This window comes from Arthrobacter sp. B1805 (genome assembly GCF_002929745.1).
Lineage (GTDB): Bacteria > Actinomycetota > Actinomycetes > Actinomycetales > Micrococcaceae > Arthrobacter_D.
In genome coordinates, this window is record NZ_PJIQ01000007.1 from 148,392 (window position 1) to 205,120 (window position 56,729).

Genomic DNA, 56,729 nt, shown 5'->3' on the forward strand with positions numbered 1-56,729 from the left:
GCCAGGCGGGCTTGACTTGATTGCACGCCGTGCCATCTCAGGAGATCTCTGGGCGGGGCGAAGAAGAACACTGAGTAGACGAAAAGGTAACTCGCAAAATCGATTCCGAGGGTGAGCATCACACCAGCGTGAAATCCCAGAAGAATTAGGACTCCGACACGGAAAAACAGTGGGGCCACAACTACGAAAAGCAGCCAACCCTCAGCGAAAACAGTCGCGTAATCGACCAGCTTCCAAAATGCAGGCGCCTTAATGCTGAACATCCAATCTGACAGGATGCCTTGCTTGACTGGATCCGCGACGTCCAGAGATAGATAGCCCCGGGTAGCTTGCCTTGCGGGGTCGAGCCATCCCGTCAGCATCTTGGGTACAGCAGCACTGAAGAGGGCGTATCCAACGGTGATGGCCCAGAGCAGGATCGCGTACCCGGATGTTCTCCCAGCCGACTTTGCGTGTGCATCAAATGAAAAACGCGCTCCCCAACCAGCAAAACCCATAAAAACCGGGAAAAGTTCGTAAAGGATGAAGTGATCGACTTTGCCGAATGAATGCGTGAGGCCTGCCCCGACGATCAAGACCGCCGAGAGCGCGACCGAAACGGGCAAGGTTCCGACGCCAATGAGGAGCGCAACGGAGAGGACCGCTCGCACCACTTCCAGTGTCGCGACGAGTCCGGCCGCGGGTGGGTTTTCGAGGAGAGCAAACGGGCCGGGGGGTGGGTTGAAGAAACGTGCTGGCACCTGGGCAACCCACGAATAGTCCGTAGGAAAGAGCAGGAGGTGCATGGCAAAAAGAATTCGGGTGATGCTCAGGGCGGAAGAATTCGGCTGGTACGCATGGGCCAGTCTCTCGACCATCATTGAAGGACTGGTGGCTAGTGCGGTCATAGGACGACCTCCGTTGTGTTGCAAGGAACACTGGTGTCGACGCTCGCGTCAGCGATGTCGATGGTCGTCTTCCTCCAGCAGAACTGAACCGAGGAAGGTTCTGCGCCGTCGTTGAGATTAGCTGCGCGCTCATGAAGCCATTGCCTAGTCTCAGGGTCTACCTCGCCGCTAGCTTCGGGACCAAGCAGGAAATTTGCGGAAGCTTTGGCTGATGAGAAGCGAATTCCGGACAAAAGCTCACTGATGTGAGGAGAGATCGAAGATCCGTCCTCGTAGTGAATGCGGACGTCCAGCGCTGTGTAAGCCCAAGTGCCGTCCGCTTGCGGTGCAGAACCGAAGCCAGGCATTCGAACCGTTGGATAGGGCTCCGGCTCGACTACGAAGCTCACAAGGCCCTGCGCTACTAGGAAGCCACAGAATCCGATAAGTCCCCAGACGCGGAAGCCCGTACGTGGCTTCAGTTCGAGATCTTGCATGCGTTTGTGCCTCCCGGCATGCGGTGACGGTTCGCCGCGATGTGCGTGTAAGCGAACGCCGCCAGCTGACGTATGACGGGAAGCAAGATGATTCGCCCTGCGATGGCCCAGACGTTACCGCGGCTGATGAGTGCCCGGGCAATGGCAGCTTCGCCTCTGGCTGACACCTTGCCGTCGGCCAGCCAGAACGCGGCCTCCGTGACCATCATCTCGTTGAGTCCAACTGCCTCAAGGTCAGGGATTCCCTGCCATGGCTTGATTGACACACGACCATTTGAAGCGAGCCACTTTGCCGAGCGTGTGCAGAAGCCGCAATCGGCATCGTATATGAATGTTCTCATGAGCTTTCCCCCAGACGTTGAGACCTCCCCTGATTATGCCCCACCACCTGCCATGAACTTGGCTTAGCCCAACGGCGCCTCATTTGTTCGAAGTTGGGGGCGCTTCGTCGTAGAGGTCAACTACCGCTGTCCAGCAAAGTAAGCGTCTGTGGAATCTACATGGTGGCTGGTGGGGATGCCTGCGGGCCGCCATTTCTCAGGACCCCGCGGAAGCCCCCGCTCAACCATCTCGTATGCGAGGTCTCTTCCCAGGTACGCGTGACCCTCCGGTGTGGGGTGGAAGTCGTCGTCGGAGATCATGAGAGAGGCGTTCGAGTCGTCGATCGGGGCTAGGTCGGTAACCGGGTCGATGTAGATTCCGCCCACTTCGTCGGTTGCCGCCTCGAGTATCCCTGATATTTCCGCTTGGGTTTCTACCCACCGCTGGTCAGTTGGGGTGTCCCACGTCCACCCGCCGATGGTCACGATCTCCGCTTCTGGCAGTGCTGCATGGATGTCTCTCAGGAAAGATTCCGCCGCGGACTGTACCTCCTCGGCGGAAAAGTACATGTCGTTCCGACCTCCGGCAACTCCGGCAACGTTGACAATATCGGGGTCGGCTTCAATGATCTCTGGCAGCCGGGTTTAGAATGACTCGTCGACTGCGGGCCCCTCGTCTGGCTGGTTGCCCTCCGCTATGTAACCGCTGCCACCGAACCCGTCGCGGGTGAACTGCCAGTTCATACGCTTAGCCACCTGCGCCCAGAGAAGGAGACTGGGTTCGCCGATGCTAGCCCCTGAAACAATCGAATCACCGACCATGTACGCGCTCACAGGTGACCGTGTCTTGGCAGGTTCAGGAACCTCTCCAGCTAAAACGACGTGAGTCGCTGGCGGCGCGGCTGGCCCAGGTACAAGCAGCACGCCAACGGAAGTGAGGGTTACAACCGTTAGTGCGCACAGTGCAATGATCTTCGCCCTCGTCGAGACAGACGGCTGACGCTTTGATTCGTGTGGCAATGATTCCCCTTGGTTGAGACCTGCCACCGATAATACCCTCGCCATAAATCCGGCTTAGAGCAGTAGAACCTCGACCAAGCGGTAAGCACGCGCCTCCGTGCAGCGGGTTGTAGGATCCCGGGAGTGCGGGCAGGGAGTTCAAGGCTTAGAGTCTTTACATGCAGGATGCTTCCACTTTTTCGGTCAACCTGACCGATCCGACGTCCACTGGCGGGCGTCCGGCGCGGTCGTTCTACGAACGCCGGCGGAACCGTCGGGGGCGCGGCATGCGGGGTGAACTGCTTCCGCAACACCTGCCCGGGTCACGCTCCAGGTCGGAACAATTCGACGACTGGGTGATGGAATCGGCCCAGCGGCTCGAGCGCCTATGGGGCGAACGCATCCAGGACCTGCAGATCGTGGTGCAGGAGATACCGGACGGCCTCGAGGACATGACGCCGGAGACACTCCGCGGCCTCCTCGGGTCCTGCTCCCCTGCCGCGCCCGGCCGGCCGGCCGTCATCACGATCTACCGTCATCCCGTGCTCATGGCTGCCAAGGCGCTCATGCCGGTCAACGAACTGGTCCACGACGTCGTGGTCGAGCAGGCTGCCGAACTGATGGGACTCGCGCCCGAGGTGGTCGACCCGGCCTACGGTCGCTCCCAGGCCTGAGGTACGACGGCGTCGGCCCGGTTGTCCCAGGAGCGGGCAGCCACCGAACCGCGTAGGAGCTAGTAGCCGAGTTCCACGGGAATGCTCTGTGGCCCCGTCGCTCCGGCCGGAACGCTGACGACCGAGACTCCGGCCCTCGCTCCCGGCAGTGTCGCGATCTGCGCACCGTAGACCGGATCGCCGGTCGCGTCGACGATAACACCAGCCGGCGTCGGGCCGAAGGACGACGACGGCACCGTCACGGAGGTGCCGCCGGCGATGCCGATCACCACCGGTTTCCCGAGTGCACCGTCAGCGGCCACGGGGGTCAGCGTGACTTCTCCCCGCCCGCTCGGCGCGCCCAGTACGAGGGACACATCGGCGCCCTCGGCAAAGGCTAGCGCATGGTCGCTGCCGAGCCGGACGGCTGCAGGAGCACCGGCGAAGTCGACAGGCTCGCCGTCGTCGACGCCGCGAGTCAGGCGCGCTGATGCCACCACGGAGACATCCGACGTGACGGCGATCGTGTAGTTCCCCCCAGGCAGGGACTCGAGCGGCACCGCCGTGACCGACCCGGCCGCGGCCGTGACGACTCCCCCGCCCGGCAGCGCCACTTCCCCGTCGGGGCCGTAGACCTTGATGTCGAGCACGGCATCGCTCGAGCCCGGGACGAGTACCTGGAGCTGGGGGGCTGCGGAACCGTACCCCTCCTGCTCGCGAATGCGGCGGGCCGTCGCCTCGTCCTGTACGACGACGCCGGGCAGCACCTGGGTGACCCCGGCCGGGCCGCTCGGCGCCAGCAGTTCCACGCCGCCGGGCGTGAGGCCGCGCAGGACGCTCTGCTGGATGAATCCCGCGATCCGTCCTCCATCGCTGCGGACCCGCACGGCAACCTGGTCCTGATTGCCGGACACCCCGGCGAGGACGATCTGGCGTGTCTCCCCCGGTGCCACGAGCTGGCCCCTGGTACCGGCAGCCTCGATCGGCCCATCCTGGCCATAGAGCTCCAGTGCCACGGTGGCGGGCGTCTCGGTCGGGTTGGTCAGGATCAGGATCGAGGACTGGCCGACCGTCGTGGAAGCTCCCATGAGCCAGAAATCGCTCGAGGGCACCTGGCAGCCCGTCGCGGCCAGGCCCCGCAGGTCGCCGTCCGTGGCGGTGTAGGTGGACGTGGCGGCTGCCACGGGAGTCAGACCGCCCTGCGGCTGCGCGCGGAAGACGGACGGAGCGTCGACGGACAGCCCTCGTGCCACGCCCGCGGTGCGACCTGTCAGGCCGTCCTCATTACTGCTGGCGGGCTTCTCTGCAGCTGGATTCGGCTCGGGCGAGAACTCCTCGATCATCCTGATCGGCTCGCCGCCATCCGCCTGCAGCAGCCCACTGCCGGTGAGCGTCGCGCTGAGGTCACTGAGCACCAGTGAAGCGACGGTGGTCTTCGCGGTGGCGGACGCAGGGCTGTACTCCGGATCCGATCCCTCCACTGCAGCCTGAAGCAGGCGGGGCGGCGCAGGACAGACCGCAGTGTAATCACCGGCGGGGACGGCGGCCGTCGGCACCGCGAGGCCTGTCCCGGGGGTGCGGATGAGTGTCTCGGTTACAGTCCCCGACGCGATCGCGGCCGTGGCCGCCAGCAGCATGACTCCGGTCGCCACACCGACCGCTGTCCCTGCGCGGGTTCGGCGGCGCGTACCGGCACCACTTCCGGCCGCCCGGTCACGCGCGACCGCGCGAGCGGCGACGGCGGCATCAGCTCGCTGCAATTCCGCGGCAGAATCCGCTGTCGCCTCACTGTCGGCGACACCTGCAGTCCGGCTCTCCGCCACTGGGGACTCGACGGCGGCACCCGCCGGCATGACGACGGCGGCATCGGCCCCTTCCGGTTCCGCGGCAGAATCCGCTGTCGCCTCGCTGTCGGCGACACCTGCAGTCCGGCTCTCCGTCACCCGGGGCTCGACGGCGGCACCGGCCGGCGTGGCATCGATATCGGCATCAGCCCGCTCCGGTTTCGCGGCGGTGCCACTGACCGGCGCTCCGCCTACCGGGGATCCATCGGCCGGGGTTATCCCTGCCGAGGACTCCTCCTGCATGCCCTGGGCACTGTCCCCTGCCGGTTGAGCGTCCGCGTTCTCAGCCGTGACACCTCTCATGGTGGTGTCGCGCTTGCGTCCCCAGATCACATCAAGCTTCTTCCACTGGTTGCCGGCTGGTGATCGTCCTCGTGGGTCTCCACGTCCTCGCCACCAGCAGTGTGGCGGTCGGTCGGATAGGGCGGTCGACGGCGTGCAGCAGGCTGCGATCGGCGGCTCCCCTTGGGTCGGGCGACTCTCGGCCTCGAGGGGATCGGAATCGCCAGGAGCACGGTCAGCGCCAGGACGAGCGCCTGGACCGCCTCAACCCACGGCTGGTAGGGGCTCACGTAGGAGACGTCCACCGTTCCGCCCTCGGGCGGGAGGACGAATGCCTGCTGCCATTCGACTGAGACCGGATCGAGCTGTCGTCCGTCGAGGCTTGCCTGCCAGCCGGGATCAACCTCCTCGGCGAGCACCAGTGTCCTGCCGTCGGCACCCGGCTCGATCGCACCGTGGGCACCGATCGCGGCGGACGGGACGACCGAGGTCGTGCGCCCGTCGGCGTCGACCACGCGGACGCGTGCGGTGCGATCACCCTCGTCCTCGGTGCCGTCGCCGAGCGTGGCAGGAACGACGCGCCACAGGCGCCCGGCACCGGTATCGCCGACGGCGGTGAGGCCCGGAACGGAATCGATGCGCCCGCTGAGGAAATCTCCCGCGGTGTCGGACTGCTGGAGGACGACGAACCCGACGCCGAGGTCCCGGAGGCTCGGGCGGGGGTCGGCACCGGTCGAGCCGACGATCACGGCGACAGCCGTGCGGAGTACGCGCGCGGACTCGCTGTCCTCACGCACGGTCACATCCTCCGAACCCTGCAGGCTGCGTGCGGCGAACAGCGGGTTGAGCGCGTCGAGGGTCGTGCCCGATCCGCGCATGAGCGACGCGGCCACGTTGTCGTCCTCGTCCACGGTGATGACGAGGGTGCGGGTCCGCTCGGGACCGGTGCCCCGATCCGCGGCGGTTGCAGGCAGAGGACGTTCAGCGACTGGCTCGAGGACGACGCGCGCGCCGAAATCGGTGCTGTCGGCCGGCACCCGGGCCTCCTGTTCCGGGGCTCCGGAAATCGTGACGGGCTGCGTGACAGCAGCCGGAGGACCGGAGACCTCGGGCGCGAGCCACAGGCCCAGGCTGAGGACGGGACCGACGGCGAGGGCGATGCCACCGGCGACCCGCAGCGACCGACGGCTGCCACGGGGCTCGTCGACCGGACCGGTTCGACCCCGCCGGGAGGCGCGCCCCGAGAGCGCAGCCGCCAGCAGGCAGAGCGATACGGCGGAGACGAGCGGGCCGGGGAACACTCCGATGAGGGACGTTCTTCCCGCAGCGACGGGGAAGGCGGCCGCAAGAGCCGCCAGGGCCAGGGCCAGTACCGCCAGGACCCAGAACGAGCGCACGGCCATGCCGCGCCCGCCCTGACCGAACAGCGCGAGGGCAGCGAGGACCACGACGGGTGCACCGATGACGATGGCCGCGACGAGGGACCACGGCCCGGCGAGGAAGTCCAGTGCTGCAAGGGGCTGCGACGGCTCGAACGACACCGGGAAGCCCAGGAGCTGCTGCCATGGATCCGCCGCGTCGAAGCCCACCGGCACCCCTGGGTCGCCGAGGAGCCCGCGGGGCTCCCGCGCCGCTGACAGCGCGTACGGCAGGTGCAGCGCGACGACCGGCAGGAGAGTCCACCACAGGGTCCGGGTACGCCGGCGTCCGACGATCAGTGCCAGGACCAGCATGGCGAGCACGAAGGGAAGGAGGGACGGCGCCGAGGCCGTGACGATCGCGAGCACCAGGCCCGCAGCCGCTGCTGCGGTCCAGCTGCGGGTGCCACCGACACCGGGCTTGGCGATCTGCTCGGGCAACGGACGGTCGACGATCGCGCCGCCGACGGCCCGGACGACGCCGAGCAGCGCCAGCGGCAGCAGGATGTGGGCGATCAGTGCGCCGAGGCGCCCGCTTCCGAGCGCGACCTGCAAGGCGGGCGCGGCGCCCCAGAACAGGGCGGCCCACAGGCGTAGGCCGCGCGACCTCGTCAGCGCGCCGGCAGCGAACCATGCGGAGAGGCCGGCCAGGGGCAGTGCGCAGACGACGGCGACGACGACCGCCGTGTTCGCCGAACCCAGGCCGAGGAGGGAGAGCAGCCACAGCACGTAGGCGAACGGCGAGCCGTGAGCGGCGAAGCCCGTACCGAGCATGGTCCACCACGACGTCGCGCTGTCCCAGATCGCACTCGGCGTCTCCGCGACGGGAAGCAGCGCACCGCCCGCCAGCGCCGACGCGCCGACCAGTCGGTGCAGCCCGACGAGCGAACCGGCCAGGAGCACGACGACGGCAGCGACTGCGCCCGCACCCCCCCACAGCCGCGCAGGAGTCGCGAGTGCGGCGAAATCGTCGTTGCTGTCACCGGAAGGAATGTATTCCTCGGTGCCCACCGAACCGTGGGCTCCTCCGCTCGCGCCGCGGGAGGTGAAGGCGTCGATGACGGACCGGCGATGTGACCAGACATCGCGGCGCGGGGTCATGAGCGGTCGCACGATGGAGCGCGGCCGCTGTCTGGTCCGCCCTGCCGAGCGGCGTGACCGCCACAGGCTGACAGGGCGGAAGGCGCCTCCGATACTGCCCAGGAGCTGGCCCGTGCCGTGTGCGGGATCCTTGGCCAGGAGTCCGAGCAGCAGCCGCGCCACGCCCCCGAGCACCGCTCCGACCGCGAGGAAGGGCACATTCCATGCGGCTGTGTGCTTGAGCCGGAGATAGACTTCGGCGGCCCGCGCGGAGTGCGGTGTGGAAAGAGGGTGCTGCCTGGAGGTGGCGTGCCGGACGACGGCACCGGGGACGACGACGACGCGGTGGCCGGCGAGGCGGTTCCGCCAGCAGAAATCGAGGTCGTCGCCCACACCGTGCAGCGCTGGGTCGAAGCCGTCCAGCGCATCCCACACGTCCCGGCGCACCAGCATGCCCGCCGAATTCACTGCGAAGACGTCGCTCCGGGCATCGTACTGGCCCTGGTCGTGCTCATCGACGTCGATGAGGGTCAGCCGCTCGGCCCACCTGCTGATGGAGAGCCCCACATCGAGGAGTTCGCGGCGATCGTCCCAGGCGACCTGCTTGGCGCCGGCCACGGTCACCGAGGGAGCACGCTCGACGGCCAGGAGAAGCTCTGCGAGCGCATCGGGCTCCGGGGCGGAATCGTCGTGGAGGAGCCACAGCCACTCATGGGCCCTCCCCTCGTGCGAGTCCTTCCGGGCGGGGATCTCTGCAACGGCGGTGCGGACCGCAGTGCCGAAACCTGCACGGGGCGGAGCTCCTACGACAGGGCTCCCGGTGGGCAGGTGGAGCTGGAGGATGGAAGCCGACTGGTCCGTGGAGCCGGTGTCCACACCGACGCAGAAGTCTGCCGGGCGGGTCTGGCGTTCGAGGGCGTCGAGTGTCTCGGGAAGGTACTCAGCGCCGTTGTGGGCAACGACGACGGCGGTGACGCGACGGTGGAACTGAATCAGACTGCTCGCTTTCGCAATCTGCGCCGTTCGCGCTCGGAGAGCCCACCCCAGATACCGAAGCGCTCATCGTTCTCCAGCGCGTACTCGAGGCACTCGGACTTCACCATGCACGAGCCGCAGACCTTCTTGGCGTCGCGGGTGGAGCCACCCTTCTCGGGGAAGAACGCCTCGGGGTCGGTCTGCGCGCAGAGGGCGTCGGCCTGCCAGGACAGTTCGCCGTCGTCGTCCCCGTTGCCGGGCGCCATGGGCAGCCCGATCCAGATCGGTCGCGCTGCGGGCGAGCCCTGGGGCCGTGCATCCTCCTGCACGTCCGGCAGGAGCTGGTCGATCTCGGGGTCGAAGGTCGGCAGCACGAGGAGACTGCTCGGGCCCTCCTCGACATCCGGAAGCCCGGCGAGCGCCTCGTGGGCGGCGAGGAAAGCGGTCGCCTGGTCGTCGAGCGTTGAACGGCTGCCCTCGCGGTACCGTTCGGCTGCCATCGGGTCTGCAGGGTCGATGAACCAGTCTGCAGGAACGCCCCTCGAACCGTAGCGAGCCGAAGCCTGCGCTGCGATGTCTGGTCGTTCCTGTGTGCGTTCTGCCTGCCCCATGGTCAGCCCTCCCGGTGTTGCCGTTCCAACATCAGCATGGGTCGACCCTCGCGCCCCGCTGCTGGAACAAATCCGATGCCTAATTACACGGGTGTAAGTCGGAATCCGTCAAGCCGCGGAGGGAATCTTATAGAGTCGGAGCCGCACCCCCACGGCCGCCACGCCGAGGCGCGTACCTGTTCTCGTCGGCGCGTCGGCGGGAGCCACCATCGATCCGGAAGATGAGCACCATGTCACAGACACCAGCAGCGATCCTGGCCCGGATGCGGTCTGTCAGCCCTTCCTCGCCCCGCCTCATCTGGCACGGGCGGGAGGGCCGGATCGAACTGTCGGGGCGTGTCTTCGACAACTGGGTGGCCAAGAGCTCGAACCTCCTGGTCGACGAGCTCGACGCGGCGAACGGGACCGTCGTCGAGCTCGACCTGCCGGTGCACTGGAAATCCCTCGCGCTCGCTTTCGCATGCTGGCAGGTGGGCTGCGTGGTCGTCCTGCCGGACGACGCCGGCCAGGACACAGACGCCGGCTCGGGCACAGCGGCCTCGCCGGACGGCAGGGAGAAGATCGCGGACGTCATCATGACCTCGCGGGCCGTACCGGCCGTCGATCCCCCGCGCCTCCTCGTCTGCGTGGCGCTCGGCTCGCTCGCCCTGCGGTGGGACGGCCCCCTGCCCGGCGGCGCCGTGGACTACGCAGCGGAGATCCGGTCGCACGGCGACGTGTTCTTCGGGGAGGAGGACGACGCAACCGCACCGCTCGTGCATGCCGGTCCAGCGATGCTGAACGCCGGGGACATGGCCTCGCTCGTGGACACGCCGGCACCCGGCGGTGGATCGGACAGCGCCTCACCGGACAGCGCCTCCCAGAGCCCCACCCTGCTCCTGGAACCGGGCACGGACCTTCTGCACGCCCTTGCAGCGGCACTCGCCGTATGGCAGCAGGACGGGGCGATCGTCCTCGTCGAGGACGGCGTACCCGTCACCGACCGATTGCTCTCCGGAGAACGCGTTACGGCGCGGTCGGGGACTGCCTGACGGGTTCGCCCTCGGGCGACTGCCTGCTCCGGCCCGCTCCGCCGGACGTGCCGGCGTGCGGGTGGAGAAGCTCCTGGTCGTGGCTGAACTCGGGTTCGGCGTCGAGTTCGACGTTGAACACCCAGAACCGGTAGGCCACGAAGCGCACCAGTGTGGCGAGCACCGTTCCGAAGATACCGACGACGAAGATGGTGCTCGGTTCCTCGACCGAGAAGCCATACTTGGCGACAGCGACGCAGCCCGCGGCGATGCCCATGCCGATGACGTTGATGAAGACGAACATGACGAGTTCACGCGCCGCGTTGGGCTGGCGGCGGTGCCGGAAGGTCCAGTAGCGGTTGGCGACCCAGGCGAAGATGGTGGCGACGCCGGCAGAGACGAAGCGTGCCTTGACCTCACTGCCGCTCATGGGCCCGTGGATCAGGTACCAGTACAGGCCGTTGTCTATGACGAAGGCCACTCCGCCAACGGCCCCGAACTTCGCGACCTCGCGCCAAAAGAGGGATGCGAGGCCCCTGATCCGGTCCATGAGTCCTGCCACTGCCTACCTCCGCGGTTCGGTACGAACGCCGTGCTCGCCGGGCGTGATCCCCGGCGGTTGCAGGACGAACCGCGACGGGGGCCAGCAGAGCGAGCCACCCCGGCTGACCTTTGCATGGCGTGTTTCGGACCATTTTACGGTCTCCGGTGCCGCCGCGCGTCGGAATCCCGCAGCGTGGGGCTGGCAGTTGCCCGGCAGAACGAGGGGAACCAGCCGGTCCCACCCGGGGTCGGAAGGCCCCACGGACGGTCGGTGGCAGAGCCGGGGGCACACGGTAGGTACCCTGTGATGGTGACTTTTCCCGTGATAGGCGTGGTCGGCGGCGGCCAACTTGCGCGCATGATGGCCGGTCCCGCCGTCGAACTGGGCCTCGAACTCCATGTCCTGGCCGAGGGGCCCGATGTTTCGGCGGTGGCCGCGGTGGCCCACGCGGAGGTCGGCGACTACCGGGATCCGCAGACACTGCGAGCCTTCGCGGCAGGTGTCGATGTGGTGACCTTCGACCACGAGCACGTCCCGGGCGAGCTGCTCGAGGAGCTGGCCGCTGAAGGCGTGGCCATTCACCCTTCCCCTGCGGCACTTCAGCACGCACAGGACAAACTGGTGATGCGGCGTGCCGTCGAGGAACTCGGTCTGCCCAATCCGCGCTGGAGCGCCGTCAGTACGGCGGCGGAGGTCGAGGCCTTCGCCGCCGGGACGGGCTGGCCCGTGGTCCTCAAGACCCCCCGCGGCGGCTACGACGGCAAGGGCGTACTCGTGCTGCGGGACGCGTCCGGAATGGCCGCGGCGGACGGCTGGTTCACCGGCGGTGACCTCCTGGTCGAGCAGTTCGTCCCGTTCAGCCGGGAGCTCTCCGTGCTGGTGGCCCGGCGTCCGTCGGGTGAGGCCGTCACCTGGCCGGTCGTGGAATCCATCCAGGTCGACAGCGTGTGCGACGAGGTGATCGCGCCGGCTCCGGAGTTGCCCGTCGAGGTCGCCGACGCCGTGACCGCCGCAGCACTGCTCCTCGCGGAACGCCTCGACGTCACCGGCGTCATGGCCGTCGAGCTGTTCGAGACACCCGGCTCGGGGGCGGGCTATCTGGTCAACGAGCTCGCGATGCGCCCGCACAATTCGGGCCACTGGACGATGGACGGCGCGGTGACGGGCCAGTTCGAGCAACACCTTCGCGCCGTTCTCGACCTCCCGCTGGGCGCCACCGACGCCGTCGGAACGCATACCGTCATGAAGAACGTGCTCGGCGGAGCGAACACCGACATCTACGCGGGCTACCAATCGGCGATGTCCTCGGGGCCATCGGCTAAAGTGCACTTCTATGGCAAGGACGTGCGTCCCGGGCGCAAGATCGGCCATGTGAACGCGCTGGCGGGCCCGGGAGAACCCCTCTCCGCTGTCCGCGCACGTGCCACCAGGGTTGCTGCAATACTGCGCGACGGTACCGACGTGCCCTCCGCAGACCAGGAATGACCGAAGGGAACGCAGTGACGAACGCGCAGGTGGGCCTTGTGATGGGCTCGGACTCGGACTGGCCCGTCATGGAAGCCGCGGCAGCCGCACTGGCCGAGTTCTCCATCCCCTACGAGGCCGACGTCGTCTCCGCCCATCGCATGCCGGCAGCCATGATCGACTACGGCCGCACGGCCCACGAACGAGGACTGCGGGTCATCATCGCCGGGGCCGGCGGCGCCGCGCACCTCCCGGGCATGCTCGCCTCCGTGACTCCCCTGCCCGTGATCGGTGTGCCGGTCCCCCTGCGGTACCTCGACGGCATGGATTCGCTGCTCTCCATCGTGCAGATGCCTGCGGGCGTCCCCGTCGCGACCGTCTCCATCGGTGGCGCCCGTAACGCGGGGCTTCTCGCCGTCCGGATGCTGGCTGCGGGCACCGATGATCAGGCGCAGACGCTCCGCCGGCAACTGGTCGACTTCGCAGACGCACTGCGTGGGACGGCGGAGGCCAAGGGCGCGGCGCTCCGATCCCACATCGCGGCGTCGACGGCGGAGCACGCATGATCACGGGCACGCGTATCGCGAGTACCGGCGGCGGGGGCGCTGAGGGCAGTGGCACGACCGGCCTCATCGATCCCGTCAGGTATCCCCAGTCCGCGTCGCCCGCTGTCCGCGCCAAACGGGCGTTCGTCCTCCTGGCCATGACGCTCGTCCTTCCCGGGTCCGCGCAGGTCGTGGCGGGCAACCGGCGGCTCGGCCGGCGCGCCCTGAGGACGACCTTCACCTGCTGGGCGCTCGTCCTCCTCGCACTCGTCCTCGCGCTGACCGACCGCAGTCTCGTCGTCGGCATCGTCACCCACCGCTGGTGGTCGTTGCTGCTCATCGTGGCGTTGCTGGGCCTCGCACTCGCGTGGGCGCTGCTCTTCGTCAACACGCTGCGCCTGATCCGGATGCCCCTGCTCGATCGCGGCGTGCGCCCCCTCGTGGCCGGCACGCTGGCACTGCTCATGGTGCTCACCAGCGGGTCGCTCGCCTACGGCGCCTACGTACTGAACGTGGGGCGGTCCACCGTGGGTTCGATCTTCCAGTCCGGGCCCGCGTTCGATCCCGTGGACGGGCGGTACAACTTCCTGCTCATGGGCGGCGACGCCGGCGAGGACCGCACGGGACGCAGACCGGACAGCATCTCCGTGATCAGCGTCGACGCCGCCACGGGCGCGACGGTGACCTTCAGCATCCCGCGCAACTTCCAGAACGCCCAGTTCTCCGCGGACTCGCCGCTCTGGGAGGCCTACCCCGAGGGTTACAACTGCGGTGATCCCTGCATCATCAACAGCCTGTACACCGACGTGGCGCAGAACTACCCCGACCTGTACCCCGGTGCCACGGATCCGGGGGCGGAGGCGATGATGGACGCCGCGAGCGGCGTGCTCGGGATCGAGGTCCAGGCCTACCTCCTGGTCGACATGGGCGGCTTCGAACAGCTCGTGGACGCGATGGGCGGCATCCGCATCGATGCCGGTGGCTGGGTGCCCATCACCGCGGGCGAGATCCCGGGTACCGACCCGATCCGCCACTATCCCCCGGACGGGTGGATCAAACCGGGCGTGCAGACGCTCGACGGCTACCACGCGCTCTGGTACGCGAGGTCGCGCGAGTTCGTCACGGACTACGACCGCATCGCCCGCCAGCAGTGCGTCCAGCAGGCAATGATCGCCCAGCTCGATCCGGCGACCGTCCTCACCCGCTTCCAATCCATCGCGGCAGCCGGCACGCAGATCGTCGAGACGGACATCCCGCAGGACCAGCTGGCAAGCTTCGTGGACCTCGGGCTGAAGGCCCAGGGCCAGGAGACGCGCCGCCTGACGATCGGCCCCCCGGATTTCGGCACCCCCGCCGACAACTTCGTGACCTACCCCGACTTCGACCTCATCCACAGCCGCGTGCAGGACATGTTCGTGCAGGAGCCGGCCGACCCTGCCGCGAACGCTCCCCTGCAGCTGGAACGCGCAGCCGTCGTCGCGCAGCTGCCGGCGCAGACCATGGACGGAGAGATCACGGAGGAGTACCTGCAGGAGCTCGCCACGATCGGCGACGACGCCACCCTCGGTGACCTGCTGGCCAACAACGGCCAGTGCTCCCCCGCCTGACCGACGCCTGCTACCGCTGACTGCGGCCGGCTGCTCCCGTTGAGCGGGCCACACGCCGGACGAACACCTCCACGAGCCGAAGGAACCCGACGATGTACCTCCTGGACAACACGCTGCGCCCCTACGCCTGGGGATCGAAGAGCGCCATCGCCGAGCTGCTCGGGCGGGAGCCGTCGGGCGGGCCCGAAGCCGAACTGTGGGTCGGGGCTCACCCCGATTCTCCGTCGCACGCGGTGTTCACGGACGGCAGCAGGCGCAGCCTCCAGGACCTGATCAGCCAGGATCCGCAGGGCCTTCTCGGGGAAGCGGTCGCCGAGCGGTTCGACAACCGCCTGCCGTTCCTGATGAAAGTACTCGCTGCCGGATCCGCACTGTCCCTGCAGGTCCATCCGAGCCTGGAGCAGGCCGCGGCGGGCTACGACGCAGAGGAGGCCGCCGGGGTCCCGCAGGGCGCGCCGCACCGCAACTACCGCGATCGCAACCACAAGCCGGAGATGATCTACGCGCTGACGCCGTTCGAGGCCCTCTGCGGTTTCCGGCCGCTGCCCGAGGCGGTCGACATCTTCACGTTCCTGGCCTCCGCCGTCGGACCGGGCTCGCCCGCGCACGAACTTCTGGACAGCGTCGCCGGATACCTCGCGGCCGGTGACACCGCGGCCCTGCGCTCAGCCTTCACGCTCCTGCTCGAGGCCCCGCAGGACGTCGTGACGGACGTCGAGAGGGCGGTCGCCGGCCGCAGTGGTCCGTCGGACCAGGACCCGGACGCCGTCGCGCGTGACCTCAGGACCGTCACCGAGCTGAGCGACCAGTACCCGGGGGACCCGGGCGTGCTCGTGGCGCTCCTGCTCAACCGTGTCTCCCTCCAGCCGGGAGAGGCGCTCTACCTTCCGGCCGGCAACATCCACGCCTACCTCAACGGGCTGGGCATCGAGGTGATGGCGTCGTCGGACAACGTGCTGCGCGGCGGCCTGACGCCGAAGCACGTGGACACGGACGAACTGCTCTCCACAGTGGTCTTCGAGCCCCTCGCGCCCCCCGCACTGTCGCCCGAGTACACCCTCCTCGACCAGGAGCTCTACCGACCGCCCTTCGACGAGTTCCAGTTGCAGCGCATCGTGCTGGCGGACAGCGCCGCCGGTCCGGACGGGCAGCCCGCCGACGGAGTGGAGGCCGGAGTGGAGGCCGGGGTGGACGGCGGGGTGGATGCCGGAGTGGATGCCGGAGTGGACGGCGGTCATGCCCACACGGCTCTTCCCGCCGATGAGAGCCTCACCCCCGCCCATGTCCCGGTGGTGCAGAGCGGTCCCGTGGTGGTCCTCGCGGTCAGCGGACCGATCCTGCTCGACACCCCGAATTCGACGCTCTCGGTGCCCCGCGGTGGAAGCGCCTTCGTCGCAGCATCGGAGGCCCCGCTCGTCGTCCGACCCGCAGCCGACGGATCCGGGGCGACGGACGGCCCCGTGCTGGCCTTCGCCGTCACGGTGGGCGGGGAGATGCCGGCGCTCTAGCGTGCCGCGCGGACTCCCTGTACGGCACCGACCAGACGACCGGCCTGCTTGCGGGCCACCTGCATACCGCGCTTCGCGACCGGCAGCGCGCGGCTGAACAGCGGATAGAACGGTGAGAGCGGCAGGTCCCAGGTGCCGGCGAGCTGGTCCTCGTGTTTCGCCCAGCCCATCTTGAAACGCGAGACGCCGTCGTTGAGCAGACCGTTGAAATCGTAGCGGGACACCCCGCGGGCCTTCATCTCCTGGATGGCGAACCACTTGAGCGCGTAGTTCGCTCGCAGCCGCTCGCCCTCGTCGGTCATTCCGCCGTAGAGCTCGAAGGAGGTCGTGTCCGTCGTCGAGAGCCAGAGGAACGCGACGACGTCCTCCCCCTGGAAGGCCGCGTACACGGGCGAGGCATCGCCGAGGTTGTCGAAGATGTCGAGGTAGTAGGCGTCCTCGTGGATCCCGAATCCGGCGCGCTCTGCCGTCAGCCGGTACACGTCGAGGCATGCGCCGATCTCGCTGCGGACGACCCGCCGGATCTCCAGTCCCTCCCGGCCGGACTTGCGGATGTACTGGCGGTGCTTCTTCGTCATGTCCGCCAGCAGTTCGTCCTCCGACCGGTTGAGGTCGAGGATGAGCGTCCGACCGATCAGGATGGTGTTCGTGCTCGCCTTCCAGCCGGCACCCGGAAGCGCGCGGACGACGTCGCTCCCGGCATCCCAGTCCGGCTCGATGGACAGCGCCACCGACCGGTGCGCGGCGCGTACGTAGCCGGCGATGGCCTCGAGGACCTCGATCTCGCGCCCTTGCACCGTCTGCGGACCGCGCGGGATGTAGGCGAGGTTCCGGAGCGGCAGGGGCAGCGATTTGCACACGATCTGGGCGGCACCGACGACCACGCCGTTCTCCGCGACCAGCACCCGGTCGGCACTCCAGCCGTGCGCGGCCTTGGTCTCACCCCAGCCCCATAGCTGCTGGGGATGGCCGGCCAGCTGGTTGACGGTGGTGTCCCAGAGGGCACGATCATGGCAGGGCGACACGGAAAGACTCATCGGACCAGCCTATAGGGGCGCATCACGGACCCGCTGCGCCGGGACTCGCGACGCGACGGGCGGGGTCTACTTGATGCGGGCGTAGGTCTCCCACTTGTGGGCCTGGTGCTCGCCGTCGACGACGCGGATGGTGCCGGACTTCGAGCGCATGACCATGGACTGGGTGAGGACCTTGTCCTTGCTGTAGCGCACGCCGCGCAGCAGGTCGCCGTCGGTGATGCCGGTGGCGGCGAAGTAGCAGTTGTCGCTGGTGACGAGGTCGTTGGTCGAGAGGACGCGGTCCAGGTCGTGGCCGGCGTCGAGGGCCTTCTGCTTCTCCTCGTCGCTCGTGGGCCAGAGCCTGCCCTGGATGACGCCGCCGAGGGACTTGATGGCGCACGCCGCGACGATCCCCTCGGGGGTGCCGCCGATACCCATCAGGGCGTCGACGTCGGTACCTTCGCGAGCAGCCGCGATGGCTCCCGCCACGTCGCCGTCCATGATGAACTTCGTGCGCGCACCGGCTGCCCGGATCTCCTCGACGAGCGGCTTGTGGCGGTCGCGGTCCAGGATCATGACGTTGAGCTGACTGACCTTCTTGCCGCTCGCCTTCGCGATGAGGTGGAGGTTCTGCTTGACCGGCAGGCGCAGGTCGACCATGTCGGCGGCTTCCGGGCCGGTGACGAGCTTCTCCATGTAGAACACGGCGGACGGATCGAACATCGAGCCGCGCTCGGCGACCGCGAGGACGGCGAGCGCGTTGTTGATGCCCAGGGCGGTCAGGCGGGTGCCGTCGATGGGGTCGACGGCGACGTCGCACTCGGGTCCGCTGCCGTCGCCCACGCGCTCACCGTTGAACAGCATGGGCGCTTCGTCCTTCTCGCCCTCGCCGATGACCACGACACCGTTGAAGTGGACGGTCTGCAGGAGGGAACGCATGGCATCCACAGCGGCGCCGTCGGCGAGGTTCTTGTCACCGAAGCCGACCCAGTGGCCGCCCGCGATCGCCGCCGCCTCCGTGACGCGAACGAGTTCCAGCGCGAGGTTGCGGTCCGGCTCGTCGTCCCCGACGGCAAGAGCCGGCGACAGTGTCGAGTACTGGGCGTTCGTAGCGTTCTGGGACACGTTTATCCTCATCGTCGAAGGTGTTCAGGCAGTACGCGGGCGTACCTGTTCCGTGCTGTCATCATAGGCGGGCACCGCCCTGCCCGCCCTGTGATGACGCGTACATGCATCCCGATGCGGCGCTCTCCGGTTAGGCAGCATGGCCGGTATCAGCGAAAATGGAAGGGTGAGCGAACACGGCGATGAGCGGACCACCCCAGCAACCGAGCCCGGTGCGGGTGCAGGCAGGGACGCGGCCGCGCACCCCGCGCAGCGCCCGGGTACGGACCCACGGCTCGAGGCGGAACTCGACGACGACGCGCCTCCCATCACACTCACCCCGAACCAGGCGAAGCGCGCGAGCTCGACCGTGCGCGGCATGCTGCTCGCCACTGGCGCGACGATCGCCGTCGTGCTCCCCGTCTACTTCCTGAACCCCACCTACACGGCTGAGACGTACCGGCGCGACATCGACGTCGCCACCGTTGCCCGCCAGGCGGCCGGCGACGCCGGCTACCTCCCCGCTGCACCGAGCCTGCCCGACGGCTGGTCGTCCAACTACGCGCGCTGGGTCACCGGCCGCAGTGACAGCGTGGATTTCTGGGAGGTGGGCTTCCTGACGGCGGACACCGGCTTCATCCAGCTCACCCAGACCGACGACGCCAATCCCACCTGGATCGCGCAACGGATCGGAGAAGCACAGGTATCGGGAACACGGTCCATCGGCGGCCTCGAATGGGAACTGCTCGACGCGCCGGACGGCGACTCCGTCCTGACGGCCGACGTCGACGGCTCCACCGTCATCCTCAACGGCGAGGCGAGCCTCACGGAATTCGACACCATGGGAGCGGCAGTCGTGGAGGAGGTCCGGCAGAACGCGGTCGAGGAGGCCGAGCGCCTGTCATCTTCGCGAGCGGACGGCTGATCCCAGTACAGTGGGCGGCGTGACTCAGCAATTGACGCCCGCCGCGGCGTGGCACCGGCTGCAGGAGGGTAACGCGCGGTTCGTCGCCGCCGACGTCTCCCACCCCAACCAGGACGCCTCCCGCCGCACCGCCCTCGTGAACAACCAGAATCCGTTCGCCGTGATATTCGGGTGCTCGGATTCACGCCTCGCCGCGGAGATCATCTTCGATCTCGGCCTCGGAGACGTCTTCGTGGTGCGTACAGCCGGGCAGGTGATCGACGACGCCGTCCTCGGCTCGCTCGAGTACAGCGTCAGCGTCCTCAAGGTGCCGCTGATCGTGATCCTCGGGCATGACAGTTGCGGTGCCGTCACGGCGACCATGAACGCCGTCGACACCGGGGACATGCCGACCGGTTTCCTCCGCGACCTCGTCGAGCGGATCACGCCGTCGGTCCTGACCGCTCGCCGGGCCGGGATCACGGAGGTGAACCCCACGGTGATCGAGCACACGAAGCAGACCTCCAAGCGGCTCGTCGACAGTTCGCGCGTGATTGCCGAAGCCGTCGCGGACGGCAGCGTGGCTGTCCTGGGCGTCTCCTACCGCCTCGATGAGGGCAAGGCCGTGCTCGTGTCAGGATTTGGCGCACTGTAGCGGCGAGGGCGAGAATTGCCGCATGACTCCAACGCCTGCAGCCAGCCCTGAATCCAGCTCCACGACCGGCGCTACGCCGGGCACGGGGGGTGCGGAGTACCGCATCGAGCACGACACGATGGGCGAGGTGCGCGTTCCCGTCAACGCCCTCTACCGTGCCCAGACGCAGCGCGCCGTCGAGAACTTCCCGATCTCGGGCACCACCCTCGAACGCGCGCACATCGAGGCGCTGGCCCGCATCAAGAAGGCGGCGGCGACGGCCAACGCCGAACTGGGGGTGCTCGACGAGGAGCGCGCCCGGGCCATCGAGGCCGCCGCGGAGGACGTCGCTTCTGGCAGGTACGACGGCGACTTCCCCGTCGACATCTACCAGACCGGTTCGGGGACCTCCTCGAACATGAATGCCAACGAAGTCATCGCGACCCTCGCGAGCCGCGCGCTCGAAGCGGCAGGCAGCACGATGACGGTCCACCCGAACGACCACGTGAACGCGTCGCAGTCCTCGAACGACGTGTTTCCCACCTCGGTCCACGTCGCCGCGACATCGGCTCTCGTCAAGGACCTCGTTCCCGCACTGGTGCACCTCGCCGAGGCGCTCGAACGCAAGGCCGAGGAGTTCAGCACCGTCGTGAAGTCGGGCAGGACGCACCTGATGGACGCCACGCCTGTCACCCTCGGCCAGGAGTTCGGCGGCTATGCGGCTCAGGTGCGCTACGGCATCGAACGCATCCAGGCGTCCCTCCCCCGCGTCGCCGAGGTGCCTCTGGGCGGTACTGCCGTCGGCACCGGCATCAACACTCCTGCCGGCTTCTCCGCGCGGGTCATCGAGCTGCTCGCCGAGGACACCGGGCTCCCCCTCACCGAGGCGCGCGATCATTTCGAGGCACAGGCCAACAGGGACTCCCTCGTCGAGGTCTCGGGCATGCTGCGGACGATCGCCGTCTCGCTCACGAAAATCCACAACGACCTGCGCTGGCTCGGCTCGGGACCCAACACCGGGCTCGGCGAGATCGCTCTCCCCGATCTTCAGCCCGGTTCGTCCATCATGCCCGGCAAGGTGAACCCGGTCATCGCCGAGGCTGTCATCATGGTGTGCGCCCAGGTGGTCGGGAACGACGCCACTGTCGCGTGGTCGGGCACGAACGGCGCATTCGAACTCAACGTCGGCATCCCCGTGATCGCCCGCAATGTGCTCGAATCGATCCGCCTCCTCAGCAACTCGACCCGGGTGTCGGCCGACCGGATGATCGACGGCATCACCGCCAACGTCGAACGTGCCCGGTTCCTCGCCGAGGCGTCCCCTTCGATCGTGACGCCACTCAACAAGTACATCGGCTATGAGAACGCGGCAAAGATCGCGAAGAAGGCAGTTGCCGAGGGCCTCACGGTGCGCGAGGCCGTCCTCGCACTCGGTTTCGTCGAGAGAGGCGAGCTGACCGAGGAGCAGCTCGATTCGGCCCTGGATGTACTGTCCATGACTCGACCTCCGCAGGCCTGAAGCTCGTAGGTCAACCGCCGGCCGTCGAAGGTCGTCGCACGAAGGGGCGCACCTGTGGGTGCGCCCCTTCTGCGTACCAGGAATGGTTAATTTGCACCGATCATTCGATAGTGCAATTATGTATTCCGTGTCCACCAGTGCAAAACCCGATGAACTCGGGCTCCGCGAACGCAAGCGCCGCACCACCCGGACCTCCGTGGTGGCGGTTGCCCGGCGGCTGACTCTGGAGCACGGCTTCAGCGGCTTCACCATCGAGCGATTGTGCGATGAGGTCGGTATCTCGAGGCGGACTTTCTTCAACTACTTCCCGTCCAAGGAGGACGCCGTCCTCGGCCATCCCGACGAGAGCCCGGCCGAGGAGCTGCTCGCCGCATTCGCCGCGTCCGGGCGCAGCAGCACGCCGGTTCCCCTCCTCGATGCGCTCACCACCCTGTTCGTGGAGTTCGGCGCCAGGATGGGCATCTCCCGCGAGGAATACGAGTCGATGTCCGCCGTTCTCCACCGCGAACCGCACCTCATGGCCCGGATGTTCGCCCAGGCCGAGTCCAAATCGCAGGTCCTGACCGAGCTCATCGCCTCTCGTGAGGGACTGCCCCCGGACCACCCGCGGGCCCGCGTCGCCACGTTCGTCCTCGGCGGGATCGCCCGCCGTTCCATGGACGAGTTCTTCACCGAGGGCAACGACCTCACCTATGCGCAGATCTTCGGCCGCAACGTCGACGCCCTCCGCTCACTCTTCACGACCCCCGACCCGACAGCGTCCCAGAACGAGGAAACAGCATGAGTACAACGACGGCGCCTGACGGGCCCCTTCTCCTGACGCAGAAACGCATCTGGATCATCTTCTCGGCCCTGATCGCCGGGATGCTCCTGTCCAGTCTCGACCAGACCATCGTCTCGACGGCGATGCCCACCATCGTCGGGCAGCTCGGTGGGGTCGAGCACCAGACCTGGATCACGACCGCGTACCTCCTCGCCACCACGATCGTGATGCCCATCTACGGCAAGTTCGGTGACGTCCTCGGTCGGCGCAACCTCTTCCTCTTCGCCATCGCGCTCTTCACCATCGCGTCCATCGGATGCGCCTTTGCCACCGACTTCTGGGCCTTCGTCATCTTCCGCGCCATTCAAGGGCTCGGCGGCGGGGGCCTCATGATCCTGTCGCAGGCGATCATCGCCGACATCGTGCCGGCCAACGAGCGCGGCAAGTACATGGGGCCCCTCGGCGGAATCTTCGGTCTCAGTGCCGTCGCCGGCCCGCTCCTCGGCGGGTACTTCGTCGACCACCTGACCTGGAACTGGGCTTTCTACATCAACATCCCGATCGGTATCGCCGCCTTCGCGATCGCCTGGTTCACGCTGCGCCTGCCGTCCAAGAAGGCGACGAAGCGCATCGACATCCCCGGCGTCGTCCTGCTGTCCATCGCCACGACGTGCCTGATCTTTTTCACGGACTTCGGCGGTGACGCTGCTGAGGGCTGGACCTCGCCGCTCACCTGGGCCTTCGGCGTCGGCATGGTCCTCGCGGTGGTCGCCTTCATCATGGTGGAGCGCCGCGCGGAGGACCCGATCATCCCGCTCGAGCTCTTCCGCAACCGCACTTTCGTCAACAGCACCGGGATCGGCCTGACCCTGGGCCTCGGGATGTTCGCCGCACTGGCCTTCATGCCGACGTTCCTCCAGATGGCGTCGGGTACCTCCGCGGCAGTATCGGGTCTGCTCCTCGTCCCGATGATCGCCGGACTCATGGGCACCTCGATCTACTCCGGTATCGCCATCTCGCGCTCAGGCCGCTACCGCAAGTATCCGATCATCGGCGTCTCGCTGACGCTGGCGAGCCTGCTCTGGATGTCCACCCTGACCGCGGCCACTCCCATCTGGGTCATCTGCACGATGCTCTTCTTCTTCGGCGCGGGCCTCGGCCTCATCATGCAGGTCATCGTCCTCGTGGTGCAGAACTCGGTGGCACCCACGATGATCGGCGTCGCGACGAGCACCAACAACTACTTCCGCGAGGTCGGTGCCTCCCTCGGTGTCGCCGTCTTCGGGGCCATCTTCACGAGTCGACTCTCCGAGCGTCTCAACGGGACCTTCGCCTCCTTCGGCGCCAGCCCCGAGGCGGCAGGACAGGCGACGTCGACCCTGGATCCGGCGGCCTTGAACGCACTGCCGGCCCCCGTCCGGGACGCCGTCGTGAGTGACTACGCCGAATCGCTGGCACCCGTGTTCCTCTACCTCGTGCCGTTCCTCGTGATCGCGCTGGTACTCGCCCTGCTCCTGCGTGAGATTCCGTTGTCCGAGACCTCGGGGATGGTCGCGCGGGGCGAGGCGATCGGCGGCGAGGACGCTGTCCGCCTCGAGCGCGAACGGGCGGCAGGCATCGTCGTCGGAAGCGCACCGAGCGATGCGGCCGGCGCTGCAACCCTCGATGGGTCACGGACCGGCCCCACCTCCGGGTCGGGCAGCCGCGGCGCGGAGCCCGCCGACTCCTGACCGCGTCGCGGGGGCAGACACCACGCTCTCACCCTCGGCCCTGCAGTCGTCGGGCCGAGGCCTGCCGGGCAGGCCGCCGTGTCACCGAACGAAACGCGTGCGTCCGTCGAAGGAGCCCGCGCCCTGCACGAGCGCGAGGTGACGGGCGTTCAGGGCGGGCAGGCCGTCCAGTGGGAACCAGCGGACGTCGAGCGATTCGTCGTCGTTCACCCGAGCGGTCCCGCTGACCCACCGGCACCTGAAGTCGAGGTTGAGGAAGGTGCACACGTCCCCATTGGGAAAGGTGATGGGACCGACGACACCGGCGTCCAACAGGTACTCGACCTCGACGACGACCCCCGTCTCCTCCTCGATCTCCCGTCGCAGCGCAACCGCTGGTTCCTCTCCCGGCTCGACCATCCCGGTGATGATGGTCCAGGCGCCGGTGTCGGCGCGTTGTCCGAGCAGGACATCCCCTTCATCGTTGAACACGACTCCCCCGACGCCCGGGAGCCACAGCGGATCATGACCGATCTTGCGGCGCAGGGCGAGGACGAACTCCGGGGTGGGCACGCTTTTCAGCGTAGTACAGCGAGGGTGAGGCCTGCCCCCGCGACGAGGAATGGGCCGAATGCCACCGACGAGCCGAGGGTCGCCCGCCGGGTGAGAACGAGCGCGACGCTCCATGTCCCGCCCAGCAGGATCGCGAGGAAGGGCCCCCACCACAGGGCGGGCCAGCCGGCAAACCCCAGGTAGAGGCCGAGGAGTCCGGCGAGCTTCACGTCCCCGAAACCCAGTCCGTGTCGGTACAGCAGGTGCAGCGCCGCGAACCCGGTCCACAGGAGCGCTGCTCCCACCAGCATCCCGAGCACCCGGTGCCATTCGCCGGCAGCGCCTGCCGAACCAGCCAGCAGGAGGATGGCTGCGGGATAGGACGGCAGGACGATCCGGTCGGGTAGGCGGTGGGTGCGCCAGTCGATGACACTCAGACGGGCACCGACGGCGAGGAAACCAGCCAGTGCGACGGCGAGGAGGACGAAGGCGAAGGGCTCATCCTCCAGGTACGCTGCGAGCACGGCGGTCATGTCTTCCACGCTACGCGACGGCCCTGATCGGTCGGCGTGGAGCCGGTTACACTGTGGAAATGTCGGCCCAGCGCAGCTCCAGTTCCGAGGAATCGTTCCGCTCGCTCTGCCGCTCCTCGCCTTGGCGCTGGGAGACGCTCCGCTTCACCATCACCTGGCGGGCGCCGTCGGCGGAGGGCATCGACACGCCCGCACCGCTGAAGGCATGGGTGAGACGACCTGCTGCTTTGCGCGTCGAGGCGGCGGATGGCACCCTGCTGCATTCCACGACGGGCACCGAGACGTCACGCGACGCGTTGTACGTCAGCGCCACCCGGAAGTCCTGGCTCCTCGCGCCACGCCTCGTCACGCCCGTGTACGACGACGCCGGTCTCGTGCGGCGCCGTCCCGAAGCCGCCTACGGAGAGGTGGTGTTCGGCGACCCGCGCTGGTCCTCCATGCTCGACCCCGTCGAACTCGCCGGCAGTTCACCCGTCGCGATGGCCTATCCCGGAGCGAACCGGGTGGAGGTGCTCGACCTGGCGGAGGAGACCTTCGCAGGCCGGCCCGTGCTCGCCGCCACCGTGACCCGCAATGCCTCCTACGAGCCGTCCGCGCCGGGCAGGCCGCTCGTCGGCGAGGGACACACGAGGGTGCTGATCGATGTCGGCACGGCCGTCTGCGTCTCGACGACCGCACTGGACGGTCCGTCGCAGGGCGCCGGACACGATCTCCACCTCCTCGGAGTGGACGAGTACCTGACCGACGACTACTTCCGTGCGGCTCCACCCGAACTCAGCGACGTGAGCAGACACGTTCCCTGGGTGGTCGGCTGATTGCAGTCCGGCGCCTTCCACGCGCAGTCGGCTGGGGGTCCCGGACGGGCCCCCCAGCCCGGGACCTAGATCTCCGCGCCCTCCAGCAGTTCTGTCACGAGGGCCGCGATGGGCGAGCGCTCGGACCGCGTGAGTGTGACATGGCCGAACAGCGGGTGGCCCTTGAGGGTTTCCACGACTGCCGCGATCCCGTCGTGGCGTCCCACGCGGAGGTTGTCGCGCTGGGCGACGTCGTGGGTCAAGACGATCCGGGAGTTCTGGCCGATGCGGCTCATGACCGTGAGCAGGACGTTCTTCTCGAGGGATTGCGCCTCGTCGACGATCACGAAGGAGTCGTGCAGGCTCCGCCCGCGGATATGGGTCAGGGGCAGCACTTCCAGCATGCCGCGGTCCATGACTTCCTCCACGACCTCCTGCGACACGAGCGCCCCGAGGGTGTCGAAGACAGCCTGGGCCCACGGATTCATCTTCTCGTTCTCGCTGCCGGGCAGGTAGCCGAGTTCCTGGCCCCCGACCGCATACAGGGGACGGAAGACGACGACCTTGCGGTGCTCCCGCCGCTCGAGGACGGCTTCGAGTCCCGCACACAGGGCCAGTGCCGATTTCCCGGTACCCGCTCGCCCCCCGAGGGAGACGATCCCCACTTCCGGATCCATCAGGAGATCGATGGCCAGGCGCTGCTCTGCCGACCGCCCGTGCAGTCCGAAGACGTCCCGGTCTCCGCGGACGAGCCGGACCTGCTTGTCGGCCCCGACCCTTCCGAGCGCGGACCCACGGGGCGACAGCATGATCACGCCGGTGTTGACGGGCTGCTCGGCTCCGGCCGGGATGAAGACCGCTTCATGGTCGTACAGGGCGTTGACCTCCTCCACCGTCGCGTCGAGCTCAGCCACTCCCGTCCATCCAGAGTCCTTGACGAACTCGTTGCGGTACTCATCGGCCCGCAGACCCATCGCGGACGCCTTCACGCGCATCGGCAGGTCCTTGGAGACGACGACGACGTCGCGCCCCTCCACTGCCAGGTTCTTCGCCACCGCGAGGATGCGCGAGTCGTTGTCCCCGCTCCTGAAGCCGACGGGCAGTACCTCCGGCGAGACGTGGTTCAGTTCGACCCGCAGGGTTCCCCCCTCTTCCCCGAGGGGGACGTCCTTGTCGAGGCCGCCGTTCTCGACCCTGAGGTCGTCCAGCAGCCTCAGGGCCTTCCGGGCGAAGTAGCCGAGTTCCGGGTCGTGGCGCTTGCCCTCGAGTTCGGAGATCACGACCACGGGCAGGATCACTTCGTGTTCGGCGAACCGCAGGATCGCGCGGGGGTCGGACAACAGCACCGACGTATCGACGACGTAGCTCCGGCGGGACGCCGATGCGCCGCCGTCGGTGGCAGAGCGGACCGGCTCAGGGGTTCCGATGCTGCCGGCGTCCTGCTGGGAGGTGTTGGTTGTAGCCACGTGAACTCCGCTCCGGGGTGGGCACACCCCGAATTCGTAGGGTTGGGGTGGGCGTTCCGGCCTGGAGGCCGGCGCGGCCTCCCCGACTCGTACGAGATGCCTGTCAGCACCGTCGGCGTCATCAGCGGCCTTCCATCGGCGGATCTGGACTCCCGTCGATGGCTCGACCCTACGCCGTCCGCCCCCGTGGCGCAGGTCTCTTTTCTCGTGTCGACCGTTAAGGGCTGGTGAACTCTCAGGATCCGAAGCGGCGCTGTCTGCGCCCGAAGTCGCGCAGCGCGCGCAGGAAGTCGACGCGGCGGAAATCCGGCCACAACGCTTCGCAGAAGTAGAACTCGCTGTAGGCGCTCTGCCACATGAGGAAACCGGACAGCCGCTGCTCTCCCGACGTGCGGATCACGAGATCCGGGTCCTGCTGGCCGCGGGTGTAGAGGAAGGAGGAGATGTGCTGGTCGGTCAGTTCCTCGGCGAGGGTCTCGAGCGACATCCCCTTTCCTGCTGCGTCACGCATCAGTTCCTTCACGGCGTCGACGATCTCCCGCCGTCCGCCGTACCCCACCGCCACGTTGACGTGGAGTCCGTCGATCTTCTCCGTGGACCGTGCGAGGTCGACGAGCTTCCGGCTCAGGTCCTCCGGAAGGAGGTCGAGTGCCCCGACCGGCTGAACCCGCACCCGGTTGCTCTCGCCCAGCCGGTCCAGGGTGTTGGCGATGATGTCGAGAAGCTGGTCGATCTCCTCCTGCGGCCGTCCCATGTTGTCCGTGGACAACATGTACAGCGTGACGACGTCGACGCCGAGTTCCTCGCACCAGCCGAGGAACTCGTGGATCTTGTCCGCGCCGGCCTGATGCCCATGGCTTGTCGGAGCACCCGCCAGCTTGGCCCACCGGCGGTTGCCGTCCACCATGACGCCGATGTGGTGCGGGATGCGCTCAGGGGCCAGATTGCGCTGCAACCTGCGCTCGTAGAAGCTGTAGCCGACTTCGGGGAACGTCCATGTCACGCCCGGTTGCCCTCCCCTGGTCCATGCTCCGGTCCGGCCGGAGGATCCACTCGCGGGACGCCTGCGCCCCGACTGACTCCTCTTACCGTACCGGCAGTTGCCCCACAAAGGGCCGCATGAGGCACTGCTGCCCATCACCCACCACACCGTTACCCACGGGGAGCACCCACTCCGGTCGACTAGAATCCGAGCATGACCTCGCGCCATCCGACCCCATCCCCGGGCCCTTCGGAGCCGGGCGGAAACAGCGGCTCAAACCTGGGGGACGCCGTGGAATCGATTGCCGGCCCCCTGGCCGATGCCATGGCGATCAAGCCCCTCTGGCGCGGCTGGATCCACGCCGTCGCCACACCGCTGGCGGTCGTGGCGGGGATCGTCCTGGTGGCGCTCGCGACGACGACGGAACTCAAGGTCGCGTCCGCGGTCTACGCCCTCACCGGCGTGCTGCTGTTCGGCGTGAGCGCGGTCTACCACCGGGGCAACTGGAGTCCACGCATCAAGGTCATCCTGAAGCGGCTCGACCACACGAACATCATGCTCGTCATCGCGGGCTCCTACACGCCCCTGGCATGGGCCCTGCTCGACAGGGGGAAAGCCGAGACCCTGTTGTGGATCATCTGGGGTGGCGCGATCGCGGGAGTGCTGTTCAGGAACCTCTGGGTGAATGCCCCCCGGTGGCTCTACGTGCCGATCTATGTGGGCCTGGGCCTCGGCTCCGTGTTCTACATGCCCGATTTCTTCGCGGCGAACGTACTCGCGGCTAGCCTGATCTGCGTGGGCGGCGTCCTGTACATCGCCGGAGCCGTGTTCTACGGCATCAAGCGACCGAACTTCTCGCTCCGCGTCTTCGGGTTCCACGAACTGTTCCACGCGCTCACCGTGGCAGCCTTCGCTGCGCACTTCATCGCGATCATGCTGGCGGTCCTTCACCCCGTCCAGGCCTGACAATCCAACCGGAGGGTCCGCAGGAACCGGACCGTGGGCCGTGCCGTGGCCGTTCGACAGCGAATTCCTCGCGAAACTCGCTGGGACGAACCCAGCGGTTCAGCGGTTCAGCGGTTCAGCGGTTGTCCGGGCCGTGCTTCCCGCCCGGCGTAGGACGGTCTGCACCCTCCGTACCATCCGGCCGAGCGCCGCCGGCGGCCCCCGTACCGTCCGCAACCGGTGGCACCTCACCCGTGGTCGAGGGTCCGCGCTGCTCCCGCGCCTGCTGCACCTCGGCAGCGTACCGGACCCGCCGGACACGCTTGGTCATGTCCCGGATCAGGAAGATCACCAGGACGACGACGAAGAGGGTCGCCAGGAACCCCAGCGTGCCCGGCGTCACCGACGCCGGATCGAGACCCGGCTTCAACGTCGGGTCGCCCGACGGCGTCGTCATCGCAGCCAGGCTGAGGGAAGGAAACACGCACGCACCACTTTCGAGATTGCCTGCGGATCGGGGTGTCCGCAGGATGCAATTCTACGCGGGATAGAAATGACCGGCGGACCTAGGACCCGGCGGTGACACCCGCGAAGAAATCGTCCTCGGGCAGGGACGTGGCGACCCGTGAGGTGATGAGCGAGTAGTCCTCCCACGGCCACACCTTCTGCTGCAGTTCGACCGAGACGGCGAAGAAGAAGCCTTCCGGGTCCACCTGGGTCCGGTGTGCGAGGAGTGCCCGCTCCCGGTGGCCGAAGAAGTCGCCGCAGTCGATCTGGGTCGTCGTCTCGTGGGCCGGGGCAGGGGGCTGATGGCCCTCCGCGTCCGCCTCGAGCCACTGCGCGATCCGCTCCGCGTAGGGCGACTGCAGCCCGGCCTCCTCCAGTGCGAAGTGCAGGGCGCGGAAGCGTTCCGGGTTGAACGCGCGGTCGTAGTAGAGCTTGGAAACGCTCCAGGCCTCACCGGTACCGGGGTACCTCGCCGGGTCCGCCGCAGCTTCGAAGGCCTCGACGGCGATCCGGTGGGCCATGATGTGGTCCGGGTGCGGGTAGCCGCCGTTCTCGTCGTAGCTGACGATCACGTGGGGGCGGAATTCACGGACGAGTTTCACGAGGGGCGCGGCCGCCCGTTCGAGGGGCTGCAGCGCGAAACAGCCGAAGGGCAGGTCGGGAAGGGGGTCCCCCTCCGGCAGGCCCGAATCCGTGAAGCCGAGCCAGCGCTGCTGAACGCCGAGCTCGGCGACGGCTCGCGCCATCTCGATCCTCCGCAGGCCCGGCAGGTCGCGCTTGCCGTGCGGATCGCCGTCCATCGCAGCATTGAGGATGTCGCCCCGCTCGCCACCGGTGCAGGTGGCGACCATGACGTCGGCGCCCGCTGCGACGTAGCTGGCCATCGTGGCCGCGCCCTTGCTCGACTCGTCGTCCGGGTGGGCATGGACCGCGAGGAGGCGGAAGCCCTCACGGGACACGCGGGGATGATCCTGGCTTGGCAACACGTGCTCCTGGCTTCGCGGGTATGGGAAGCGGCCGAGTTGGCCGCGGCGGCGGACGGTGGAGCGGACAGTAAAATGAAGGGGTGAGCTCCGCCTATACGCCAACACCAAGAGTAGCCAATCGCTACGGCACCCCAAAGCCGAAGGAGCCCTTGGGGCGGCTGCGGCTGCTGGTCATCGCGGTGATCCTCGCGTCGGTGGCTGCGGTGGCCGCCGTCGCCCTCACGACGGGCAACCCGGAGGTGTCCTTCAAGGACGTCGGCTTTTCCCTTGCCGGTGACGGCAGGGCGAGTGTCGACTTCGAGGTGACGAAGGAGCGCTCTGCCACCGCGCAGTGCGCCGTGCAGGTGCTGAGCGAGAACTACGCCGTCGTCGGCTGGAAGGTCGTCACGATCGGCCCGAACGGTGCCGAGGAGGGCGCCAACGGCGGCGACACCACCGCCCACCGAGCGGACGTCCGCACGGATTCGCCGGCCGTGACGGGCGGTGTCAACGCCTGCTGGCTCGTCGAGGACTGACGTGCACGGGCCGGCGTTCTTGGGTTCTGGCCCTCCCCCGCCTAGAATGAAGGGATACGTATCGCCCCGCTTCACCGGCGTACCGGCCTTCCGGTCCCACGAGGCGGGGTGTTTGCTTGCCGGTGGTGATGGCTCCGCCATCGTCCGGTCGAGCGACCAAGTGCTTCCACCGGTTCCGATGGAGGCCGTACCGAAGGAGTTATCCCGTGTCCACTAACAGCGCCCCTGTCGCCTGGCTCACACAGGAGTCCTACAACCGGCTCAAGAGCGAGTTGGAGCACCTGTCGGGTCCCGGCCGTACCGAGATCGTCGCGCGGATCGAGCAGGCCCGTTCCGAGGGAGACCTCAAGGAGAACGGCGGCTACCACGCGGCCAAGGAGGAGCAGGGCAAGGCAGAGGCCCGCATCCGCCAGCTGACCCACCTCCTGAACAACGCCCACGTGGGCGAGGCACCGGCGGACAACGGCGTCGTCGAACCCGGCATGATGGTGTCCGCCAGGATCGCAGGCGACGTCGAGAACTTCCTGCTCGGCAGCCGCGAGGTCGCCGGTGACACCGACATCGACGTCTACAGCGAGAAGTCGCCGCTGGGCGCCGCGATCCAGGGCAAGAAGGCAGGGGACACCGTCACCTACGCCGCGCCCAACGGAAAGCAGATCACCGTGGAGATCATCTCGGCTACGCCGTACGTCGGCTGACGGACGGGCGGCGTCGAGCGCCTACGAGCCGAGTCCGAAGCGGTCCGTTCCACTGGGAGCGGGCCGCTTCCGTTTGAGCAGGAACGCCGCGAGCACGCCGCCGAGCGCCCCGAAGAGGTGCGCCTGCCAGGAAATGTTCGAACCGACCGTGGGAAGGATCCCCCACAGGATGGACCCGTAGACGGAGAACAGGAGGACCGCCAGGAGGATCTGCTTCCAGTCCCGGTTGTAGAAGCCTCGCGCGACCAGGTAGGTGAAGAGGCCGAACACGACCCCCGAGGCGCCGATGGTCAGTCCTCCACCGAAGAGCCAGGTGCCGATGCCCGAGGCGACCCAGCTGGTCCCTACCGCCAGGGCGAACCGCCGCGCACCCTCGAGGAACGCGAGGAACCCGAGGACGAGCAGCGGCAGCGTGTTGCTGGCCAGATGGGCGACTCCGCCATGGAGGAGCGGTGCGAAGACCACTCCGTCGAGTCCGTCCACGCGGCGAGGCGCGATCCCCAGGGTCATCACGAGGAGGTTCCCGAGCAGCGCGTTCAGCACGAACACCGCCCACATCACGGCGACGAGTCCGACGACCGTGACCAGGCCTGCCTGCGCGCGGCGAGCGAGCTCCCCCATGTCCCTCCCCTCAGCCCTGGATGACCACCGGCTGGAAGCCCTCGGCGCGCAGGTTGCTGAGGACCTGCTCGCAGTGCTCGTCGCCCTTGGTCTCCATGTTGATGGTGATGGCGACATCGCCCATGCTGATCGATCCGCCGACGCGCGTGTGGTCCACGCCAGTGACGTTGGCATCTGACTCCGCGATGATGCGTGAGATGGTCGCCAGGGACCCGGGGCGGTCGTCGAGCAGCATGCGCACCACGAGGTAGCGGCCGGCGGCGGCGAGGCCTCGCTGGATGACCTTGAGCATGAGCATGGGGTCGATGTTGCCGCCCGAGAGAACGACGACCGTATTGCCCGGCGTGGCGCCGTTCTCCGTCAGCTTGCCGTCCAGCAGGGCCGCGACCCCGACGGCTCCAGCAGGTTCCACCACCATCTTGGCCCGTTCGAGCAGGAAGATGAGCGCCCTGGCGAGGGAGTCCTCGCTGACGGTGACGACGTCGTCCACGAGTTCCCGGATGATCGAGAACGGCAGCTGGCCAGGGCGTCCGACCGCGATGCCGTCGGCGATGGTCGAGACCTTGGTGAGCGGCACGAGGGCGTCGGCGGCGAGGGACGGCGGGTAGGCGGCCGCGTTCTCGGCCTGGACGCCGATGATCCGGATCTCGCGGCCGAGTTCCTTCGCTTTCGCCTTGATCGCCACCGCGACCCCGGCCAGCAGTCCACCTCCGCCGACGCCCATGAGGATCGTGTCGACGTCGGGCACCTGCTCGAGGATCTCGAGGCCTATGGTCCCTTGGCCTGCCACGACGTCCACGTTGTCGAACGGATGGACGAAGACCGCGCCGGTCTCGTCGGCATATCTCTTCGCTTCGGTCAGCGCCTCATCCACGTTGTGGCCGTGCAGGACGACCTCCGCGCCATGTCCGCGCGTCGCGGCGAGCTTCGGCAACGCCACACCGAGCGGCATGTAGATGCGGGCGGAGATGCCCAGCCGCGCGGCCGCCACCGCCACACCCTGCGCATGGTTACCTGCGGAGGCGGCCACGACGCCGCGTGCGCGCTCGGCTTCGCTGAGCTTCGCCATCCTGTTGTACGCGCCGCGGACCTTGAAGGATCCGGCGCGCTGCAGGTTCTCGCATTTGAAGGAGACGGTGGAGCCGGTCAGGCGGCCGAGGGCGCGGGACTGCTCGATGGGCGTGCGCGCGATGACGCCGTCGAGCGTGCGGTGGGCAGCCTCGACGTCGGCCAGTGTCACGGGCAGCGCGGCGGCGGGGGCGACGCCGAGGACGGACGTCGCGGGTGCGGCCGCCGCCGGTGAGGTCGCCGACAGTGTGGTGGTCGCGGCTGGAGTGAGGGGTGCTGCAACAGTCTGCTCGGTCATTGGGAGGTCTCTTCCTGGAGGGCTGGCGCCGATGGAGCGGCGTGAGGTTCCGGGGTGCTGGCCAGCGATGCCGAGGCGTCCCGCCCCGCCGTCGCCGGCCCGCTAATGCCTTGTCCCTCCCCGAGCGGACGGTGGTCCTGCGCCACCTCCGGATCATATTCCCAGGCCCGCTGCGCGATGTAGCGCACGGACGTGTTGAGCACCGCCAGGAGCGGGACGGAGAAGAGCGCGCCGGGGATACCTGCCAGCAGGGTGCCGCCGGCAACCGCGAGAACGACGGCGAGCGGGTGCAGTGCGACGGCTGGGCCCATGATGAGGGGTTGGAGGACGTGACCCTCGAGCTGCTGGACCAGGAGCACGATCGCGAGCATGACGAGCGCGTTGACCCACCCGTTGGCCACGAGGGCCAGCAGGACGGCGACAGAGCCCGTGGCCAGCGCGCCGACGATCGGGATGAACGACCCGAGGAAGACCAGCACCCCGAGCGGCAGGGCCAACGGCACACCGATGATCGCGGCGCCTACGCCGATGCCGATCGCGTCGACGGCGGCGACGAGCATCTGGACCCGGACGTAACTGGCCATGGAAGCCCAGCCCCTGCGGCCGGCGCCGTCCACGGCTGCCCGCGCGCGCAGGGGTGCGAGCCCGACGACGAAGCGCCAGATCCGTCCGCCGTCGAGCAGGAAGAAGATGAGGGTGAACACCGTGAGCAGCGTGCCCGCGGCGACGTGCCCCGCCGTCGTGCCGAAGGAGAGAGCGCCGCTGAGGATCGAGGCGCTGTTGTTCTGCGCGGCGTCGCCGATGTCCTGGAGGTACTGGTCGATCTGCGACGTGGTGAGTTGCAGTGGCCCCTGGGCCAGCCAGTCCAGCATCTGCTGGATACCAGCGCGGGCCTCACCCCAGAGACTGGTGAAGCCGAGCGCCAGCTGCCGTCCTACGAGCGAGAGGGCCGTCGCGATGATGCCGAAGAAGCCGACGAGCGTGACGGCGACAGCGAGGCCGTTGGGCAGCCGCCGTCGTCGGAGCAGGTTCTTCAGCGGCATCAGCAGCGCCGCGAGCAACCCGGCGACCATGAGCGGTATGACCAGCAGGGACACCTTGCCGAGCAGGTAGACCAGCACGCCGCTGACCACGATGACGAGCCCGAGCCGCCAGGACCAGGAGGCGGCGACGCGCAGCGCGAAGGGAACGTCGGTGCGGTCGTCCGCGCGCAGGGCCGGCCGTGCACCCGCGGGTTGCTCCGGCAGTGGATTCGGCAGTGCAGCGGCCCCGCGACTCACTGCGCGCTGAAGGGCGCGCTGGGGTTTCGCTCCGGGGAGACGCTGCATGGGCCAATCCTTCCATAGAAGGCCCTGGCGCCGGTTATCCGAGACCTGGCAGTATGCCCCAACTCGCTGAGAACGACGCCCCGGGTGGCAGCCACCGCAGGCCCTCGCCCGAGTTGAACGCGTTGGCCGGCGCCGTCATCGGCTCGATCGCCACGGCCCTGCTGACTCCGGGGTAGATGGTGCTGATGTAGACGTGGGCGTAGGCGAAGGCCGGGTCCGCCCACAGGGTGACGCGCCGGCCGTCCGGAGCCGACAGGACGTGCTCGTGACGCCCGGACACCGGCTCGAGGTCCGTGAAGGCCGCGTCGAACTGGATGTCTCCGACGCGGCGGCCCGATCGCAGGTCGAACTGGCCGGAGACCGGCGCGGTACCGGTGGGGATCGACTGGTCGTCGGACTCGAAAACCGTCGCAGCTCGCACGGTCAGGGTGAGGTCCTCGGTCGGCACGTCCGAGATCTTGAGGTAGGGGTGCGCACCGAGGGCGAAGGGAGCATCCTCGGACGACAGGTTGGTGAGCACCTGGGTGACCGTCAGCTGCTGCTCCGTGAGCTCGTAGGCGGCGCGGTGCAGAAGGTGGAAGGGGTAGCCGTGCTGGGGGAAGACCTCGGCTTCCAGGACCACATGGGAAGGCCCTGCCTCGACCTTCCGGTACCCCGTGTTGCGCAGGAGCCCGTGGCTGGCGTTCCCCTTCGACGGCTCCGTGATGTCGAGGCGCTGCTCCTTCCCGTGCAGCGTCCATCGGCCGTCGGCCACGCGGTTGGGCCAGGGCGCCAGCAGGATGCCGCCACCGCCTGCAGGGATGTCGCCGTCACCCCAGGTCTCGGTGAGGGCGACGCCGTCGTGCTCATAGGACCTGAGGGCCGCGGCGAGGCTCGCGACGATGACGGTCGACGCACCCGCCGTGAGCGTGTAGTTCGTTCCGCTGGCCAATCGTGAGGAAGCCTGAGTCATGCAGCGATGCTACCGCCGGGCGTCCCCCGCCCGCCCCCTTACTCCTGCTGGCACCGCGGCTTATGATAGGTTTTGTTCGTTTTAGTTCGTACCCGTTCGCTTCGCGTACCCCACGACGCTCCGAAGGAGGACCATGCTTGCAGCGGAGCGCCAGGCGGCGATCCTCGACAGGCTCACGCATCAGCCTGCCGTGCGGGTGAGCGGGCTGGCCCTGGCCCTCGGCGTCTCGGAAATGACGGTACGCCGGGACATCGATACCCTCGAGGCTCGCGGTGCGCTGGTGCGTGTCCACGGCGGAGCCGTTCGAATCGGCAGCCTCAGCTCGGTCGAAGCGGGTTTCGACGCCAACCGGACGCGCGGGGGCCTGGCGAAGCAGCAGATCGCCGCGACAGCCGTCTCGCTCCTGACGCCCGGCATGACGGTGTCCATCACGGGAGGCACCACGACCTACACCCTCGCTCCCCTCCTGGCGCGGGTCCAGGGACTCACCATCATTACCAATTCCCTTCCGCTGGCGGACGAACTCCACCGCCTGAGGTCCGCAGGCCCGGGCGACCGCGCGCCCGAGGTCCTGCTCTCGGGCGGTCAACTCACGCCGTCGAAGGCGCTCGTCGGGCCGATCGCCACCAGCACCATCTCCTCCCTCCGCGCGGACCTCTGCTTCATGGGTGCCCATGGCGTTGATGCGGCCGCCGGCATCACGACCCCGAACCTCGCCGAGGCGGACACGAACAAGGCGTTCGCGAGGGCGTGCGGCGAGCTCGTCATCCTCGCCGACGCCACGAGGATCGGCGTTGTCAGCCTCGCCCGGGTCGCAGCGCTCGACTCCGCTACAGCCCTGGTCACCGATCAGCCACCCGACGACGACTACGGCACCCTCACCCGCATCCTCTGCGAACCCGTCCCCGACCCCCCTCTGGAAGAGCGTCCATGACCCATGTCACCCCCACCCGCCTGTCCGACGGGCGCGAGCTGATCTACTTCGACGCGCGCGAGGACAGCGTGGCACGCCACCGCGACGCGTCCCTCGTCCGCGACGCGCGAGGGCTTCCTGCACGCGGGCCCGCCGGTACCGCACGCTTCGACGCGCTGTCCGGAGAGTGGATAGCCGTCGCGGCGCACCGCCAATCGCGGACGCATCTGCCGCCCGCCGACCAGTGCCCACTCTGCCCGACGACGCCTGCCAACCTGTCGGAGATTCCGGCGTCCGACTACGAGGTCGTGGTGTTCGAAAACCGGTTCTCCTCGTTCGGCCCGGATCTCGGCGAGCTCCCGGGCGCGCCGGAATGGGGTACGACGGCGACGGCCTACGGTCGGTGCGAGGTCGTCGCGTTCGATTCCGCGCACGAGGGCTCCTTCGGCTCGCTCAGCGCCGAGCGCGCCAGGACGGTCATCGATGCCTGGGCCCAGCGCACCGAGGCGCTGTCCGCGATGCCCGGGATCAAGCAGGTCTTCTGCTTCGAGAACCGCGGCGCGGACATCGGCGTCACGCTCCTGCACCCCCACGGGCAGATCTACGCGTACCCGTTCATCCCGCCGCGCGCCGCGACGCTGGCAGCGCGTGCCGCGGCGTACTTCGATGCGACCGATGGGAAGCAGACCCTCATGGGGCACGCCCTCGCGAGCGAGCGGAGCGCGGGCGACCGCATGGTCATCGAGGGCGAGCACTTCAGCGCCTTCGTGCCGTTCGCCGCCCGATGGCCGCTCGAGGTACACCTTGTCCCCCACCGCCAGGTGGCCGACCTCTCGGGGCTGGCGGGCGAAGAGCGCGACGAGCTGACGACGGTCTACCTCGACCTCCTCGGCAGGCTCGACGCCCTCTATCCGACACCTACGCCGTACATCGCAGCATGGCAGCAGGCGCCGATCGACGACGCCCTCCGCCCGGCGAGCTACCTGCACCTCCAGCTGACCTCGCCCCGGCGGGCTGCGGACAAGCTGAAGTTCCTCGCGGGCTCGGAAGCCGCGATGGGCGCCTTCATCAACGACACCACGCCGGAGAAGGTCGCGGAAGCACTCCGTAGCGCCGTTCCCGGGACACCCCGGAAGGACCAGGCATGAACTCCACCCCACTCGACCTCGCGGCGGCCTTCACCGACCGCTTCGGCACCGAGCCGGACGGCCTGTGGTCCGCTCCGGGTCGCGTCAACCTCATCGGTGAGCACACCGACTACAACGACGGCTTCGTGCTCCCGTTCGCCATCAAGCACTCGACGACGGTCGCGGCGGCCGTCCGGAAGGACCGCACGGTACGGGTCGCGTCGACGTTCGCGCCTGACGAGGACCCGGTGACAGCCGATCTCGACACCCTGGCGGAAGGTGCTGTGCACGGCTGGGCGGCGTATCCGCTGGGAGTCCTGTGGGCCATGGAGCAGTCGGGCTACCGCTGCCCCGGGATGGACCTCCTGGTCGACTCCTCCGTCCCGGTCGGAGCCGGGCTCTCCTCGTCGGCGGCGCTCGAGTGCTCGGTCGCCGTCGCTGCGAACGAGCTCTCCCAGGGGGGCGCGTCGCGCCGCGAACTCGCTGCGATCGGGCAATTGGCCGAGAACAGGATGGTGGGTGCGCCCACCGGGATCATGGACCAGTCGGCCTCGCTGCTGGGTGAGGCCGGGCACGCCGTCTTCCTCGACTGCCGCTCCGGCGACTCACGGCTCGTCCCCCTCGACCTCGAGGGCGCAGGACTGGAGCTCATGGTCATCGACACCCGCGTCAGCCATTCCCACTCCACCGGCGGGTACGCGGCGCGCAGGCGCTCGTGCGAGCTCGGAGCGGAGCTCATGGGCGTTCCCGCGCTCCGTGACCTCTCGGTCAAGGATCTCGCTGAGGCAGCCGGCGTCCTCGACGAGGAGACCTTCCGGCGGGTGCGTCATGTCGTGACGGAGAACGCGCGGGTCGAGGACGCCGTCGAGGTGCTCGCGAGCAAGGGACCAGCCCAGCTCGGATCGCTGCTCATCGCGAGCCACGCCTCGATGCGCGACGATTTCGAGATCTCCTGTCCCGAACTGGACGCCGCCGTGGATGCCTCGCTCGAGGCAGGCGCGATCGGCGCCCGCATGACCGGGGGCGGTTTCGGCGGTGCTGCCATCGCCCTGGCTCGTGTGGATGACGTACCCGCCATCCGGTCGGCCGTCGAGCAGGCATTCTCCTCGGCCGGCTTCCGGTCGCCGGTCATCTTCAGCGTTCTGCCCGGTGCGGGCGCCGGACGCATAGCCTGACGCTCCAGCACCTGCCGCACAAGGAGAAGGGCCCGCAACCGTGAGGTTTGCGGGCCCTTCTGCTTGTTCGACTGTTCGTGGACGGACGGATCCCGTGCACCTACCGCACGGGATCCGACGTCGTCGTGCTAGTCGTCGCCGCGAAGAATCGCGAGGAGGCGAAGGATCTCGACGTAGAGCCATACCAGCGTCACGGTCAGACCGAACGCCGCCGTCCAGGAGTACTTCTGCGGAGCGCCGTGGCGGACGCCCTCGCTGATCGACGTGAAGTCGATGATCAGGGAGAAGGCCGCCAGTCCGATGGCGAAGATCCCGATGACGACGCCGAAGGGGATACCCGTTCCCAGGAAGTCCGCGCCTCGCAGGCCCCAGGGGTCATCGTTGAGACCGAAGACCATGAGTCCCAGGTTCACCAGCGAGAAGGCCATGTAGCTGATGATCGCGATCATGAAGAACTTCATGGCGCGTGGCGTAGCGCGCACCTTGCCGCTCTTGAAGAGTGCGAGGGTGACGCCGAAGACGACCAGGGTACCGAGCACGGCCTGCATCGCGATGCCGGGGAACATGCTCTCCAGGAACATCGTGATACCGCCGACGAACAGTCCCTCGAGGGCTGCATAGGCCAGGATCAGCGCGGGCGAGGGCTCGCGCTTGAAGGAGTTGACGAGGCCCAGCACGAAACCGCCGAGCGCCCCGATCACCATCAGGGGAAGTGCGAGGCCAGGAACCACGAATGCCGGGATGGCCGCACCGACGAGCACGACACCCAGGCAGAGCAGGGTCTTGACGATGACGTCGTCAAAGGTCATCCGGCCTGTCTGGGCAGGGCCGGCGGACGGCTGGTTGTACATGTGCTCCAGCTGATGCTGGTTAGCCATCGCCTGGCCCGCGTAGGTCGCCGTGCCCATTCCCGCAGTACCGAACCCCGCCGTCTGGTTGCCCCGGGTAGCGGAGCGGAAGGTCTTCCCGTTGAATACCGGATTACCGCCAAGTGCCATTTCTGTTAGTCCTCCAATAGGGGGCTGAGTGTTCTTGCAACCCTACCAATCCCAACGGTTCTGCTGGGGGTTTGTTCCCCGCAGGCGTCTGCCGCTTGGCCCGTAGGCCCGGGAATTACAACACCAAGGCGCCTTGGTAAAACTTTCGTTACCGAATTGCTACCTCGGTGCGAAGCTTTTGCGAAATGACGAAACATGCCGCTAGTAACATGAACCCCACGCCCGTGACACTCGTCACAACTGTTGATCCTGGCGGCTTGCCGTCGGGCCTGCCCCCACCGTGGAGGTTCCCATCTTGAACACCCTATCGACGCCTGCTCGGATCAGGAGATCCCTGCTGCTGGTGCTCGGTCTCCTGGCCACAGTGCTGCTCGGCGCCACTTCGGCGCAGGCGTCCTCCCAGCCGCCCGTCCAGGCGTTGCACCCGGTCCACATCCCCGCGACCATCCAGGCGCAGAACGTCGACTATCGGATCGGAGGCGTCCTCCGTGGCGTCGACGGTCCGATCGCCGACGTGACCGTCACCGCGACCGGCAATGGATTCGAAGGCGAAGCGACGTCCGGCGCCAATGGCGCCTGGAGCATCACCGTGCCGGAGCAGGGCGCTTACGAAGTCGCCCTGGACGAGGACACCCTCCCCGACGGCATCGCTCTTGCCGAAGGGCAGGAGAACCCGCGCGAAGTCACCTTCGCCAACACCTCCAGCGCCACCACGCTCTTCCTCTTCGGTGAGGGCATCGTGTCGCAGCAGACGTCCTTCCTGGAGACACTCACCGAGCGCGCCCTGGCCGGCTTCAGTTTCGGCCTGCTCCTGGCGCTCAGCGCCGTCGGCCTCTCGCTGATCTTCGGGACCACCGGGCTCACGAACTTCGCCCACGGCGAGATGGTCACCCTCGGGGCGGTCCTGGCCTTCGCTTTCGCTGCCGCGGGGCTCCCGATCGCGGTCGCGATCGTCCTGGCCGTCATCGGCGGAGGGCTGCTGGGCTACGTGCAGGACGCCGGGCTCTGGAAGCCGCTGCGCAGGCGCGGCACAGGGCTCGTCCCGATGATGATCGTCAGCATCGGTTTCGCCCTCGCGCTGCGCTATGTCATCCAGTTCTTCTTCGGCGGCGCCACCCGGCAGTTGCCCGGTTCGCAGAGCGAGATCATCAACCTCGGTTCGGTCTCCATCTCCCGTAACGACCTCACGTCGCTGATCATCAGCCTCGTCGTCATCCTCGTCGTCGCGTTCCTGCTGCTCCGGACGCGCATCGGCAAGGCCACCCGTGCAGTCGCGGACAATCCGGCCCTCGCGGCCGCCTCGGGGATCGACGTCGACCGCGTCATCCGCATCGTCTGGGTCATCGGAGGCATGCTGGCCGCACTCGGCGGCATTCTCTGGGCGTACTACCGTCCCGGCGTCTCCTACAACATGGGCCAGCAGATCCTGCTGCTCATCTTCGCCGGCGTGACACTGGGCGGTCTGGGCACCGTCTTCGGCGCCCTCGTCGGCTCCATCATCGTCGGCCTCTTCGTGGAGATCTCCACGATCTGGCTCGAGGCAGACCTCAAATACGTGGGAGCGCTGCTGATCATGATTCTCGTGCTCCTGTTCCGGCCGCAGGGTATCCTCGGCCGCCGAGAGCGCATAGGTTAGGGGCTCTTCATGGACTTCGGAAACATCCTTGTCAACGCCTTCGGCGAGCTGATCAGCCCGACGACGGCGGCTTACGCACTCGCAGCCCTCGGCCTCGCGGTGCACTTCGGCTACTCGGGCCTCCTCAACTTCGGCCAGGCCGGCTTCATGGCTGTCGGAGCGTACGGGTACGCCATCTCAACGCTCAGCTTCAATGCTCCACTGCCCGTGGCCGTCCTGGTCGCGCTCCTGGCCTCGGTGGTGTTCGCGATCGTGCTCGGCATACCGACCCTTCGCCTGCGCGCCGACTACCTCGCCATCGTGACGATCGCGGCAGCCGAGATCATCCGCTACATCGTGACCACCAACGGACTCACGGACGTCACCGGGTCCGCCAACGGCCTGGCTGCGTTCGAGGGCGGGTTCTACGACCTCAACCCGTTCCCCCCGGGCACCTACAACGTCGGCCCCCTGGGCATGAACGAGCGCGACTTCTGGATCCGCATCGTCGGCTGGAGCGTCGTGATCATCGCGTGCCTCGTCGTCTGGCTGCTCATGCGCAGTCCCTGGGGGCGGGTCCTCAAGGGCATCCGGGAGGACGAGAACGCCGTGCGCTCACTCGGCAAGAACGTGTACGCCTACAAGATGCAGGCACTCGTGATCGGCGGTGTCCTCGGTTCCCTCGCCGGCATCATCTTCACGCTGCCGCGAGGCGCGGTCCAGCCTGCCAACTACGCCACGGAACTCACGTTCTTCCTCTACACATGCCTCCTTCTCGGCGGCATGGCCACTGTCCTCGGACCGGTCATCGGAGCGATGATCTTCTGGGTAGTGCTCTCGTTGACGCAGGGACTCCTGTACGGCGCGATCGAGGTCGGCGCCATCACGTTCCTGTCGAACTCGCAGGCGGGCCAGCTGCGCTACATCCTCGTGGGTGTGGCACTGATGCTGCTCATGGTCTTCAGGCCGCAGGGCGTCCTGGGTAACAAGAAGGAGTTGGCGTTCGCATGACGACGAACCACAGCGACAGCACCACCGGAGACAGCGGCGCCAGGGGTGCCGCCGGAGCCCACGCGGCGGACGTCCCGGAGGACGGCGGCCAGGGTGGAACCGGCGGAGCACACGCCGCAGGCTCTCCCACCGTGGCACCAAGCAGCGGAAGCTCGACGGGTGCAGCGTCCGGGCAGGACCACATGACCGACTCCGCCCCGATCACCACCGACGCCGCCGGGCCGGGGTGCCGCAAGCGTGACCCCATCGTGATCGCCCGGAACGTGACGCGGAGCTTCGGTGGCATCAACGCCGTCGACGTCGAACACCTCGAGATCCCCCGGCACAAGATCACGGCCCTGATCGGGCCCAACGGAGCCGGAAAGACCACACTGTTCAATCTGCTGACCGGGTTCGACATCCCGAACAGCGGCGACTGGGAGTTCGACGGCAAGCCCCTCGCGAAGGTCGCTTCGCACAAGGTCGCGCGCATGGGCATGGTCCGCACCTTCCAGCTGACCAAGGTCATGGGCAAGCTCACGGTGATGGAGAACATGCGTCTGGGCGCTACGGACCAGCCGGGCGAGAGCCTCGCCCGCGCCCTGTTCAAAGGCATCTGGGGCGGTCGCGAGCGCGAGATCACGCAGCAGGCCGAGGTGCTGCTGCAGAAGTTCAAGCTCGACACCAAGCGTGACGACTATGCTGCATCACTCTCGGGCGGCCAGCGCAAGCTCCTCGAGATGGCGCGAGCGCTCATGGTCCGCCCGAGGCTCGTGATGCTGGATGAGCCGATGGCAGGCGTCAACCCCGCGCTGACGCAGTCCCTGCTCGACCACATCAAGAACCTCAAGGCGGAAGGCATGACCGTGCTGTTCGTCGAGCACGATATGCACATGGTCCGCCATATCGCCGATTGGGTGGTCGTCATGGCCGAGGGCAAGGTCGTCGCGGAGGGACCGCCCGACATCGTCATGAAGGATCAGGCAGTGATCGACGCCTACCTGGGCGCCCACCACGACGTGGACCTCGGGGACTCCACCGGCATCGAGCGCCTCGAGGAGGAGCTCGCCAACGACGAGGAGTCGGTCGTCGGCACCGAGGACGAGGGCATCCTCGGACACGGGGTCACCGAGGTCGCGGGTGGCGCCCCGTCCGCCGGCCCCGCCCACCCTGCCCACCCCGATGAGGAGAAGAGATAATGGCTGAATTCGAGGGAGACTCTGTCGTCAAGGTCACCGATCTCGTCGCGGGCTACCTTCCCGGCGTCAACATCCTGAACGGCTGCAGCATCGAGGCACGCCGAGGTGAGCTCATCGGCATCATCGGCCCGAACGGTGCCGGGAAGTCGACGCTCCTGAAGGCGATGTTCGGCCTCGTGAAGGTCCATTCGGGTACCGTCGTGGTGCGTGGACAGGACCTCACAGGGCTCAAGGCGAACCGGCTCGTGAGCCGCGGCGTAGGGTTCGTCCCGCAGAACAACAACGTGTTCGGGACGCTGACCATCGAGGAGAACCTCCAGATGGGCATGTACCAGCGTCCCAAGGACTTCAAGGAGCGGTTCGACTTCGTCACCAGCCTCTTCCCCGAACTGGGCAAGAGGAGGGCACAGCGAGCGGGCTCGCTCTCGGGAGGTGAACGGCAGATGGTCGCGATGGGCCGAGCGCTCATGATGGATCCGGCCGTCCTGCTGCTCGACGAACCCTCCGCCGGGCTCTCGCCCGTGAAGCAGGACGAGACGTTCCTGCGCGTCCACGAGATCAACCGCGCCGGTGTCTCCGTCATCATGGTGGAGCAGAACGCACGCCGGTGCCTGCAGATCTGTGATCGGGCCTACGTGCTGGACCAGGGGAAGGATGCGTACACGGGCACAGGCCGCGAACTGATGAAGGATCCGAAGGTCATCCAGCTGTACCTCGGAACCCTCGCGGATACCGCCTGATTCCTGCCTCAGCGCGGCAGGTGGAACCAGGATGACGTAGGCGCATGAAAGCGCAAGGGGTGGGCGGGACCGGTGACGGTTCCGCCCACTGTCGTTGGACGCCCAGTAGGTTTGGAACGAGGACGGGAAAGCGACACCGACGAAGGAAGGACGCCCGGCACATGTCAGGACTGCCCAGCAGCGCGATCGGCAAGGGCTTCGAGATCGTATTCCGCGGCATCAAGCACGTGCGACGGCATCGCCCCATCCATCCGAGGGGCCTCCGGCTCGACGGCGCGGTCGTTGTCGAGGTCCACGCAGAGCGAAGTGGTATCTCCTGGATCGACCAGCCGAGCGCCGCAGCGGTGACGGCCCGCGTCTCGCGATCCGCAGGTACTCCTGACGGGCTGCCCGACATCGTGGGCCTCGCGCTACGGATCCACCACCCGGACGCCGGACCGGCACCATCGACGTTCTCGGACATCCTGCTGTCCTCGACGGGGTGGTCCGTCCCGGGGCGCTTCGTCCTCATGCCGCGGCTCGGGATATCCAGCGCGCCGCTCACCACGATGATGCCCTACCGGGGCGAGGAGGGCCCCGTACTGATAGGGGCTAGGACGCTCGCGCCTGCCGGTCTGCCGTCCTCCCTACGGGGCTTCCGGCGATCCCTCGGTGCTTCTGCGTGGCAGCTCGGCCTGTTCTTCGCAACGCCGTCAGGGCGGTGGCACCGCTTCGGCACTGTCACGCTGCGCCTCAACGAAGGAGCGGAGGAGAAGACCCTGCGCTTCGACGCCGTCCTTCACCCCCTGGCAGGAGCGCAGACGTACGAGTGGGCCCGGAAGGTACGCGAGCCTTCCTATGCCCTCTCCAGGCGCGAGCCCGGGGACTCCTAACCGTTTCGTCCCGCGACACTCGGGCACCTACCGCTCGACGGTGCTGGGTCACGGAACGGTGCTATGTCACGGGACAATGCTGGGTCACGGGACAGTGCTGGGTCACGGAACGGTGCTGTGTCACGGAACGTCTCGCGGCAACTGGTCCCGGACAGCAGGAGGCCCCGGCTGCACCTTCCGAGGAAGGGCGGCCGGGGCCTCCTGCTTGCGTCCGTCAGGGGCGGAACCCCGTCAGGTCAGACCCTAGAGCTGTCCGACCTCGGAACGGCTCGGCTGGGGCTTGTTGTCGGCGTCGTACTTGTAGATGCCGATGGCCGCCTCGGTGGGATCACCGTTCTCGTCGAAGGACACGGGACCGGAGATACCGTCGTAGTCGATGTCCTCGCCGTTGCGCAGCAGCGTGACGCAGCCTGCGAAGTCGAAGCACTTGGTGCCCTCCTTGGAGACCGCTTCGAGCTGCTCGGCGATTGCTGCTCCCTCGACGCTTCCCGCAGCCTCTGCGGCGAGCGAGATCAGGTTCACAGCGTCATAGCTTTCACCGGCGTACGCGAAGCTGTTGAGGTTGGGATCAACAGTGGCCAGGGCTTCCTGGAAGCCGGTGCCGGTGAAGGGGCCGGGGATGGTGCCCTGGGCTCCTTCGAGGGTTCCGGGATCGAGGTCCGCGCTGTAGTCGGAGGTGTTGCCGTCGACCATGAAGAGCGTGCTGGCATCGATGCCCTTCGCGACGAGCAGCGGGACGATGCTCTTGGCCTCGTCGAAGCTGATGAGCACGATCGCATCGGGCTTCGCCGCCGCGATGGCGTCCACCTGGCTCGAGAACTGCGAGTCGCCGGTGTTGAACATCTCGTTGGCGACGACCTGGCCTCCGGCAGCCTCGACGGTCTCCTGGATGTTGCTCTGCAGGCCGGTGCCGTAGGAGTCGTTCAGGGTGATCATGCCGACCGTCTGGGCGCCACACGTCATGATGTAGTTGCCGAGGGTGCGTCCCTGGAGCACATCCGAGGGAGCGGTGCGGAAGTACAGGCCCTTGTCGTCCCACGTGGTGAATTCGGGCGACGTGTTGGCGGGCGAGAACTGCACCACGCCTGCACCGGTGATCTGGTTGATGACGGTCTTCGAGACACCCGAGGACGCGGCTCCGATGATGGCGCTGACGTTCTGGGACAGCAGATCCGTCACGGACTGTGTCGCGATGTCGGTGGTCGTGTCGCCCGAGTCGCGGTGGGTGATGGAGATGTCCTGACCCAGCACACCGCCGGCCTCGTTGACTTCCTTGACAGCGAGGTTGACGCCGGCGATCTCGGGCGGGCCGAGGAACGCAAGGGTTCCGGTGGTGGGCAGGATGGAACCGAGCTTCAGGGGTTCGGGGCTGGTGGTCTCACTGGCGGGAACGGCTGCGGGGTCACCCTTCTCGCCCTGTTCCTCGCCTGCGCCACCCTCGCTCTCGGGGCATGCCAGCGCCGACGTCGCAGCAGCAGCACTGGTCTCGGTGTCGCCACCCTCACCCTCGGAACCCGTGGTTCCGCCGCCGCCGCAGCCGGAGGCAAAGAGCGCGATGCCCAGGCCCAGGGCAGCGACCTTTGCCGCGCGCGGGGCCATCTCCCCGATGCCAGACCGCGCGGGATTGCGTGTTGCAGTCATGAATTAGTCTCCTCGACCGAAAGGCTCTTGCTGCCTTTGTTGCGTTCGCCAAGTGTTCCTGGCTTGTAGGAAAAGCTAATGCAATTTTGTGTCGTAGATAAGGGAATCCGGTTACATCCTTGTAACGCTCATCACACCGCGGCGAACGCACTCTTGACAGCGCGCACTACTCAGCGCACTGCGCATCCGTCATCGCCGCGTCGGGCGTGCCGCGATGGCGCACGCTCCGCTTCGACGTGCCTCCTCGCGAGTGCGGGAGGACGTGCCCCAGCAGGGACTCGAACCCTGACTGAACAGATTTTAAGTCTGCTGCCTCTGCCATTGGGCTACTGGGGCCTTTCAGCCGGTTCAGCCTACCCCGGACGCCGGCGCGACTCGCCGCTCACAGGCGGAGACACAGAACGACGGCGACCCCCAGGAAGGCGGTCGCCGTCGTTCTCGTGCGTGTCCGGATGAACCGGAAGGCGTCAGGCAGAGGCCTTCGCGGCTGCCGTCTGCCCGGCCGGCGTGGGCGGCTGGCTCTGCAGCGCGGTGTCCTTCTTCGGCGGCGGGGTCGCCGCTTCGCGGAACTGGCGCTGCGGGTTCTGCAGATCCGACAGCGGCGCGAGGTCGCGACCGAAGAGGAAGCTCATGCTCCAGTTGATGATGACGCGCGCCTTGCGCTCGTACATCGGCATCGCGAAGCCGTGGTAGCCACGGTGAGCGAGCCAGGCCGGGAAGCCCTTCATGCCGAAGCCCATGATGTTCGCGACACCCTTGAACTGGCCGAAACCCGCGACGGCGCCGAGGTTGGTGTGCTTGTACTCCTTGACCTCGCCGAGGCCGTAGTTGGCCGCGAGGATGTTGGCGGCAAGCAGCTTCGCCTGTCGGACGGCGTGCTGGGCGTTGGGGACGCAGAAGCCTCCCACGCCCCCACCGGTGAGGTCGGGAACAGCCGCGACGTCGCCTGCGGTCCATGCGTGCTCGATGGGCCCGTCGTCGCCCGTGATCCGGAGTTCGGCGCTGGCACGGACACGGCCGCGCTCGTCCACCGGGAAGTCCGTCGAGCGGACCACCGGGTTCGCCTGCACTCCGGCGGTCCAGATGAGGGTGTCGGTCTCGAACTCGTCAGCCGGCGTCTTGTCCGGCATGTTGATGAGCTTCAGCGTGCCACCCACGGCGCTCGACAGCGACGTGTTCAGCAGGACCTCGATCTCCCGCGAGCGAAGGTGGGAAACGACCCATTCGGCCTGCTCGGCAGTGACCTCGGGCATGATGCGTCCCATGGCCTCGACGAGCACGAAGCGGAGGTCGGAGCGGCTGAGGCGGGCGTTGGCCTTGACAGCGTCGCGCGCGGCATCCTCCATCTCCGTGATGGTCTCGATCCCAGCGAAGCCGCCGCCCACCACGACGAAGGTGAGGGCGCGGTCCCGCTCGGGACCCTCCGGCATCACGGACGCGGTCTCGATGCGCTCAAGCATCTTGTTGCGCAGCGCCACTGCCTCCTCGATGGTCTTCAGGCCGATGCCCTGGTCCTTCAGGCCGTCGATCGGGAAGGTGCGAGTGATGGAACCGGCTGCCACCACGACGTCGGTGTAGCCGAGTTCGAAGGAGTCGCCGCCACCGGTGGGCGCGATGGTGGCCGTGCGTCCGGCGTGGTTGATCGATGTCACCTTGCCCGAGATCAGCTCGGTCTTCCGCAGGTGCTTGCGGTGCGAGACGATCGCGTGGCGAGGCTCGATGCTTCCGGCGGCGACCTCGGGGAGGAAGGGCTGGTAGGTCATGTAGGGCAGGGGATCCACGAGCGTGACGATGCCGCCGTGGTCCTTGACCTTGTTCTGCAGCCTGTGAGCGACGTACAGGCCTACGTAGCCGCCGCCGACGACGAGGATGCGCGGGCGGTCAGAGAAGTGTTGGTTCGATGCCATTCCTCGATGCTACCGGAGTTTGTGAAAATCTTCACTAGCTCGGCGACGTACTTGGAACTCCCCCGGATCCCTGCTCGTTACCGCCTCCCTGGACTCGGTCGATCCGTCCGGTGTCGTCGTCCAGGGGCGCTGCAGGACGGCGCCTGACACGCGCCACGTGGAGTGCTCCTCCGGCGATCACCGCGAGCAGGAGCCCTCCGAACCCGAGCACCACGAACGCGGGCACGGTGTGGACGGAAGCGAGGGGATCCTCGGCCTGCGGGACGGGCGGAGCAGGGATGACCTCAGCGGCTGGTTCCCGCGACGGAGCCGGCGCCGGAGCGGGAGTCTGACCGCTCCGCCTGTAGAGCTGGATCCATTCAGCCATGCTCCCGAGGCGGTTCTGCTCCGGTACCGCGATCTCGCTGCGGACGGCCGCCGCGACATCGAGGACGCCGTGCCCGTACAGCGTGTCGAAGCCGGGTGCCCCGGCGTCCCTGGCCGTACCGACGATACGGTTGACGACCTGCGCCGCCGACAGCTCGGGGTACTTGGCGCGGATGAGCGCGGCGACTCCGGAGACCAGTGGCGCGGCGCCGGACGTGCCCGACCAGTCGGCGTAGAAGCCGCCCGGCAGACCACCGACGAGGTTCTCGGACGGAGCGGCGACCGCGATGCTGATTCCCTCCGACGAGGCCTCGGCACTCGCGATCCCCGACCGGTCGAGCCCGGCGACGGCGAGCACCCCGGGGATCGTCGCGGGTGCTCCCACCTGGGTCAGCCCTCCGGCACGGTTGCCGGCAGCCGCCACGATGACGACGTCGTTCTGCTCCGCGTACAGGAACGCCTGGTCCCAGCTCTCGGGCCATGCCGTGCTGGTGCTGCCGAGGGACATGTTGATGACATCCGCACCGTTGTCCACCGCCCAGCGGACCGCGTTCGGAACCTGCTCATCGACCGTCACGCCTGCCGGGTTGGGCCCGCTGTTCTGTCCCTCGATCCAGACGGAGATGGCGAGCAGATCCGCCTTCGGTGCGACTCCGACAATGCCGTCCGGTCCGGTGCCGTACTGGCTGAAGGGTGACGGCTTCGGCTCCGGGGTGGGTTGGGGGGCCGCCGATCCGGTGCTGCCGCCCGAGGGCTCGGGCTTGGACTCGGGCTTGGACTCGGGCTCCGGGGCGGGCGCGGGCGGCTCCGGATCGGTGTGGCCGCGTCCGGCGAGCAGCGTCGCGACGAGCGTGCCGTGCCCCGGTACTTCCCCGATGCCGCGCTGCCCGCCCGGATCGCCTGCACCGGATGCATCCGTGCCGCCGACCACCGCTCCTGCCAGATCGGGGTGGTTGCCGTCGACGCCGCTGTCGATGACGGCTACCGTGACGCCCTCCCCCTGCGTGCTCTTCCAGGCCTCGGCGATCCCGTAGTCCTCCAGCCAGTACTCCTTGCCACGGACCTCGTCCGCAGCCGCAGGGCCGGCAGCCGGCAGCAGCACAGCGACGCAGGCGACGACGACGGCAGCAGCAGACCGGGTGACGCGAGCTGGGGTGTTCATCAGTTCACCCGTCCCGCTCCGCAACGCTGAGGGCGATCCCGTCGAGGATGTCGTGCTCACTGGTGATCGCGGTCGTGACACGACCGTCCGTCACCGCGGCGACGCGTTCCACGATGGCCCGCCAGATCAGCGCCCCGGCTCCGATCACGTCGACACGACCGGGATGCATGTACGGCAGGGCGGCCCTGGCCGACCGCGGCATGTGCAGCAGGTCGGACGCCGCCGATGAGACCGTACTGATGGGCAGCTCGGCGCCGTGGATACGTTCGGCCTGGTACTCCGGCAGGCCGAGGGCGTGCGCCGTCACCGTGGTGACGCTTCCGGCGACACCCACGATCTTCGTGATGCGCTCGAGGGGAACCTGTGCGGCCGCGTCGTCCATGAGGCGGGCGATCTCGGCGTCCATGGCTTCGATCTGCTCCGGCGTCGGCGGGTCGTTCTGCAGGAAGCGCTCGGTGTAGCGCACGCAGCCCATGTTCGTGCTCCGCGCGGCGATCAGACCGTCCATCGTCCCGGCCACGAACTCCGTACTTCCACCGCCGAGATCGATGACCAGCACCGTCTCGTCCCGGGCGGTCGCGAGGACGCTGACGGCGCCGTTGAAGGACAGCCGCGCCTCCTCGTCGCCCGAGATGACCTCTGGCTCGACTCCGAGCCGCGCTCGGATGCCGTCGACGAAGACCTGGCGGTTCTCGGCATCGCGGGATGCCGACGTGGCCACGAATCGCACGGGCGGGCTGCCGTGCCGCTCGATGAGCGTGGCGTATTCCTCCGCAGCGGCGAAGGTCCTTGCCAACGCGGCATCGGACAGGCGTCCCGTGGCGTCCACGCCCTCGCCGAGGCGTACCACGCGCATCAGGCGGACGACATCGGTCAGGACTCCGCCGTCGACATCCGCGATCAGCAACCGGATGGAATTCGTACCGCAGTCGATCGCAGCTGTTCGCATTACTTCTCCTTGCTCGGGCCGGTCGATCCGGACGGTTCGGTCGGTCCGGACTGGTCGATGGGCTCGTCGTTCCCCGGACCACCGGTGCCCGGAGTGGATTCGCGGCGACGCGCGGCGCGCTTCGCCTCGAGCTCCTCGGGACTCAAGCCCTGGGTGCGGGTGTGCCTGCTGAGGTCGGCGTCGGGCGCCTGGCCCGAGGTGTCCCAGGCACCCTCGCAGTAGCAGACCTCTCTGGTCCACCAGGGCGCTATCCGCGCGATCGCCTCGTCGCCCAGGGGGTTGACGCCAGGACCTGCGGCGAGGGAATGCCCCACGAGGACATGGAGGCACTTCACCCGCGTGGGCATCCCTCCGGCGGATACGCCCTCGATCTCGGGCACGGCGCCGGTACCGGCACGCTCTCCCACTGCCTCCCGTGCGGCCAGGTATGCCTCGTGAGCGGCACGGTACCGGCCGGCGAGGTCTCCGTCGGAGATCAGCCGCTCGCTCATCTCGGTCATGACGCCGTCGGCCTCGAGCCTCGACACGGCAGAGGTGATGACGGGGTGGGTGAGGTAGTAGCTCGTAGGGAACGGGATGCCGTTCGACAGCCGGGGAGCAGTGGTCGCCACGAGCGGATTGCCGCAGACGCACCGCGCACCGATCTCGACGACGTCCCGGACCGGCCTCCCGAGCTGACGGCTGAGGACGTCCAGATCGCGCTCACTGGGAGTCCTCGGGTCCTGGTCCTTCTCGTCCTGATGGTGCTGCTGGGTCACGCTTGTTCCTTCCTGGGACGCCACGCGGGCGTACATCGCACGGCTATGGGCCGCGCGGTGGCTGGTGCCGGTCGCTGCTGCGCGGAACCACTCAGTCCGTCGCTGCGCGGGCGATGGAGCTCCAGAGCGAGTCGACCCAGGGCAGGTCGGCGGGTTCGGTGGCAGATCCCTCTCCCGTGCTCTCCTCGATGCCGTCGCCGCCCTTCACGAGATAGCGGGTCTCCCCCGGCATCACGAGGAAGATACGCTCGCGCGCCTGCTGCTTCACGAAGGCCGGGTCGTCCCAGCGCGCGAGTTCGGACTGGTAGTCCGCCTGCTCCTGCTGCTGCCGGGCGATGTCCGCGCGCAGCGCGTCGAGTTCGGCCTGCTGCTGCGCATAACGGCTCACCGACGGAGCGAGCAGGACGATCACGGCGATGAGGACGACGGCGAGGGCGAGGAGCCGGCCGGAGAAGGACTTCGCCGGGATGGGCGTCGCTTCCTCTGCCGGCTGGATGGCCGACTCGGCCCGTCGCGAGCCGAGCCGTCCACGACGGATGTTCCCTGCGAGTTGCGAGCGCTCCGCGGCCCGCGACTCCGACCGCACTGCGGACTGCGATGCCGACGGAGAGGTGCGCCGCGGTGCGGCCGTGCGTGTCGGCCGTGCCGGCGTCGTGCTGGTGGTGCCGGCGCCTGCGCGGACGTTCCTCGCGCCCGTGCCACCGTCGGCGATGCGTGGGTCCTTCGTGGCCGAAGGCCCCACCGCACGGGGTGCCGGCGGCCGGCGCTGCGCAGGTCCTGCCGCTCTGGCCCGGACCGCTTCGGGGGGATTCGACGTGTGACCGGCTCCGCGCGTCCCCGTGCCACCGGCAGCCGCGGATGACGCCGCCTTGGCGACGCGGACAGGGGGCTGACCCTTGGCCGTCCCGGCGGCCGGCCGCTCCTCCGCCTGGGGCGAGGGACGGCCGGCTCTCGGCACGTTGGGTCGGCGGGCAGTCATGGAGCTCCTCGGAAATGTCTGCGCGTGGGTTCGCACCGGGTTCCTCGCGGAACCCGTCTAACGAGGGTAACTGCCCTCTCGATCAACTACTGATCAACTAGGCCGTGAAACGCGGGAAGGCGCTGCGACCGGCGTAGCGTGCGGCGTCGTCGAGCTCCTCCTCGATGCGGAGCAGCTGGTTGTACTTCGCGACGCGCTCGCTGCGGGCCGGCGCACCGGTCTTGATCTGGCCGGCATTCGTGGCGACGCAGATGTCGGCGATCGTGGTGTCCTCGGTCTCGCCGGAGCGGTGCGAGGTGATCGTGGTGTAGCCGGCGCGCTGTGCCATCGAGATGGCGTCGAGCGTCTCGGTCAGGGTGCCGATCTGGTTCACCTTGACGAGCAGCGAGTTCGCGGTCTGGTTCTGGATGCCCTTGGCGAGGCGGACAGGATTGGTGACGAACAGGTCGTCGCCGACCAGCTGCACCTTGTCGCCGATCGAGTCGGTGAGGTGCTTCCAGCCCTCCCAGTCGTCCTCGTCGAGGGGGTCCTCGATGGAGACCAGCGGGTAGTCGCGGACGAGCTCCACGTAGTAGGCGCTCATCTCCTCGGTGCTGAGGGCCTTGCCCTCGAACTGGTAGGCACCGTCCTCGTAGAACTCGGAGGCAGCGACGTCGAGTGCGAACGCGATGTCCGTACCCGGTGTGTAGCCGGCGCGCTCGACGGCGGTCGTGATGAGGTCCAGCGCGTCGCGGTTGGACGGCAGGTTCGGGGCGAAGCCGCCCTCGTCGCCGAGGCCCGTCGCCAGGCCCTTCTCCTTCAGGACCGACTTGAGCTCGTGGTAGACCTCGACGCCCCAGCGGAGGCCCTCGGAATAGGACTGCGCGCCGAGCGGGACGATCATGAATTCCTGGATGTCCACGTCGGAGTCCGCGTGGGAGCCGCCGTTGAGGATGTTCATGAGGGGCACCGGCAGGACGTGCGCGTTCGGCCCGCCGAGGTAGCGGTAGAGCGGCAGGGCCGAGGACTCGGCGGCGGCGCGGGCGATCGCGAGCGACACACCGAGCATGGCGTTGGCGCCGAGGTTCGACTTGTTCTCAGTGCCATCGAGGTCGATCATCGCCTGGTCGATGGCGCGCTGATCCGCGGCGTCGAAGCCGAGGAGCGCGGGCTGGATCTGCTCGATGACGGCTTCGACGGCCTGCAGGACGCCCTTGCCGAGGTAGCGGTCCTTCTCGCCGTCGCGCCGCTCGTTGGCCTCGAACGCACCGGTGGATGCGCCGGAGGGAACGGCCGCACGCCCGAACGTGTCGTCGTCGAGCAGTACCTCGACCTCGACCGTGGGGTTGCCGCGGGAATCGAGGATTTCCCTCGCGTGGATGGCATCGATGATGGCCATGGATTTGCTCCTCTTCGTTGGAGTGTAGGAATTCACATCGTGTTGGGACGTCTTTGTCAGAGCAACGGAGGTGTTGCCACCAGCCTAGTTCACGTGCGTCCGACGTGGGCTGGGTCACCGGCGTGTGACGTCGGCGCGTGGGTCACGCGGTGGCTTCCGGGCCACCCGCAGCGTGGCGCTGGTAGTCCAGCGTGGCGCGCCTGAGCGCCCGCTCGGGATCGACACCGGCGCCCAGAGCACGCCGCGTCAGTGCCAGGAGCTGCCTGCCGACCTCGGCCTCGTCGTCGTTTGGAGGGGCCTCGCCTCCACGCTCCTCCCCCGCTCGCTGAAGGGTCTTGGCGGCGAAGGCCAGAGCGGGAAGGTGGTGGGGAATGCCGTCGAAGGGGGAGGTACGGGCCGGCGTCTCCCGCTCCTTGACCGCCTGCCAGGTCGCGACGATCTCATCCACCGATGCAGGGCCGGCAGAGCGAAGAGTGCCCTCGGGCGAGAAGACGTGCGGATTGCGGCGCACGAGCTTCGCCGTGAGGCCCTCTGCAACCTCGGCGAGTCCGAAGGACCCTGCTTCGGCCCGGAGTTGCGCGTGGAGGACCACTTGGAACAGGACGTCCCCGAGCTCGCCGCGGAGGTCCTCGAGGAGTTCATCCTCCGGCTCATCCGTCCGGGCGACGTCATCGACGACCTCGTAGAGCTCGTAGGTCTCCTCCACGAGGTACTGGAGCAGGGTCGCGTGGTCCAGTGCCGCTGTCCACGGACAGTGCCGGCGCAGGAGGGCGACGACCTCGACGAGACGCTCGACCGCCACGCCGGGGGGCTTCCCCGGCGTGGCCTCGGACTCCCGGTATGCAGCGTCGGTCACGGCGGCCGTCGTCGGAAGGGCTAGGCGGAAGCCTGGCGTGCGGCGGCGTCGAAGCTGGATGCGATGTGCGCTGCCAGCGCCTCACGGTCCTCGAGCGGCAGGAACGCGGCGTCGACCGCGTTGAGCGTCAGGTCCAGCAGGTCGGCGAGGTCGTAGCCGAAGGTGTCTACGAGGAGTTCGAACTCCCCCGTCAGGGTCACTCCGCTCATGAGCCGGTTGTCGGTGTTGACCGTCACCTTGAAGCCGAGCTGGTACAGGAGGTCGAACGGGTGGGCGTCGATGGTGGTGCCGAAGGCGGCGACGGCGCCCGTCTGCAGGTTCGACGACGGGCACAGTTCGAGGGGGATCCCGCGATCACGGACCCACGATGCGATGAGCCCGAGGTTCGCGATACCGACTTCCTCGCCGTCGCCCGCCTCCTCGTCCGCCGATTCCTCGATCTCGATGTCCTCCGCGATGCGCACGCCATGGCCAAGGCGTAGCGCGCGTCCTGCGACGAGGGCGTCCTTGATGCTCTCCAGACCCGCTGCCTCCCCTGCGTGGATGGTCACCGGGAACTGGTGGGAGGCCAGGAAGGTGAAGGCATCGGCGAAGCGCGAGGGCAGGAATCCGTTTTCCGCGCCCGCGATATCGAAGCCGACGGCTCCGCTGTCCCGGTGCCGGACGGCGAGTTCCGCGATTTCCTGGCCACGGTCGGCGTGGCGCATGGCGGTGATGAGCTGTCCCACCTGGATGACGCGACCCGAGGCGATGGCGGCGGCTGCACCCGACTCGAGCCCCTCCTGGACGGCCTCGACGGCCTCATCGAGCGTCAGGCCCTTCTGAGTGTGCTGCTCCGGGGCCCAGCGCACCTCGCCGTACACGACGCCGTCGGCCGCGAGGTCCTCGACGAACTCACGGGCTACGCGGACGAGGCCTTCGCGCGTCTGCATGACGGCGATGGTGTGGTCGAACGTCTCGAGGTAGCGCTCCAGCGATCCGGAATCC

54 protein-coding genes and 1 tRNA gene (2 of these 55 cut by a window edge) are annotated in these 56,729 nt (G+C 68.0%); 24 read left to right on the top strand and 31 right to left on the bottom strand.

The genetic code is table 11. The features are described from left to right. From CXQ96_RS09875 to CXQ96_RS09885, 4 genes are all read right to left on the bottom strand, one after another. Positions 1-887: the 5' portion of a hypothetical protein gene (locus CXQ96_RS09875; protein WP_104117866.1), read on the bottom strand. The gene continues 31 nt to the left of window position 1, outside the view; only the first 887 of its 918 coding nucleotides appear in the window; the start codon lies at positions 885-887; its stop codon lies beyond the left edge, outside the window. Continuing rightward, positions 884-1,363, bottom strand: a complete 480-nt coding sequence (locus tag CXQ96_RS18055; protein WP_146070852.1) for a hypothetical protein — start codon at positions 1,361-1,363, stop codon at positions 884-886. The genes CXQ96_RS09875 and CXQ96_RS18055 overlap by 4 nt, the downstream gene beginning before the upstream one ends. Then, positions 1,345-1,704: a thiol-disulfide oxidoreductase DCC family protein gene (locus tag CXQ96_RS09880; protein ID WP_104117867.1), complete on the bottom strand. Its 360-nt coding sequence runs from the start codon at positions 1,702-1,704 to the stop codon at positions 1,345-1,347. The genes CXQ96_RS18055 and CXQ96_RS09880 overlap by 19 nt, the downstream gene beginning before the upstream one ends. Positions 1,705-1,824: 120 nt before the next feature. After that, complete coding sequence (locus tag CXQ96_RS09885) at positions 1,825-2,322, bottom strand: SGNH/GDSL hydrolase family protein (RefSeq protein ID WP_104117868.1); 498 nt, start codon at positions 2,320-2,322, stop codon at positions 1,825-1,827. Between the two features lie 539 nt (positions 2,323-2,861). On the opposite strand from CXQ96_RS09885, the gene CXQ96_RS09895 reads away from it, so the two are divergent. After that, positions 2,862-3,356 (top strand): metallopeptidase family protein, encoded by a 495-nt coding sequence (locus tag CXQ96_RS09895; protein WP_104117870.1) that lies wholly within the window; start codon positions 2,862-2,864, stop codon positions 3,354-3,356. Between the two features lie 59 nt (positions 3,357-3,415). On the opposite strand, the gene CXQ96_RS09900 is transcribed toward CXQ96_RS09895, so the two are convergent. From CXQ96_RS09900 to CXQ96_RS09910, 3 genes are read right to left on the bottom strand one after another with little or no spacing between them, the layout of a single operon-like run. Continuing rightward, positions 3,416-5,512 carry a DUF5719 family protein gene (locus CXQ96_RS09900; RefSeq protein ID WP_258059013.1) on the bottom strand — a complete coding sequence of 699 codons (2,097 nt, stop codon included), beginning with the start codon at positions 5,510-5,512 and terminating at the stop codon, positions 3,416-3,418. Further along, a complete protein-coding gene (locus tag CXQ96_RS09905) occupies positions 5,509-8,973 on the bottom strand; it encodes a glycosyltransferase family 2 protein (protein ID WP_308662751.1) in 3,465 nt (1,154 codons plus the stop codon). The genes CXQ96_RS09900 and CXQ96_RS09905 overlap by 4 nt, the downstream gene beginning before the upstream one ends. Beyond that, complete coding sequence (locus CXQ96_RS09910) at positions 8,952-9,545, bottom strand: WhiB family transcriptional regulator (RefSeq protein ID WP_104117872.1); 594 nt, start codon at positions 9,543-9,545, stop codon at positions 8,952-8,954. The genes CXQ96_RS09905 and CXQ96_RS09910 overlap by 22 nt, the downstream gene beginning before the upstream one ends. A gap of 230 nt (positions 9,546-9,775) precedes the next feature. Between CXQ96_RS09910 and CXQ96_RS09915 the strand changes: the two genes are divergently transcribed. Further along, positions 9,776-10,576 (top strand): TIGR03089 family protein, encoded by an 801-nt coding sequence (locus CXQ96_RS09915; protein WP_104117942.1) that lies wholly within the window; start codon positions 9,776-9,778, stop codon positions 10,574-10,576. Here CXQ96_RS09915 and CXQ96_RS09920 read toward each other — a convergent pair. Next, entirely contained in the window at positions 10,551-11,105 is a 555-nt protein-coding gene (locus tag CXQ96_RS09920; protein WP_104117873.1) for a GtrA family protein, read from the bottom strand. The genes CXQ96_RS09915 and CXQ96_RS09920 overlap by 26 nt on opposite strands. Before the next feature lie 303 nt (positions 11,106-11,408). Between CXQ96_RS09920 and CXQ96_RS09925 the strand changes: the two genes are divergently transcribed. The 4 genes from CXQ96_RS09925 to manA all read left to right on the top strand — a co-directional run bounded on the left by CXQ96_RS09925 (position 11,409) and on the right by manA (position 16,223). Then, positions 11,409-12,584: a 5-(carboxyamino)imidazole ribonucleotide synthase gene (locus tag CXQ96_RS09925; RefSeq protein WP_181036422.1), complete on the top strand. Its 1,176-nt coding sequence runs from the start codon at positions 11,409-11,411 to the stop codon at positions 12,582-12,584. Beyond that, a complete protein-coding gene (gene purE, locus CXQ96_RS09930; RefSeq protein ID WP_104117875.1) occupies positions 12,581-13,129 on the top strand; it encodes a 5-(carboxyamino)imidazole ribonucleotide mutase in 549 nt (182 codons plus the stop codon). Before CXQ96_RS09925 ends, purE begins: the two co-directional genes overlap by 4 nt. Continuing rightward, positions 13,126-14,715, top strand: coding sequence for an LCP family protein (locus tag CXQ96_RS09935; RefSeq protein WP_104117876.1), 1,590 nt, complete (start codon positions 13,126-13,128; stop codon positions 14,713-14,715). The genes purE and CXQ96_RS09935 overlap by 4 nt, the downstream gene beginning before the upstream one ends. 92 nt (positions 14,716-14,807) lie before the next feature. After that, a complete protein-coding gene (manA, locus tag CXQ96_RS09940; protein WP_104117877.1) occupies positions 14,808-16,223 on the top strand; it encodes a mannose-6-phosphate isomerase, class I in 1,416 nt (471 codons plus the stop codon). Here the strand turns inward: manA and CXQ96_RS09945 are convergent. Next, entirely contained in the window at positions 16,220-17,260 is a 1,041-nt protein-coding gene (locus CXQ96_RS09945; RefSeq protein ID WP_104117878.1) for a peptidoglycan bridge formation glycyltransferase FemA/FemB family protein, read from the bottom strand. The genes manA and CXQ96_RS09945 overlap by 4 nt on opposite strands. 66 nt (positions 17,261-17,326) lie before the next feature. Then, the gene (glpX, locus tag CXQ96_RS09950; protein ID WP_104117879.1) at positions 17,327-18,376 is read right to left on the bottom strand and encodes a class II fructose-bisphosphatase; all 1,050 of its coding nucleotides are present in this window, start codon (positions 18,374-18,376) and stop codon (positions 17,327-17,329) included. 154 nt (positions 18,377-18,530) lie between these two features. Here glpX and CXQ96_RS09955 point away from each other — a divergent pair, with 154 nt between their 5' ends. From CXQ96_RS09955 to CXQ96_RS09975, 5 genes are all read left to right on the top strand, one after another. Then, positions 18,531-19,268: a DUF4245 domain-containing protein gene (locus CXQ96_RS09955; RefSeq protein ID WP_258059014.1), complete on the top strand. Its 738-nt coding sequence runs from the start codon at positions 18,531-18,533 to the stop codon at positions 19,266-19,268. A 19-nt stretch (positions 19,269-19,287) separates the two neighbouring features. Then, positions 19,288-19,902: a carbonic anhydrase gene (locus tag CXQ96_RS09960; protein WP_104117943.1), complete on the top strand. Its 615-nt coding sequence runs from the start codon at positions 19,288-19,290 to the stop codon at positions 19,900-19,902. 22 nt (positions 19,903-19,924) lie between these two features. Further along, positions 19,925-21,400, top strand: a complete 1,476-nt coding sequence (locus CXQ96_RS09965) for a class II fumarate hydratase (protein ID WP_258059015.1) — start codon at positions 19,925-19,927, stop codon at positions 21,398-21,400. 127 nt (positions 21,401-21,527) lie between these two features. Next, a complete protein-coding gene (locus tag CXQ96_RS09970) occupies positions 21,528-22,184 on the top strand; it encodes a TetR/AcrR family transcriptional regulator (protein WP_181036423.1) in 657 nt (218 codons plus the stop codon). After that, positions 22,181-23,893, top strand: coding sequence for an MDR family MFS transporter (locus tag CXQ96_RS09975; protein WP_104117882.1), 1,713 nt, complete (start codon positions 22,181-22,183; stop codon positions 23,891-23,893). The genes CXQ96_RS09970 and CXQ96_RS09975 overlap by 4 nt, the downstream gene beginning before the upstream one ends. Positions 23,894-23,974: 81 nt before the next feature. Here CXQ96_RS09975 and CXQ96_RS09980 read toward each other — a convergent pair whose 3' ends face one another. Continuing rightward, entirely contained in the window at positions 23,975-24,445 is a 471-nt protein-coding gene (locus tag CXQ96_RS09980) for an NUDIX domain-containing protein (RefSeq protein WP_104117883.1), read from the bottom strand. 5 nt (positions 24,446-24,450) lie between these two features. Continuing rightward, entirely contained in the window at positions 24,451-24,957 is a 507-nt protein-coding gene (locus CXQ96_RS09985; protein WP_104117884.1) for an A24 family peptidase, read from the bottom strand. A gap of 59 nt (positions 24,958-25,016) precedes the next feature. Here CXQ96_RS09985 and CXQ96_RS09990 point away from each other — a divergent pair, with 59 nt between their 5' ends. After that, positions 25,017-25,772, top strand: a complete 756-nt coding sequence (locus CXQ96_RS09990; RefSeq protein WP_104117885.1) for a hypothetical protein — start codon at positions 25,017-25,019, stop codon at positions 25,770-25,772. 65 nt (positions 25,773-25,837) lie between these two features. On the opposite strand, the gene CXQ96_RS09995 is transcribed toward CXQ96_RS09990, so the two are convergent. Then, positions 25,838-27,178 (bottom strand): PhoH family protein, encoded by a 1,341-nt coding sequence (locus CXQ96_RS09995; RefSeq protein ID WP_104117945.1) that lies wholly within the window; start codon positions 27,176-27,178, stop codon positions 25,838-25,840. A 135-nt stretch (positions 27,179-27,313) separates the two neighbouring features. Here CXQ96_RS09995 and CXQ96_RS18860 point away from each other — a divergent pair, with 135 nt between their 5' ends. Then, on the top strand, positions 27,314-27,448 hold the full coding sequence (locus CXQ96_RS18860; RefSeq protein ID WP_258059016.1) for a hypothetical protein: 135 nt from the start codon (positions 27,314-27,316) through the stop codon (positions 27,446-27,448). A 4-nt stretch (positions 27,449-27,452) separates the two neighbouring features. Here CXQ96_RS18860 and CXQ96_RS10000 read toward each other — a convergent pair whose 3' ends face one another. After that, positions 27,453-28,220 (bottom strand): isoprenyl transferase, encoded by a 768-nt coding sequence (locus tag CXQ96_RS10000; RefSeq protein ID WP_137368877.1) that lies wholly within the window; start codon positions 28,218-28,220, stop codon positions 27,453-27,455. A 291-nt stretch (positions 28,221-28,511) separates the two neighbouring features. Here CXQ96_RS10000 and CXQ96_RS10005 point away from each other — a divergent pair, with 291 nt between their 5' ends. Next, positions 28,512-29,165 (top strand): hemolysin III family protein, encoded by a 654-nt coding sequence (locus tag CXQ96_RS10005; RefSeq protein ID WP_104117946.1) that lies wholly within the window; start codon positions 28,512-28,514, stop codon positions 29,163-29,165. Between the two features lie 115 nt (positions 29,166-29,280). Here the strand turns inward: CXQ96_RS10005 and CXQ96_RS10010 are convergent, their stop codons facing one another. Continuing rightward, the gene (locus tag CXQ96_RS10010) at positions 29,281-29,628 is read right to left on the bottom strand and encodes a hypothetical protein (protein ID WP_308662738.1); all 348 of its coding nucleotides are present in this window, start codon (positions 29,626-29,628) and stop codon (positions 29,281-29,283) included. 82 nt (positions 29,629-29,710) lie between these two features. Continuing rightward, entirely contained in the window at positions 29,711-30,634 is a 924-nt protein-coding gene (gene mca / locus CXQ96_RS10015; RefSeq protein ID WP_258059017.1) for a mycothiol conjugate amidase Mca, read from the bottom strand. Between the two features lie 83 nt (positions 30,635-30,717). Here mca and CXQ96_RS10020 point away from each other — a divergent pair, with 83 nt between their 5' ends. Together CXQ96_RS10020 and greA are read left to right on the top strand one after the other, a co-directional pair. Next, positions 30,718-31,152, top strand: coding sequence for a DUF4307 domain-containing protein (locus CXQ96_RS10020; protein WP_258059018.1), 435 nt, complete (start codon positions 30,718-30,720; stop codon positions 31,150-31,152). Positions 31,153-31,358: 206 nt separating this feature from the next. Next, positions 31,359-31,850: a transcription elongation factor GreA gene (gene greA / locus CXQ96_RS10025; RefSeq protein ID WP_223263149.1), complete on the top strand. Its 492-nt coding sequence runs from the start codon at positions 31,359-31,361 to the stop codon at positions 31,848-31,850. A gap of 21 nt (positions 31,851-31,871) precedes the next feature. Here greA and CXQ96_RS10030 read toward each other — a convergent pair whose 3' ends face one another. Genes CXQ96_RS10030 through CXQ96_RS10045 form a run of 4 tightly spaced genes read right to left on the bottom strand, consistent with a single transcriptional unit; the run spans position 31,872 to position 36,117 of the window. Continuing rightward, positions 31,872-32,471, bottom strand: a complete 600-nt coding sequence (locus CXQ96_RS10030) for a rhomboid family intramembrane serine protease (protein ID WP_104117889.1) — start codon at positions 32,469-32,471, stop codon at positions 31,872-31,874. 10 nt (positions 32,472-32,481) lie between these two features. Further along, positions 32,482-33,837 carry a threonine ammonia-lyase gene (gene ilvA, locus CXQ96_RS10035; RefSeq protein ID WP_258059019.1) on the bottom strand — a complete coding sequence of 452 codons (1,356 nt, stop codon included), beginning with the start codon at positions 33,835-33,837 and terminating at the stop codon, positions 32,482-32,484. Next, entirely contained in the window at positions 33,834-35,165 is a 1,332-nt protein-coding gene (locus CXQ96_RS10040; RefSeq protein ID WP_104117890.1) for an AI-2E family transporter, read from the bottom strand. The genes ilvA and CXQ96_RS10040 overlap by 4 nt, the downstream gene beginning before the upstream one ends. Before the next feature lie 34 nt (positions 35,166-35,199). Further along, positions 35,200-36,117 carry an aldose 1-epimerase family protein gene (locus CXQ96_RS10045; protein ID WP_104117891.1) on the bottom strand — a complete coding sequence of 306 codons (918 nt, stop codon included), beginning with the start codon at positions 36,115-36,117 and terminating at the stop codon, positions 35,200-35,202. A gap of 133 nt (positions 36,118-36,250) precedes the next feature. On the opposite strand from CXQ96_RS10045, the gene CXQ96_RS10050 reads away from it, so the two are divergent. The 3 genes from CXQ96_RS10050 to galK are packed head-to-tail and all read left to right on the top strand — an operon-like array spanning position 36,251 to position 39,332. Next, positions 36,251-37,051 (top strand): DeoR/GlpR family DNA-binding transcription regulator, encoded by an 801-nt coding sequence (locus CXQ96_RS10050; RefSeq protein WP_104117892.1) that lies wholly within the window; start codon positions 36,251-36,253, stop codon positions 37,049-37,051. Continuing rightward, positions 37,048-38,178 (top strand): galactose-1-phosphate uridylyltransferase, encoded by a 1,131-nt coding sequence (galT, locus tag CXQ96_RS10055; protein WP_104117893.1) that lies wholly within the window; start codon positions 37,048-37,050, stop codon positions 38,176-38,178. Before CXQ96_RS10050 ends, galT begins: the two co-directional genes overlap by 4 nt. After that, entirely contained in the window at positions 38,175-39,332 is a 1,158-nt protein-coding gene (galK, locus tag CXQ96_RS10060) for a galactokinase (RefSeq protein WP_104117894.1), read from the top strand. The genes galT and galK overlap by 4 nt, the downstream gene beginning before the upstream one ends. A gap of 128 nt (positions 39,333-39,460) precedes the next feature. Here galK and CXQ96_RS10065 read toward each other — a convergent pair whose 3' ends face one another. Next, complete coding sequence (locus CXQ96_RS10065) at positions 39,461-40,330, bottom strand: Bax inhibitor-1/YccA family protein (RefSeq protein ID WP_104117895.1); 870 nt, start codon at positions 40,328-40,330, stop codon at positions 39,461-39,463. A gap of 295 nt (positions 40,331-40,625) precedes the next feature. On the opposite strand from CXQ96_RS10065, the gene CXQ96_RS10070 reads away from it, so the two are divergent. The 5 genes from CXQ96_RS10070 (at position 40,626) to CXQ96_RS10090 (ending at position 45,746) form a co-directional block, all read left to right on the top strand. After that, the gene (locus CXQ96_RS10070) at positions 40,626-41,966 is read left to right on the top strand and encodes a branched-chain amino acid ABC transporter permease (RefSeq protein ID WP_104117950.1); all 1,341 of its coding nucleotides are present in this window, start codon (positions 40,626-40,628) and stop codon (positions 41,964-41,966) included. A 9-nt stretch (positions 41,967-41,975) separates the two neighbouring features. After that, positions 41,976-42,956 carry a branched-chain amino acid ABC transporter permease gene (locus tag CXQ96_RS10075; protein ID WP_104117896.1) on the top strand — a complete coding sequence of 327 codons (981 nt, stop codon included), beginning with the start codon at positions 41,976-41,978 and terminating at the stop codon, positions 42,954-42,956. Between the two features lie 182 nt (positions 42,957-43,138). Beyond that, positions 43,139-44,134 (top strand): ABC transporter ATP-binding protein, encoded by a 996-nt coding sequence (locus CXQ96_RS10080; protein WP_104117951.1) that lies wholly within the window; start codon positions 43,139-43,141, stop codon positions 44,132-44,134. Next, positions 44,134-44,874, top strand: coding sequence for an ABC transporter ATP-binding protein (locus tag CXQ96_RS10085; RefSeq protein ID WP_104117897.1), 741 nt, complete (start codon positions 44,134-44,136; stop codon positions 44,872-44,874). Before CXQ96_RS10080 ends, CXQ96_RS10085 begins: the two co-directional genes overlap by 1 nt. A gap of 161 nt (positions 44,875-45,035) precedes the next feature. After that, complete coding sequence (locus CXQ96_RS10090; protein ID WP_258059020.1) at positions 45,036-45,746, top strand: hypothetical protein; 711 nt, start codon at positions 45,036-45,038, stop codon at positions 45,744-45,746. 243 nt (positions 45,747-45,989) lie between these two features. On the opposite strand, the gene CXQ96_RS10095 is transcribed toward CXQ96_RS10090, so the two are convergent. From CXQ96_RS10095 to CXQ96_RS10140, 10 genes are all read right to left on the bottom strand, one after another. Next, positions 45,990-47,387: an ABC transporter substrate-binding protein gene (locus CXQ96_RS10095; protein ID WP_104117898.1), complete on the bottom strand. Its 1,398-nt coding sequence runs from the start codon at positions 47,385-47,387 to the stop codon at positions 45,990-45,992. Positions 47,388-47,650: 263 nt separating this feature from the next. Then, a tRNA-Leu gene (locus tag CXQ96_RS10100) sits at positions 47,651-47,723 on the bottom strand. Positions 47,724-47,854: 131 nt separating this feature from the next. Further along, complete coding sequence (locus CXQ96_RS10105) at positions 47,855-49,294, bottom strand: NAD(P)/FAD-dependent oxidoreductase (RefSeq protein ID WP_104117899.1); 1,440 nt, start codon at positions 49,292-49,294, stop codon at positions 47,855-47,857. A 34-nt stretch (positions 49,295-49,328) separates the two neighbouring features. Continuing rightward, positions 49,329-50,822 carry a S8 family serine peptidase gene (locus tag CXQ96_RS10110; RefSeq protein ID WP_104117953.1) on the bottom strand — a complete coding sequence of 498 codons (1,494 nt, stop codon included), beginning with the start codon at positions 50,820-50,822 and terminating at the stop codon, positions 49,329-49,331. A gap of 4 nt (positions 50,823-50,826) precedes the next feature. Then, entirely contained in the window at positions 50,827-51,771 is a 945-nt protein-coding gene (locus CXQ96_RS10115; protein ID WP_104117900.1) for a Ppx/GppA phosphatase family protein, read from the bottom strand. Further along, entirely contained in the window at positions 51,771-52,529 is a 759-nt protein-coding gene (locus tag CXQ96_RS10120; RefSeq protein ID WP_258059021.1) for a DUF501 domain-containing protein, read from the bottom strand. The genes CXQ96_RS10115 and CXQ96_RS10120 overlap by 1 nt, the downstream gene beginning before the upstream one ends. Before the next feature lie 91 nt (positions 52,530-52,620). After that, positions 52,621-53,508, bottom strand: a complete 888-nt coding sequence (locus tag CXQ96_RS10125) for a septum formation initiator family protein (protein ID WP_104117902.1) — start codon at positions 53,506-53,508, stop codon at positions 52,621-52,623. Positions 53,509-53,605: 97 nt separating this feature from the next. After that, positions 53,606-54,886: a phosphopyruvate hydratase gene (eno, locus tag CXQ96_RS10130; RefSeq protein ID WP_104117903.1), complete on the bottom strand. Its 1,281-nt coding sequence runs from the start codon at positions 54,884-54,886 to the stop codon at positions 53,606-53,608. A gap of 142 nt (positions 54,887-55,028) precedes the next feature. Next, positions 55,029-55,742, bottom strand: a complete 714-nt coding sequence (locus CXQ96_RS10135) for a MazG nucleotide pyrophosphohydrolase domain-containing protein (RefSeq protein ID WP_258059022.1) — start codon at positions 55,740-55,742, stop codon at positions 55,029-55,031. A 20-nt stretch (positions 55,743-55,762) separates the two neighbouring features. After that, positions 55,763-56,729: the 3' portion of an adenosine deaminase gene (locus CXQ96_RS10140; RefSeq protein WP_104117904.1), read on the bottom strand. Its footprint extends 191 nt past the window's final position; the window shows 967 of its 1,158 coding nt (coding positions 192-1,158); its start codon lies off the right edge, out of view; its stop codon occupies positions 55,763-55,765.

Coding starts and splice junctions, on each gene's coding strand:
- CXQ96_RS09985 (WP_104117884.1), bottom strand. CDS start 24,957: ATGACCGCCGTGCTCGCAGCGTACCTGGAGGATGAGCCCTTCGCCTTC.
- CXQ96_RS10110 (WP_104117953.1), bottom strand. CDS start 50,822: ATGAACACCCCAGCTCGCGTCACCCGGTCTGCTGCTGCCGTCGTCGTC.
- galT (WP_104117893.1), top strand. CDS start 37,048: ATGACCCATGTCACCCCCACCCGCCTGTCCGACGGGCGCGAGCTGATC.
- CXQ96_RS09990 (WP_104117885.1), top strand. CDS start 25,017: ATGTCGGCCCAGCGCAGCTCCAGTTCCGAGGAATCGTTCCGCTCGCTC.
- CXQ96_RS10065 (WP_104117895.1), bottom strand. CDS start 40,330: ATGGCACTTGGCGGTAATCCGGTATTCAACGGGAAGACCTTCCGCTCC.
- ilvA (WP_258059019.1), bottom strand. CDS start 33,837: ATGACCGAGCAGACTGTTGCAGCACCCCTCACTCCAGCCGCGACCACC.
- CXQ96_RS10105 (WP_104117899.1), bottom strand. CDS start 49,294: ATGGCATCGAACCAACACTTCTCTGACCGCCCGCGCATCCTCGTCGTC.
- CXQ96_RS10115 (WP_104117900.1), bottom strand. CDS start 51,771: ATGCGAACAGCTGCGATCGACTGCGGTACGAATTCCATCCGGTTGCTG.
- galK (WP_104117894.1), top strand. CDS start 38,175: ATGAACTCCACCCCACTCGACCTCGCGGCGGCCTTCACCGACCGCTTC.
- CXQ96_RS09920 (WP_104117873.1), bottom strand. CDS start 11,105: ATGGACCGGATCAGGGGCCTCGCATCCCTCTTTTGGCGCGAGGTCGCG.
- CXQ96_RS10095 (WP_104117898.1), bottom strand. CDS start 47,387: ATGACTGCAACACGCAATCCCGCGCGGTCTGGCATCGGGGAGATGGCC.
- CXQ96_RS10040 (WP_104117890.1), bottom strand. CDS start 35,165: ATGCAGCGTCTCCCCGGAGCGAAACCCCAGCGCGCCCTTCAGCGCGCA.
- manA (WP_104117877.1), top strand. CDS start 14,808: ATGTACCTCCTGGACAACACGCTGCGCCCCTACGCCTGGGGATCGAAG.
- CXQ96_RS09935 (WP_104117876.1), top strand. CDS start 13,126: ATGATCACGGGCACGCGTATCGCGAGTACCGGCGGCGGGGGCGCTGAG.
- CXQ96_RS09915 (WP_104117942.1), top strand. CDS start 9,776: ATGTCACAGACACCAGCAGCGATCCTGGCCCGGATGCGGTCTGTCAGC.
- CXQ96_RS10045 (WP_104117891.1), bottom strand. CDS start 36,117: ATGACTCAGGCTTCCTCACGATTGGCCAGCGGAACGAACTACACGCTC.
- CXQ96_RS09945 (WP_104117878.1), bottom strand. CDS start 17,260: ATGAGTCTTTCCGTGTCGCCCTGCCATGATCGTGCCCTCTGGGACACC.
- CXQ96_RS09975 (WP_104117882.1), top strand. CDS start 22,181: ATGAGTACAACGACGGCGCCTGACGGGCCCCTTCTCCTGACGCAGAAA.
- glpX (WP_104117879.1), bottom strand. CDS start 18,376: ATGAGGATAAACGTGTCCCAGAACGCTACGAACGCCCAGTACTCGACA.
- eno (WP_104117903.1), bottom strand. CDS start 54,886: ATGGCCATCATCGATGCCATCCACGCGAGGGAAATCCTCGATTCCCGC.
- CXQ96_RS09965 (WP_258059015.1), top strand. CDS start 19,925: ATGACTCCAACGCCTGCAGCCAGCCCTGAATCCAGCTCCACGACCGGC.
- CXQ96_RS09880 (WP_104117867.1), bottom strand. CDS start 1,704: ATGAGAACATTCATATACGATGCCGATTGCGGCTTCTGCACACGCTCG.
- CXQ96_RS10090 (WP_258059020.1), top strand. CDS start 45,036: ATGTCAGGACTGCCCAGCAGCGCGATCGGCAAGGGCTTCGAGATCGTA.
- CXQ96_RS10030 (WP_104117889.1), bottom strand. CDS start 32,471: ATGGGGGAGCTCGCTCGCCGCGCGCAGGCAGGCCTGGTCACGGTCGTC.
- purE (WP_104117875.1), top strand. CDS start 12,581: ATGACCGAAGGGAACGCAGTGACGAACGCGCAGGTGGGCCTTGTGATG.
- CXQ96_RS10125 (WP_104117902.1), bottom strand. CDS start 53,508: ATGACTGCCCGCCGACCCAACGTGCCGAGAGCCGGCCGTCCCTCGCCC.
- CXQ96_RS10075 (WP_104117896.1), top strand. CDS start 41,976: ATGGACTTCGGAAACATCCTTGTCAACGCCTTCGGCGAGCTGATCAGC.
- CXQ96_RS09910 (WP_104117872.1), bottom strand. CDS start 9,545: ATGGGGCAGGCAGAACGCACACAGGAACGACCAGACATCGCAGCGCAG.
- CXQ96_RS10085 (WP_104117897.1), top strand. CDS start 44,134: ATGGCTGAATTCGAGGGAGACTCTGTCGTCAAGGTCACCGATCTCGTC.
- CXQ96_RS18860 (WP_258059016.1), top strand. CDS start 27,314: ATGCCTGTCAGCACCGTCGGCGTCATCAGCGGCCTTCCATCGGCGGAT.
- CXQ96_RS18055 (WP_146070852.1), bottom strand. CDS start 1,363: ATGCAAGATCTCGAACTGAAGCCACGTACGGGCTTCCGCGTCTGGGGA.
- CXQ96_RS09895 (WP_104117870.1), top strand. CDS start 2,862: ATGCAGGATGCTTCCACTTTTTCGGTCAACCTGACCGATCCGACGTCC.
- CXQ96_RS10050 (WP_104117892.1), top strand. CDS start 36,251: ATGCTTGCAGCGGAGCGCCAGGCGGCGATCCTCGACAGGCTCACGCAT.
- CXQ96_RS10080 (WP_104117951.1), top strand. CDS start 43,139: ATGACCGACTCCGCCCCGATCACCACCGACGCCGCCGGGCCGGGGTGC.